Consider the following 55,881-nt stretch of genomic DNA (forward strand, 5'->3'; position numbering starts at 1 on the left):
CGCTCGGGTTCACCTTCAACGGCGCGAGTTACGACGATGCGAGCGACACCTGGGGTGTGGCTGGGTCGACTCTCACGGTCTCCATCGTGTTCAACGACGGCATCGCCACGATGAGCGGGCCGTACGAGGCTGGTGACTCCACGATCGACCTCGACGGCGAGCAGGACGACGCGCTCTGGACTCTCACCCTCTCGCCGCAATAACACGGGCGCGGGGCTCGTGTCGGGCGCACGCGCCCAGAGTCGCTAGGCTGTCACGCGCGAGGGGGAGTATCCCGATTCGCCGCGATCGTCATCACGACCCGACTCTGCAGTCCGGTCCGGGCGCGGCGCCACCGTACTGGGGTGGGGGAGAGACCGTCGAGTTCCTCTGACCCCTCCCATCGAAAGGCTCCTGTGAGCGACGTCGTCATTCCCGTGTGGTTCGAGATCGGCTCTCTCATCGTGCTGAGCGCCATCCTTATCGTCGATCTGCTCCTCGTGATCAAGCGGCCGCACGTGCCGAGCCCGAAGGAGTCGGGGCTGTGGGTCGGGTTCTACGTGACTCTCGCGCTCATCTTCGCCGGGCTCATGTTCCTCATCGCGGGCGCCGACGCTGGTGGCGAGTTCGTGGCCGGCTGGCTCACCGAATACAGCCTCTCGATCGACAACCTGTTCGTGTTCGTGCTGATCATGGCGCAGTTCAGCGTTCCTCGGCGCATGCAGCAGCGCGTGCTCATGATCGGCATCATCCTGGCGCTGCTGTTCCGCGGCATCTTCATCCTGCTCGGTGCGGCCCTCATCGCGAACTTCAGCTGGGTCTTCTACATCTTCGGAGCGTTCCTTCTCGTCACCGCCGCGCAGCAGGCCTTCAGCGGCCGTGAGGACGACGAGGAGCGCGAGAGCAAGCTCATCGGGTTCCTGCGCAAGCGCATCCCAATCACCGACGAGTACGACGGCATGAAGATGCGCACACGCATCGATGGCAAGGCCTTCTTCACGCCCCTGCTCATCGTCCTCATCGCGATCGGCACGACCGATGTGATCTTCGCCCTCGACTCGATTCCCGCGATCTTCGGCATCACCCAGAGCCCGTTCATCGTCTTCACGGCGAACGTCTTCGCCCTCATGGGGCTGCGGCAGCTGTACTTCCTGCTCGGGCACCTCGTCGACAAGCTCGAATACCTCAAGTACGGCATCGCGTTCATCCTCGCCTTCATCGGCGTCAAGCTCGTGCTGCACGCGCTCCACGAGAACGAGCTGCCCTTCATCAACGGCGGCGAGCACGTGCCCGTGCCCGAGATCGACACCTGGACGTCGCTCATCGTCATCCTCGTCGCCATGGCGGTGGCGGTCGTGCTGAGCCTGCTCAAGATCCGCCGCGAGGGCCGCTACCTGCCGACCGCGATCATCGGCAGTGCGGACGACGAGGAGGAGGGGTCCGAAGCCGCGTCTGCTGCGGCGGGGACCGAGAACACCGAGACTCGCAGCGGGCGCTGAGCCGAGCATCCCCCGGTGGTAACCTGGCTCCATGCAGCGCGAGCGGTTCCTTCTCCTTCGTCGCCGCGGCGAGTCCTGATCACCCCAGGTCGCATTCTCGCCGCGGAGTCTCGACGCGGCCGCTTCGATTCGAACTGCTAGAAGGGTGACCACCCATGACGACCGATTCCGTGAGCACGACGACTGACCGGCCCCGCACTCTCGCCGAGAAGGTCTGGGCCTCCCACCTCGTCGCCGAAGGCGCGAAGGGCGAGCCCGACCTGCTCTACATCGACCTGCACCTCGTGCACGAGGTCACGAGCCCGCAGGCCTTCGACGGCCTCCGTCTCGCCGGCCGTCCTGTGCGCCGCCCCGACCTGACGATCGCGACGGAAGACCACAACACTCCGACGCTCGCGATCGACAAGCCCATCGCCGAGCCGACGAGCCGCAAGCAGATCGAGACGCTGCGCGCCAACGCGAAGGAGTTCGGGATTCGCCTGCACTCGCTCGGCGATGTCGAGCAGGGCATCGTGCACGTCGTCGGCCCGCAGCTGGGCCTCACGATGCCGGGCATCACGGTAGTGTGCGGCGACAGCCACACATCCACCCACGGCGCATTCGGCGCCCTCGCCATGGGCATCGGCACGAGCGAGGTCGAGCACGTGCTCGCCACCCAGACGCTGCCCCTCAAGCCGTTCAAGACCATGGCGATCACGGTCGAGGGCGAGCTCAAGCCCGGCGTGACGGCGAAAGACATCATCCTCGCCGTCATCGCCAAGATCGGCACGGGCGGCGGGCAGGGCTACGTGCTCGAATACCGCGGCTCGGCGATTCGCGCCCTCTCCATGGATGGCCGCATGACGATCTGCAACATGTCGATCGAGGCGGGTGCGCGGGCAGGCATGGTCGCCCCCGACGAGACGACCTACGCCTACCTCAAGGGTCGCCCGCACGCTCCGGAAGGAGCCGACTGGGATGCAGCGGTCGAGTACTGGAACACGCTGCGCACCGATGACGACGCCCTGTTCGACGCCGAGGTGTACCTCGACGCGAACGAGCTCGAGCCCTTCGTCACGTGGGGCACCAACCCCGGTCAGGGAGTCTCGCTGAGCGAGAGCGTTCCCGACCCCGCGACGATCATCGACGCCAACGAGCGTGCCGCGGCCGAGCGCGCCCTCGAGTACATGGACCTCGCCGCGGGCACGCCCATGAAGCAGATTCCCGTCGACGCCGTGTTCATGGGCTCCTGCACCAACAGCCGGCTCGACGACCTGCGCGCGTTCACCTCGATCATCAAGGGCCAGAAGAAGGCCGAGGGTGTTCGCGTCATGGTCGTTCCCGGCTCTGCGCGCGTGCGTCTCGAAGCGGAGGCCGAAGGGCTCGACAAGATCGTCGAGGAGTTCGGTGCTGAATGGCGCTTCGCGGGCTGCTCCATGTGCCTGGGCATGAACCCCGACCAGCTCGCCCCGGGGGAGCGCTGCGCCTCCACGAGCAACCGCAACTTCGAGGGTCGGCAGGGCAAGGGCGGTCGCACCCACCTCGTGAGCCCGCTCGTCGCGGCGGCCACGGCCATCCGGGGCACGCTCTCGAGCCCGGCCGACCTGCTCGCGGACGGCATTGCCGTCGATACTGAGTACACGGGCGTCGAGGGGGTGAGCGCGTAGTGGACAAGGTCACAACCGTCACCGGCGTCGCCGTGCCCCTGCGGCGCTCCAACGTCGACACCGATCAGATCATCCCCGCCGTCTTCCTCAAGCGCGTCACGAAGACCGGCTACGACGACGGGCTCTTCCACGAGTGGCGGAAGGACCCGCAGTTCATCCTCAACCGCCCCGAGTACGCCGGCGCTCGCATCCTCATCACGGGCTCCGACTTCGGCACCGGCTCGAGCCGCGAGCACGCCGTGTGGGCTCTGCGCGACTTCGGCTTCGCCGCCGTGATCAGCCCCAAGTTCGCCGACATCTTCCGCGGCAACGCTGGCAAGCAGGGGCTGCTCGCCGGCCAGGTCGACGAGGCGACGGTCGAGCAGTTCTGGGCCGAGCTCGAGGCGAGCCCCGGCATGGAGGCGACGGTCGACCTCGAGGCCCGCACCGTGACGGTGGGGAATATCACGGCCCCGTTCGAGATTGACGATTACACGCGCTGGCGCCTGCTCGAAGGGCTCGACGACATCGCGCTCACGCTGCGCGACGAGCAGGCGATCACCGATTTCGAAGCCCGCCGCGAAAGCTGGCGGCCGACGACTCTGCCCGCTCGCTGACGCGGGCGGCGCAGAGACAACGCACCAGGAAAGGGCGCATGAACTCGCTCACCCAGGATTCGCAGAAGGCCGCCGCACGCGTCGGTCTCGTCTCCGACAGCATCACCATCCACGGCGGCAAGCCGCTGCGGGGTCGCGTGGAAGTGCGCGGCGCCAAGAACCTCGTCACCAAGGCGATGGTCGCCTCTCTGCTCGCCGACACCCCCAGCACTCTCAAGGGCGTGCCCGAGATCAGCGACGTCGCCGTCGTGAGCGGGCTGCTCAAGGCGCACGGGGTCGCGATCGACTCCTCCGCGCCCGGCGTGCTCACGCTCGACCCGAGCAACGTGGTCGGCGCGCACTTCGCCGAGATCGACGCGCACGCCGGCTCGAGCCGCATCCCGATCCTGTTCTGCGGCCCCCTCCTGCACCAGCTCGGCGAGGCCTTCATCCCCGACCTCGGCGGCTGCCGCATCGGCGACCGCCCCATCGACTTCCACCTCAACGCCCTGCGCGCCTTCGGGGCGGTCGTCGAGAAGTCGTACCAGGGCATCCACCTCACGGCGCCCCACAAGCTCGTCGGCGCCGATATCGACCTGCCGTTCCCGAGCGTCGGGGCGACCGAGCAGGTGCTCCTCACGGCGGTGCGGGCGGAGGGCACGACCGAGCTCAAGAACGCCGCGATCGAGCCCGAGATCATGGACCTCATCGCGATCCTGCAGAAGATGGGCGCGATCATCTCGGTCGAGCCCAACCGCGTCATCGTCATCGAGGGCGTGGAGACGCTGCGCGGCTACAACCACACCGCGATCTTCGACCGCAACGAGGCCGCGAGCTGGGCGGCGGCGGCGCTCGCGACGGGCGGCGACATCACTGTCGGCGGTGCGACGCAGCAAGAGCTCATGACCTTCCTCAACGTCTACCGCAAGGTCGGCGGCGAATTCGACGTGCTCGAGGACGGCATCCGCTTCTGGCACCCTGGAGGCCCGCTCAAGCCCGTCATGATCGAGACGGATGTGCACCCCGGCTTCATGACGGACTGGCAGCAGCCGCTCATCGTGGCCCTCACCCAGGCGGAGGGCGAGTCGGTCGTGCACGAGACGGTGTACGAGAACCGCTTCGGCTTCACGGAGGCGCTCAACGAGATGGGCGCGAACATCGTCGTGCACCAGTCGGGGCTCGCCTCCATCACGCGCCGCGTGCCGCGCCGACCGCTCGAGCAGGCCGCTGTCATCACGGGGCCGACCCCGTTGCACGGCGCCGACGTGCGTGTGCCCGACCTGCGCGGCGGCTTCAGCCACCTCATCGCCGCGCTCGCGGCGGAGGGCACGTCGACGGTGAGCAACGTGGGCATCATCAGCCGCGGCTACGAGCTGTTCATCGACAAGCTGCGGCAGCTGGGCGCCGACTTCGAGCTGCCCTCCTGAGCTGCTCGCACCGTCATGACCGACTCCATTCCTGCGCCGGCATTCGTCACGCACTAGCCTGTACCCGTGACTGACGCCACCCCCGCGACCGTCGACGACGACGGCCGCCCCGCGCGCCGTCGACGCCGGGAGAAGACCGCACTCTGGTACGTGATCGCGGCCCTGTGCCTCCCGCTCCTGACCCTCATGGCGCGGTTCCCCGTCATCGACGGCCACAAGCTTCCCCGTCAGGGCGCCTTCATCCTCGCGCCCAACCACTACAGCGAGATCGACCCCGTCATCATGGGCCGCTTCATGTGGAAGCTCGGGCGGGTTCCGCGCTTTCTCGCGAAAGCCTCCGTCTTCCGTGTTCCCGTGCTCGGTGCGATCCTGCGCTGGTCCGGTCAGATTCCGGTGGAGCGGGAGGGGCGGGGGCGGCCGGATGCTCCGCTCAAGGCGGCGCAGCAGCTCGTCGATCGCGAGCTCGCGATCATCATCTACCCCGAGGGCACCCTCACGCGCGACCCCGACCTGTGGCCCATGCGGGGCAAGAGCGGCGCGGTGCGCATGGCGCTCACCGCGGGCGTGCCGATCATTCCCGCCGCGCACTGGGGCACGCAGCAGATCATGGCGCGCTACTCGAAGAAGATCAGCTTCTTCCCCCGCAAGACCATCTACTGCAAGATCGGCGATCCCGTCGACCTGAGCGACCTCGAGGGGCGTCCGCTCGACTCGGCGACGCTCGCCGAGGGCACGCGTCGCGTCATGACGGCGATCGCCGACCTGCTCGGCGACCTGCGCGACGAGCAGCCGCCGGCGGAGCGCTGGGATCCCGCGAAGAACAACCAGGCCGAGACGGGCCGCTTTGAGTGACGAGGGCGCGTCACGCGAGCATCCGCCTCTGACGGAAGCGGTGCGATTGCCGCTGCCGAACCTCGATGCTGACGCGCCGCGCGTCGCCGTGCTCGGCGCCGGCTCGTGGGGCACGACGTTCGCGAAGATCCTCGCCGATGGCGGTGCCGACGTCGTCATGTGGGCGCGCCGGCGCGAGGTCGCGCAGGAGATCACCGAGACCCACCGCAACAGCGGCTACCTGCCCGGCATCAACCTGCCCGGCAATCTGCGCGGCCACGACTCGCTCGAGCACGTGCTCGCGGGTGCCGAGCAGGTGTACCTCTCGGTGCCGAGCCAGAGCTTGCGCGCCAACCTCGCCTCGATTCGCGACATCGTGCCCGCCGACGTGCCCGTCGTGAGCCTCATGAAGGGGGTCGAGAAGGGCAGCGGGCTGCGCATGAGCGAGGTGATCCGCGACGAGCTGCGCATCGACGAGGAGCGCATCGCCGTCGTGAGCGGCCCCAACCTGGCCCTCGAGATCGCGAAGCGCCAGCCGACCGCGGCCGTCGTCTCGAGCGCCCACCGCGACACCGCCGTCGCCGTCGCGCAGGTCGCGTCGAACGAGTACTTCCGCTGCTTCGTCAACACCGACGTCGTCGGCACCGAGTTCGGGGGAGTGCTCAAGAACCTCATCGCCGTGGCCGTGGGCATCGCCGACGGCGTGGGCTACGGCGAGAACACGAAGGCATCGATCATCACCCGCGGGCTTGTCGAGATCACCGACTTCGCGGTCGCGTTCGGCGGCCGCTCCGAGACCATGACGGGGCTCGCGGGTCTCGGCGACCTCATCGCGACGTGCGAATCCCCGCTCTCGCGCAACAACACGGCGGGCCGTCTGCTCGGTCAGGGCTACGCCTTCGCGCAAGTGATCGCCCAGATGAACCAGACCGCAGAGGGTCTCTCCTCCGTCGGCCCGATTCTCGAACTGGCATCCACCAAGGGCGTCTCGATGCCGATCGTCGCGCAGGTCGCGCGTGTGCTCGAGGGAACCCTCGACCCGCGCGAGCTCGCCCCGCACCTCGCCACGGATTCCGACGAGCCTCAAGGGGAGTGACGCCTCGGTAGGCTGGCTCTCGTGATCACGACCCTCGCTGGCGGCCGCGTCCTCGCCGAGAAGCACGGGGCGACCCCTCCGACGGTCGTCGCCTTGCACGGCTGGGCGCGCGACGGCACCGACTTCGGCACGATCGTCTCGGGCCTCGACGCGGTGTGCCTGCACCTTCCCGGGTTCGGGCCGGCTCCGGCGCCCGACGAGGTGTGGGGCAGCGAGGATTACGCCGAACTCGTCGCCGAGGCGGTCGCCGCCTACGCGCCCGTGATCATCGTCGGGCACTCGTTCGGCGGCCGCGTCGCGGCACGTCTGGCTGCTCGCCGCCCCGAGCTCGTGCGCGGCCTCATTCTCACCGGTGTGCCGCTGCTGCGCCTGCAGGCACCGGTCGCCCCGCCACTGGGCTACCGCGTGGCGCGCTGGGCGAATCGGCGCGGTCTGCTGAGCGACGAGCGCATGGATGCTCTGCGCAACGAGCGCGGATCCGCCGACTATCGCGCCGCCGAGGGCGTGCTGCGCGGCGTCCTGGTGCGAGTGGTCAACGAGTCGTACGACGAGGAGCTCGACGAGCTTGCCGCGGGCACGGTGCCCGTGCGCTTCGTGTGGGGCGAGCACGACACGGCGGCGCCGACGGAGGCTGGGCGGCTGGCTGCCGAGCGAGTCGGGTCGCCGTTCCGCATCGTGCCGGGCAGCGCCCACCTGCTCGAGGGCGACCTCGAACTGGCCGTGCGCGAGGAGCTTCTCGCGCTCATCGCCGAGACCGCGGAGCAGGGCTGATGGCCGGCATCGTCGCCTCGGTGCTCTATCTGCCCTTCGTGGTCACAGCAAGCGTCCTCGGGGCGCTCGCGGCGATCTTCATCGCGGGCCGCTGGGTGCGCGTCGCCCAGCGCGAGCACTACGTACCCGGCTCGGTGTCGCGCATGGCCTGGCTGTGGCTGCGCCGCGAGCCAGGGTCCGGCCCCGCGACGGCCGTTGTCATCGTGGCGATCGCGGTGGCGGTGCTCGTGCCGATTCCCGCCCTGCAGGCGCTCCCGCTCCCCGCCATCGTCCTGCTGGGCCTGCTGCCCTTCGGGCTGGGGTTCCGGGGCACCTCGAAGCCTCTCGCGGTCACGTCGCGCGTGAAGCGACTGCTCGTGGTGTGGATAGTTCTGCATCTCGCGGTCGGCGTGGCGCTCACACTCCTCCTCGGCCCCGCAGGCCCAGCGTTGACGCTCCTGTTGAGCGCGCCGCTCACCGATCTCGCGCTCGCGATCATGTCGCCCATCGAGAAGTCCGCCTCGCAGCGGTACGTAGCCGCGGCGAAGAAGCGGCTCGCCCAGGTGCGGCCGACGGTCGTGGCGATCACCGGGTCCTACGGCAAGACGAGCACGAAGAACTACGTGGCCCACCTGCTGAGCGCCACGTTCACGACGGTCGCGAGCCCAGCATCCTTCAACAATCGCTTGGGGCTCGCCCGGTCGGTGAATGACAAGCTCGTGCCGGGCACCGAGATGTTCGTCGCGGAGATGGGCATGGATGCTCCCGGCCAGATCGCGGAGCTGTGCGAGCACTTCCCGCCCGACATCGCGGCCATCACGGTCATCGGTGAAGGCCACCTGCAGCGCATGCGCACGACGGACGCGATTCTGCAGGAGAAGTCGACGATCACCGATCGTGCGCGCACGGTCGTGCTGCCGATCGATGACGCGCGCCTCGCGGCTCTTGCCGCCTCCGACCGCATGAACGGCAAGCGGGTCGTCACGGTCAGCTGCGTGCCGGGTACGGACGCCGACGTGGTGCTGTCTCCTGCATCGGGCGATGCGGGGGCCACGATCGTTCTCGGCCGGGGTGGCGAGCCGGTGCCGGTGACCATCGCGAGCACGGGCCACGCCGTCAACGTCGCGGTTGCGTCGGGCATCGCCCTCGCCGCGGGTGTGCCCGGCGCTGTCATCGCGTCGCGCCTCGGCGCGCTGCCGGGCTCGCAGCACCGCGCCGAGGTGCAGCAGTCACCGAGCGGAGCGCTCGTGATCGACGACACCTACAACGCGAACCCTGTCGGGTCGCTGCGCGCGCTCGAGAGCGCGGCGGCGCTCGCCGCCGAGCGGGGCGGCCCTCTCGTCGTCGTGACGCCGGGCATGGTCGAGCTCGGCCCCGTGCAGGCCGAGCGCAACCACGCGTTCGGCGCCGCGATCGGTGCTGTCGGAGCGCGACTGTTCGCGGTCGCACGCACCAACCGGGCCGCTCTGCTCGCGGGCTACGCGAGCACGGCGACGGCGGAGGCGCTCGGGGCGGACGCCGTGCGCTCGCGCGAGCACGCGGTCGCCGAGGCGGTCACGGTCGCGGGGGAGCGGGGCGTTATCCTCTATGAGAACGACTTGCCCGATCACTATCCGTGATCCCAGAACCCACTGATTAAGGTGCACATGGCTGGAACCGCCCCCTGGGCCGTCGTCTTCGGCGGCCCGAGCCCCGAGCACGAGATCTCGATCCTCACGGGCTTGCAGGCCGAGCGCGTGCTCGCCGCGGCGGGCCACGACGTCGTCGCGATCTACTGGTCGCCGACCGGGGATTGGTTCCGCGTGCCCGCGGGCACGGAGGCGAAGGACTACCTCGAGGGCGCTCCGCGCGAGTCGACGCCGCTCGAAGCGCGCGTCTCGGGCGACCCCGGGCTGTACCGCCGCAAGACGTTCGGCGCCGAGCGCCTCGACCTCGAGGCCGCGCTGCTGTGCCTGCACGGCGGCGTCGGCGAGGGCGGCGGCGCCGCTGCGGTGTTCTCGCTCCTGGGCATTCCCGCGACGGGGTCCACGCTGTTCGCCGGCGCGGTCGGCATGGACAAGCTCGCGTTCGGCGGCCTCATGTCGGCCGCGGGCATCCCGAGCCTTCCCCGCGAAGCGGTGTCGACGCTCACCGAGCCCGCCTTCGAGGGCCCCTACATCGTCAAGCCGCGCTTCGGCGGCTCCTCGATCGGCATCGAGATCGCCGAGGATGTCGCCGCGGCCCGCGCTCTCGCGGCCAGCAGCGTGCACTTGCGCACGGGCGCCGTGGTCGAGCCCTACCGCCCCGAGCTCGTCGACCTCAACATCGCCTTCCGCACCTTCCCGAGCCTGGAGATCACGCAGCTCGAGAAGCCGCTGCGCGGGCCCGCCGGCAGTGCGCTCTACAGCTACGCCGAGAAGTACCTTGCAGGCGGCGCGGGCGCCGATGCCGGCCTCACGAGCGCTCCCCGCGAGTTCCCGGCTGAGGTGCCCGAGGCCGTGCACACACGGGCGCGCGAGCTTGCCGAGCGCGTCGCGGACGTCACGCGGCTCACCGGCATCGTGCGCGTCGACCTGCTGCTCGACGAGGCGAGCAGCGAGCTCTACGTCAACGAGGTCAACACGATCCCCGGCGCGCTCTCGCTGTACCTGTGGGCGCCGCAGCAGCCGGCGGCGACCGTCCTCGTGGATGCTCTCACCGAGGCCCGGGACCGCCGCGTAGTCTTCCCCCAGGCCGGGTTCGGCGGCGGCGCCGCGCTACGAGCCGCGGGCGGCATCGCCGGCAAGCTCGTCGGCCTCGACGGCCCCCGCGCGTAGCCGCGCGGCGCGCTCGCGCGCCCGCGCACGCGCGCACGGGCGTCGGTGCCAGATCTGGCGCAAAAGGGCGCTCGTCGCCCGCGATTCGGCCACTTTGTGGCGAATCTGCGGCGGCGCTCGCGGCGCGCGAGGGCGAACCCGCGCGCTATGTCGTGCCAGATCTGGCACGAATGGGCGCTCGCGGTGCGCGATACTCCCGTTTTGCGGCGAATCTGCGGGGTTGCGCGGGGTGCGTGGGCCATGCGGGGTGCGTGGGCCACGCGGGTCGTGTGGGGTGAGCGGGCATGCGCGGGTCGTGTGGGGTGAGCGGGCGTGCGCGGGTCGTGCGGGGTGAGCGGGGATGCGCGGGGCGCTACTCGGTCTCGGGTGCGACCGTGCCGCCGCCGAAGACGTCGGTCGTAGCGAGGCACCGGGCCTCGGCCGGGGTCGCGGCGACCGCTCCGCTGATGGCGCGCACGGCGTCCGCGCCGGCGATGTAGGTGATGTCGACGATGACCTCGGTCGTGGGCGTGCGTCCGTAGGTCGTGAAGACGTATTGCGGGGCGTCGCTCTCGTCGAGCAGCCAGTCGACGCCGTCGACGTCGAAGCACGGCAGGTCGCTCGGGCCGAGATCGGGCAGCCCGCACCGGTAGATGACGGCCGTGGGTTCACCCCACGCCGCAGTGGCCTGCGCGTTCGTGCTGCGGCGGTCGAGCTCGCCGATGGTCTGCGGCAGCCGCACCGAGATCTCGGCGCACGCCACGGAGTTCGCCTCGGGCGCCGCCTCGAGCGGCACGGTCGGAGCACACGCCGCGAGGGGCATGATGGCGAGCGCGGCGACGGCAAGGGCCAGGAGGGGGGAGCGGGTTCTCATCGTCGTTCAGGCTACCGTTGAGCGCATGAGCGAAGCCGAGTCGAGCGGGCCCGACGGCGACGGCGCCGGCGTCGAGGGCACCCGGGCAGCCGCAGAACCGGGCGGCGGAGACGACTCGAAGCACACCCTCGACACTCTCGGCTCCGTCGGTGAGCTCGATGCCCTCGCCCGCATTATCCCGCGCCTGCCGCCGAGCGAGGCGACCATGCTGGGCCCGGGCGACGACGCAGCCGTGCTCGCGGCGCCCGACGGTCTCTACGTCGTGACGACCGACATGATGATCCACGGCCCCGACTTCCGCCTCGCGTGGTCGAGCATGCGCGATCTGGGGTTCAAGGCCGCGGCGACGAACCTGAGCGACGTCGCCGCGATGGGCGCGCGACCGACGGCTCTCGTCGTGGCGCTCGCGGCACCGGCCGAGACGCCCGTGAGCGACCTTGAGGCCCTCGCGGACGGCTTGCGGGAAGCGTGCGCCGAGCTCGCTCCGGGCTGCGGAGTCGTCGGGGGAGACCTGAGCGTCTCACCCACCCTCACGATCGCCGTGACGGCGTTCGGCGACCTCGAAGGGCGTGAGCCGGTGCGGCGCGACGGCGCGCGCGTGGGCGACGTGGTCGCGGTCTCCGGCCCGCTCGGTGCGGCCGCAGAGGGTCTGGCCCTGCTGTTCGAGCGCGCGGTCGATGACGACGGCGTGCCGGATGCTCGGGCCGCCGCTCGACTGCGCTCCGAGCATCCCGTCGCCGTAGCCGCCCAGCTCACGCCGCACCCGCCGATCGCGGACGGCGTCGCCGCCGCGCTCGCGGGAGCCACCTCGATGCTCGACCTGAGCGACGGCCTCGCCCTCGACGCGCGGCGGATTGCGCGCGCGAGCGGCGTGAGCCTCGACCTCGATGCGGCTGCCGTGTGCATGGCGGCGGGGGTGGATGCTTCCCGGCTGCCGCACGTGATCGTGGGCGGGGAGGATCACTCGCTGCTCGCGACGTTCCCGCCCGCGACGGGCCCGGGCCAGTCGCTGCCGGGCGGGTTCCGGGTGATCGGCCGCGTCGTCGAGGCGGGCGCAGAGGGCCCTGCCCTGCTCGTCGGGGGCCGGGTCTTCGCCGCGCGCGGCGGGTGGGACTCGTTCGACGAGTGGAGCGGCGGCGTCGGCTGAACGCCGGACGGCGCGGGGAAGGCTAGGAGGCGCGGCGCGCGCGGGCGGCGCGGCGCTTGAGGGCGCGGCGCTCGTCTTCGCTGAGGCCGCCCCACACGCCGGAGTCCTGGTTGGTCTCGAGCGCGTACTGCAGGCAGGTCTCGGTCACCGAGCATCGACCGCAGACGGTCTTGGCCTTCTCGATCTGGTCCACGGCGGGACCAGTGTTGCCGACCGGGAAGAAGAGCTCCGGGTCAGCGGTGAGGCAGGCTGCTTTGTCGCGCCAATCCATAGGACGTGCTCCTTTTGTGCATTGCCGTAGCACGTCGAGTGAGGTTGGGGACGCGCTACATCCGTGAACTCACCGACGAAAGTTGGGGCGAGTGAGACTGAGAGGGATGCCGCCCACGTCACTGTAGGCGTCTGATCAACCGCATATAGGCTCTCACAGGGCCTGAGTCAAATCAATAGTTTTGTATAGGACGGTTCTCGTGTCGGACACCCGACGGACACCCCTCGTCACCCTGCTCGTCATCATCCTGACGCTCGAGTCCGTCTTCGTCGCCGTCGTCGCGGTCGCGCTGGCGGCCGAACTGCTGCGGCTGCAGGCCGACTCCCCCGTCACGGCGCTCGCCCTCGTCGGCCTCACGGCCCTCGTCGTCGTCTGGCTCGTCGCGATGACGGTGGGCGTGTGGCGGGCCCGGGCGTGGACGCGCGGCAGCATCCTCGTCTACCACTTCCTACAGCTCGCGATCGGCGTCGGCAGCCTTCAGGGCTTCGTGCCGCGGCCCGACATCGCGTCGTGGATCATAATCCCCTCGGTGCTGGGGATCATTCTCGCGCTCACGCCGAGCGTGACCGAGCACCTCTCCCGCCGCGGCTGACGGGCGGCGACCTCAGTCGAGCCCGAGCTTCTTGCGCAGGCTCGCGACGTGGCCGGTCGCCTTGACGTTGTAGAGCGCGTGCTCGAGCACGCCCTGCTCGTCGATCACGAAGGTCGAGCGAATGACTCCCGTCACGGTCTTGCCGTACATCGACTTCTCGCCGTACGCCGCGTAGGCGTTGTGCACCGTGAGATCGGGGTCGCTCAGCAGGGGGAAGGTCAGGTTCTGCTCGTCGGCGAACGTCTGCAGAGCATCCCCGGAGTCCTTGGAGATGCCGAGCACCTGGTAGCCGGCGCTCGCGAGGGAGGCGAGGTTGTCGCGGAAGTCGCACGCCTGCGTCGTGCAGCCGGGCGTCGAGGCGGCGGGGTAGAAGTAGAGCACGACCTTCTGGCCGGCGTAGTCGCCGAGCGAGACGGGCGTGCCGTCCTTGTCGGGCAAGGTGAAGGCGGGGGCGGCGGTTCCGGCTTCGAGGCGCGTGCTGGCCATGAGGGCTCCTTGCATGATCGGGATGCGCGGCGCAGGTCGACTCCGCGGTGAGAGTCTCAGTGTATGAATGCGGGCGGGACGCTCGCTGAGAGCCGCCCGAGTGGAGGCTGCCCCGCCACGGTGGTAGTGTTTCCTCTCGGCCGTCAAGGCCTACGCACCTCTAGCTCAATTGGCAGAGCAACTGACTCTTAATCAGTGGGTTCCGGGTTCAAGTCCCGGGGGGTGTACGAAAACCCCGGTTCGCTCTCGCCAGCTGCCGGGGTTTTTTCGTGCCCCGCGGCGCTCTAGTCGTCGATGCCGGGGGCGTCGATCGCCTTGTTCTCTTCCATCACGGTGCCGACGGCGATCGCGACGCTGATGCCCCAACTGGCCCACATGAGGGCGAGGCGCCAGTCGCGCGGGCCGTGCCGAGTGGTCGAGATGACATTCCAGGCGGAGAACACGGCGCTCACCACGGCACCGTTGAGGATGTACTTGCGCATGCGGTGACCTTCCCTCGTCGTGTGTGCTCCACGCTATCGTTCCTGCCCGGTGCGGATGCCGCCAGCGTCCAGTTCATGTCCAGGCTGTTGCGCGGGGCTGGGAAGTCGCCCAGCGCAACCTTGGCATCTGACCGATTGGTCAAATCCTGACCGATCGGTCAACTAACGTGGCCGCCGTGACTCTCCATGACGAACTGCGCGCGATCGCGCTTGCCGAATTCGCGACCTCCGGGTACGCCGCGACCTCACTGCAGCGCATCGCCGACCTCGCGGGCACATCGAAGGCGAGCGTGCTCTACCACTTCGCGTCGAAAGAGCTGCTGCTCGCCGACATCGTGAGCCCCGCCGTCGATGACCTCGATCGCCTGCTCGACTCGATCGACACCGCGAGCGGGCTACGCCACGCCGACTTCGTCGAGAGCTTCGTCGACCTCCTGCTGCGGCACCGCGAGGTTGTTCCCCTCGTCATCAACCAGGGCGCGACCCTCGATGACGTTCCCGTCATGCACCGCGCGACCGAGATCATGCGCCGCGTCGCCGAACTCTTCCGGCTCGCGAGCGGCTCGACCATGGAGAAGCTGCGCTTCGGCGTCGCATTCGGCGGAGTCGCCTACACGCTCGCGGCCGCCGAGCGCCTCGGCCTCAGCGGCGAGATCGACGTCGACGACCTGCGCGGCGCACTCCTGGTCATCCTGCACGAACTGCTCGTGCCCTCCGAGCAGTCGCTTGCCCCCGCCTCCCTCGCCGACCCGACCCCCAAGGACTGACGTGGCCACCCTCCTCTACCGTCTCGGGCGCTTTGCCTACCGCCGCGCCGCGCTCGTCATCACCGTGTGGGTCATCGCCCTCGCGGCGGCTCTCGGCGTGGGCCTGAGCCTCGGCGGCCAGACCGACGAGAGCTTCTCGATTCCCGGCACCGAGTCGCAGGAGGCGCTCGATCAGCTTGACCAGCTCTTCCCCGAAGCCGCCGGCACCACCGTGCAGGCGGTCGTCGCGCCCGAGGACGACTCCCTCGTGACGGATGCCGACATCCGAGGCGAGATCGACGCGCTCATGGCCGACCTCGAGTCGATCCCCGGCGTCGAGACCGTCCTCGGCCCGTTCGACGAGTTCGCGAGCAACCAGGTGAGTGACGACGAGTCGGTCGCGATCGTGCAGGCGAGCCTCGAGGGCACCTCCCAGTCGATCTCGACCGAGACTCTCGACGCGATCACCGCGACCGCCGACGCGCGCGATGTGCGCGTCGAGTTCGCCGGCCAGGTCTTTCAGAACACCACGGTCGGCATCACCGTGATCGAGGTCATCGGCGTGCTCGTCGCGGGGGCCGTGCTCGTCGTGACCTTCGGGTCTCTCCTCGCCGCCGGCATGCCGCTCGCGGCCGCCCTCATCGGCATCGGGATCTCCCTCGGCGGCATTCTCGGCGTCGCGGCCTTCGTTCCCGTTTCGAGCTCCGCGCCCCTGCTCGCCCTCATGATCGGGCTCGCGGTCGGCATCGACTACTCGCTCTTCATCCTCTCCCGACACCGCACCCAGCTCGCCCGAGGCGAGCGACCACTCGAGTCGGCCGGCATCGCTGTGGGCACCGCGGGCAGTGCCGTCGTGTTCGCGGGCGTGACGGTCATCATCGCCCTGCTCGGGCTCCTCGTCGTCGGTGTGCCGTTCCTCTCCGTCATGGGCATCGGTGCGGCAGTCGCGGTGACCGTCGCGATGCTCGCCGCGACGACGCTGCTCCCGGCGTTCATGGGGCTCGCGGGCGACCGCCTCGTCCCCCGCGAGGGGTCGCGCGCCTGGAAGCGCGCACACCCCACGTCGTCGAGCCGCCCGACCATGGGGCGCCGGTGGGTGCGCGGCGTCATGCGCCGTCCGATCCTCTCCACGGTCGGCGTCGTGCTCGTGCTCGGCACCATCTCGATCCCGGCGTTCTCGCTCGACCTCAACCTTCCCGATGGCGGCAAGGAGCCCGAGGGTTCGACGCAGCGCATCGCCTACGACCTCATCGCCGACTCCTTCGGCCCCGGTACCGCAGGCCCCCTCCTCGTGACCCTCGACATCACCCAGTCCACCGACATCATGGGCGACCTCGAGGGCATTCGGGACGACCTCGAGGCGGTCGACGGCGTCGCGAGCGTGAGTCCGGGCATCCCGTCGCCGGGTCTCGAGCTGGCGATCTTCCGCGTCGCCCCCACGACCGCTCCTGACGCGCAGGAGACGAAGGCTCTCGTCGCCGAGCTGCGCGAGACCGGGCAGCTCATCGAGGAGGAGTACGGCACCCCGCTCGCCGTGACGGGCGTCACGGCCGTCGGCATCGACATCTCGACGCGCCTCACGGGCGCGCTCGTGCCCTTCGGCATCATCGTCGTCGGCCTCTCGATCGTGCTGCTCATGGCCGTCTTCCGCTCGGTGCTGGTGCCCGTGAAGGCGGCGCTGGGCTTCCTCCTCACCGTCGGCAGCGCGATCGGCGTGACCGTCGCGGTCTTCCAATGGGGATGGGGCGCCGAGCTGCTGCACGCCGAGCCCGGCCCCATCCTGAGCTTCATGCCCATCATCCTCATGGCGGTGCTATTCGGCCTCGCGATGGACTACGAGGTGTTCCTCGTCTCGGGCATGCGCGAAGAGCACGTGCACGGCGCGACCCCGCGCGAGGCGATCGAGGAGGGCTTCACGACCGGAGCCCGCGTCGTCACGGCTGCGGCCCTCATCATGTTCTTCGTCTTCGCCGCCTTCGTGCCCGAGGGTGCGGGGCTCATCAAGCCCATCGCCCTCGGGCTCGCCGTCGGCATCGCGGTCGACGCGTTCGTCGTGCGCATGCTGCTCGGGCCCGCGCTCATGACGCTCTTCGGCCGCGCGGGCTGGTGGTTCCCGCGCTTCCTCGACCGGCTGCTGCCCGACCTCGACGTCGAGGGCGCCCGATTGCGGCACCATCGCGACACCGTCCAGTGGGCGGCCGGGGCGGGCGATGCGGAGGTCGTGGCCGACCGGCTCGAGATCGCGGGCACCGAGAAGACCCTCAGCCTGCGCGTCGAGTCGGGGCAGGGCATCCTCGTCGATGCGGCGCCCGCCGAGCGCGGTCTCGTGCTCGCGACCCTCGCCGGCTACCTCGCGGCACCGAGCGGGCGCGCGCGCATCGCGGGCGCCCTCCTGCCCTCCGAGGCGGGGACGGCGAGCGAGCGCGTGAGTCTGCTCGAGCTGGAGCCTCATCGACTCGACCCGAGCGTCACGGTGCGCGAACTCGCGACCGAGCATCGTGCGTCGCACCCCGGCCGCACGGGGCAGCGCGAGATCGAGCGCTGGTGGCGCGGAGTCGCGGCGACCGCCCGACGACTGGGAGGCGCCGCCGCCCCGCTCGCGTCCGTCGAGCTCGACGACACCCTCGTGTCGTTGTCGCCCGAGCGCCGAGCGCTCGCCCTCGTCGCACTCGCGACGGCGCATCGCGCCACCGTGCACCTCATCGATGCGGGTGGGCTCGCACGCGCGACGGTCGACGCCGTCGACGCTCTCATCGTCGCCCTCTCCGAGCCGCACCCTGCCCGCATCGTGACGGGCGACGCCGCGAGCGAGGACGCCGCGGCGCTCGCTCTCGAACCCCTCGCGCCCGTCGACGCCCACGACGCCCGAACTCCGGAGGCCCTCCTCTCATGACCGACCGCTCCGCACCCCAGCCCGCCCGGCGCTCGCGGCGCCGCATCGCGATGGTCGTCGGCGCCGTGCTCGTGCCGCTCAGTCTCGTGGGGCTCGCGCTGGCCGCCGTCGGCGACGGCGAGGAGGCGCTCGACCGCATTCCCGCGGCGATCGTCAACAACGACGAGCTCGTCACGATGGTCGACGCCGACGGCGAGGAGCAGCCGTTCCTCGCCGGCCGTCAGCTCGTGACCGAGCTGACCGGCCCCGACTCGGTGGGCTTCGACTGGACCCCGACGGGCCAGGAGGAAGCGGCACGCGCCCTCGAGGAGGGAGAGGTCTACGCCGTCGTCACGATCCCCTCCGACTTCTCCGCGTCGCTCACGAAGATCTCCGAGACGGATGCTCAGCCGGCGTCGATCCGCGTCGAGACCGACGACGCCCACAGCTACCTGGCCGGCTCGGTCATGCAGGCGATCGGCAGCGGCCTCGTCGCGCAGTTCGGCTCGGAGATCACGGCGCTCTACCTGGACGAGCTCGCGGGCGGTCTCGGTGAGCTCGGCGAGTCGCTCGAGACCGCGGCAGACGGTGCGGGTGAACTCGCCGACGGTTCCCGCGAGATCGCGGGCGGCGTGCGCGAGATCGGCGACGGCGTCTCCGGTCTCGGCAGCGGCGCGAGCGCGCTGGGCAGCGGGCTGGGCTCGGCGACGGCGGGCGCGCGCGAGTCGGCCGACGGCGCCGCGGCCCTCTCCTCCGGCATCACCGGGTATACACAGGGCGTGGACGCCCTGGCCTCCGGGCTCGCCCAGCTCGACACGGCCGCGGGCTCGCTCGGTGCCCTCAGTGGTGCCGTCGCGAACGTCTCGAGTCTCGCGAACGCTCTCGTGGTACAGGCTCAAGCGGCACTGGACGAGGCGCAGACCTCCGGTGCGAGCGCAGAGACGATCGCGGAGGCGCAGGCCGTGCTCGTCGACGCGCGGACACTCGCCGCGACCGCCGCAGGCACGAGCGCGCAGGTCACCCCGGCGCTCGCAGGCATCGAGGCGGGCGTGAGCGACAGCGCGAGCGGTGCCGCCGCGCTGTCGAGCGAGAGCGCCGCTCTGCGCGAGGGAGCCCGCGGGCTTGCCGCGGGACTCGGCGAACTCGCGGCCGGGCTCGGTCAGTCGCGCGATGGCGCCTTCTCGCTCGCCGACGGTGCTGCGCAGCTCGCCGCAGGCAACGCCGAGCTCGCCGACGGCGCGAGCGAGCTCGCGGCCGGGACGGAGGAGCTCGCGGCCGGCCTCGACGAGGGCGCAGCATCCGTGCCCGACGACGTCGCGACCGTGCCCGATGCCGTGACCGAGCCGATCACCCTCGAGGCCGAGCGCGCGAACGCGCTCGAGGGGGTCGGCGGGCTCATCATCGCCGTGCTCGGCCCGCTCGGCCTCTGGTTCGGCGCCATGGCCGTGACTCTCGCGCTGCCCGCCCGCGGTGCGGCGATGGTGGGCTCTCCGCTCGGGGCGGGAGCCCTCCTGCGGCGCCGACTACTGCTGCTCGCCGGGCTCTCGCTCGCGCAGGCGGGCCTCGTCACCCTGCTCGCGCACACCGTGGCGGGAGTCTCGTGGGCGCTCGCGCCCGCCATCCTTGGCCTCATGACGCTCATCGCGGTCGCGTTCACGGCACTCCACGTTGCCCTCGCCCAGTGGCTCGGCCGCGGCGGGCTCGTCGTGTCGCTTCTCGCGCTCGCCGTGCAGGTCATCGTCGTGGGCGGCGTCATCCCCATCGAGGCGCTCGCGGCGCCCTTCCCCGCCCTGAGCGCCGTGCTGCCGCTCTCGCAGGCGACCGACGGCCTCACCGCGATCATCGCGGGCGGCTCGGCCGACCGAGCAGTGTCGGCGGCGGTGAGTCTCGTGATCCTCACGGCGATCTCGCTCATCATCGCCCGCCTGGCCGCGGGTCGAGCGCGGCGCCGCGCGGTACTGAGGAGGTTCGCGCCGTCGATGGCGTGAGCGGTGCTGGGCAGCGCCAGGGGCCTCGGGAACCGGGGGAGCGCTAGCGCAGCACGCGCGAGTGCGAGCGTGCGAACTCGAGCGTCTCCCGCAGCCACGCGACGCGCTGCTCGTCATCGCGACCGCACGCGCGCGTATTGATCTCGGCGATGATGTGGCCCGCGAACCCCGACTCGGCAAGACCCTGCAGCACCTCGGCGACCGGTTGCGCACCGCGCCCGGGCACGAGGTGCTCGTCGAGCAGCGCGCCGCCGGGCGCAGTGCACGCCGCATCGCACAGGTGCACGTGCTGCAGGCGCGAGCCCCATTCGCGCGCGAGGTCGGCGGCTGAGCGCCCGCTCATGCCCGCGTGCGAGAAGTCCAGGGTGAGCGCGTCGACCTCGAGCACGCCGGGGTTCCAGCTCGGGGCGAAGGGATCGTGCTCGATGCCGCCTCGAGTGACGGGGAACATGTTCTCGACCGCGATGCGCATGCCGTGCCGCTCGGAGAGCCGCCGCACGGTCTCGACGAAGAGCGCGGCACTGCGGCGCTGCCAGCGGTAGGGAGGGTGCACGACCACGGTCGTCGCGCCGACGGCCTCGGCGAGCTCGACGCTGCGGCGCAGCTTGACGAGCGGGTTGCGGCCGAAGACGTGGCTGCTGAAGAGCAGGACCGGTGCGTGGATGCTCAGCACGGGCATCCCGAATTCGTCACTGAGCGCTGCCAGCCGCGACGGGTCCTGCGTGCCGCGGTCGCTCGTGATCATGACCTCGATGCCGTCGAAGCCCGCCTCCGCGGCGAGGCGGAAGGCCTCGCGCAGGCGTCGGGGGAGGACGCTCGTCGTACCCATGCCGATCTGAGCCACACCGTCACTGTACGTCGTGACCCGGGCCGCGACGCGGGAGCGACCCGTGAACTCTCGGTGACGCGCGGGAGAACCGCGCACGCTGCCCGCCGCGACTCTGGGAGGTCTCTGACCTTCGGCTGATACGGTTCGAGCGCCGGCCCCCGCCCATCGACGCATCCCCCTGAGGAGACGCCCGCGCGCCATGACCGACTCCAGCCAGAACGACTTCATCGTCGTCTCCAACCGACTTCCCGTCGACCGCGTCATCGAGCCCGACGGCACCGCCCACTGGCGGCGCTCGCCCGGCGGGCTCGTGACCGCGCTCGAACCCGTCATGCGCGCCTCCGAGGGCGCCTGGGTCGGCTGGGCGGGCAAGCCCGACCTCGAGCTCGAGCCCTTCACCGAAGACGGCATCGACCTCGTGCCCGTGCCCCTCAGCGCGCTCGAGGTCGAGCGCTACTACGAGGGCTTCAGCAACGACACGCTGTGGCCGCTCTATCACGACGTGATCGCCGCGCCGAGCTACCACCGCGAGTGGTGGGAGGCGTACCAGGTCGTCAACCAGCGCTTCGCCGACGCTGCGGCGGAGGTCGCCGCGCCGGGCGCGACCGTGTGGGTGCAGGACTACCAGCTGCAGCTCGTGCCCGCGATGCTCCGCGCGCAGCGCCCTGACCTCGTCATCGGCTTTTTCAACCACATCCCGTTCCCGCCCTACGGCATCTTTGCGCAGCTCCCGTGGCGGCGCCAGATCGTCGAAGGGCTGCTCGGCGCCGACCTCATCGGCTTCCAGCGCGTCGCCGACGCGGGCAACTTCACGCGCGCGGTGCGGCGACTGTACGGGCCGACGACGACGAAGGGCACGAGCATCCGCGTACCGAGCCCTGACGGCGGGCCGGAGCGCGTCGCGATCGCGAAGGCGTTCCCCATCTCCATCGACGTCGCGAGCTTCGAGGAGCTCGCGCGCCGCCCCGAGACGATCGAGCGCGCGCGGCAGATTCGCGAGGAGCTCGGCAACCCCACGACGATCATGCTCGGCGTCGACCGGCTCGACTACACGAAGGGCATCCGCCACCGCTTGAAGGCGTACGGCGAGCTGCTGCGCGACGGCGACATCGACGTGGGTGACGCCGTGCTCGTGCAAGTGGCGAGCCCGAGCCGCGAGCGCGTCGCCGCCTACATGCAGCTGCGCGACGAGATCGAGCTCACCGTCGGCCGCCTCAACGGCACCTACTCGACTATCAGCCACAATGCGATCGCCTACCTGCACCACGGGTATCCGCGCGAGGAGATGGCCGCGCTCTACCTCGCCGCCGACATCATGCTCGTGACGGCCCTGCGCGACGGCATGAACCTCGTCGCCAAGGAGTACGTCGCGTGTCGGCACGACGATGACGGCGTGTTGCTGCTGAGCGAGTTCGCCGGCGCTGCCGACGAGCTCAAGAACGCGCTGCTCATCAACCCGCACGACATCGACGGGCTCAAGGAGTCGATGGTGAAGGCGCTGCGCATGCCGAAGAAGGAGCGCGCGTCGCGCATGCGCTCGCTCCGTCGGCGCGTGCGCGAGAACGACGTCTCCTCGTGGTCGGACTCCTTCCTCTCGACCCTGCGGCAGAGCGCCGACGCGGCGAGGTCGGTGTGACCCCGGCCGATCGGCTCGCCCCGGCACTCGACGCCGCGCTCGAGCGCCTCGCCGCTGCCCCCCGACTGCTCGTGGCTCTCGACTTCGACGGCACCCTCGCGCCCGAGGTCGACGACCCGCTCTCGGCGCGTGCGCTCCCCGAGGCTGCGGTCGCGCTCGAGGCCCTTCGAGCGCTGCCCCAGACGATCGTCGCCCTCGTCTCCGGGCGATCGCTCGAGAGCCTCGCCCACGTCGGCCAGCTGCCGCCTGACACGCCGCTCGTGGGCTCCCACGGGCTCGAGGTGAGGCTCGGCGCCGGCGCGCCGGAGCCCGCGGTGGATGCCGCCGATCGCGAGCGAGTCGATACCCTCCGTGCTGCGCTCGCCCCGCTCGTCGCCGCCGTCGACGGCGCCTGGATCGAGGACAAGCCCGCGGGGTTCGCCGTGCACACGCGGGTCGTCGAGCAGGACGCGGCGGCCGCGCTCCAGCGCGACGCGCGTGAGCGCGCATCCTCTCTCGACTCCCGCCTCACGGTGCGCGACGGCAAGAACGTCGTCGAGTTCGCCGTGCGCGACGCGACCAAGGGCGACGGTCTGCGCATCCTGCGCGAGAGGCTCGGCGTCGACGCCGTGCTCTTCGCGGGAGACGATGTGACCGACGAGGATGCTCTGCGCACGCTCGGCGAGCGCGACCTCGGCGTCAAGGTCGGCGCTGCCGCGACCGTCGCCGAGCACCGCGTTGCCGACCCGGCCGCCATGGCCGCTGTGCTCGCCGAGCTCGCCGTGCGCCGTCGCGGGATTCTCTCGGCTTAGGCTCGATAGGCTAGACCCACAGCTCCGCTCGATGCGGCGCCCCATCCCGTTCGTGCCGTACCGACACCGAGGGAGGACGCTTGCTCCTCGTCCTAGCGGTGTTCGGCGTGGCCGCGATCATCCTCCCGGCCCTCGTGCGCGCCCTCGGCCGCCGGGTGTTCCTCGTCGCCGGACTCGTCTCCTTCGGCGCCTTCGTGCACACCCTGCTGCAGGCTCCCGCGATCCTCGACGGCGACCCGGAGGCGTACCCGATCGAGCGCCTCGCGTGGGTCACGCAGCTGCAGCTCACCCTCGACCTCAGCATGGACCCGCTCTCGTGGGTGCTCGCGCTCGTCATCACGGGCATCGGCAGCCTCGTGCTCGTCTACTGCTCCTGGTACTTCGCCGACGACGAGCCGGGCCTCGGGCGCTTCGCCGCCGTGCTGCTCGCCTTCGCGGGAGCGATGTACGGGCTCGTCACCGCCAACGACGTCTACCTGCTCTTCGTCTTCTGGGAGGCCACGAGCGTCTTCTCGTACCTGCTCATCGGCCACTACACGGGTCGGAGGGCGAGCCGCGGTGCCGCTCTGCAGGCTCTCATCACGACAACCCTCGGCGGGCTCGTCATGCTCGTGGGCCTCGTGCTGCTCTCGGTGCAGGCGCGATCGTCCTCCCTCGACGTGATCCTCTCCTCCTCGCCCGCGGGTGCCCTCACGACCACGGCGGTCTTCCTCGTGCTCGTCGGCGCCCTCTCGAAGTCCGCGATCGTCCCTGTGCACTTCTGGCTGCCCGGAGCGATGGCCGCGCCGACCCCCGTGAGCGCCTACCTGCACGCCGCCGCGATGGTCAAGGCGGGCATCTACCTGATCGCCCGTTTCGCGCCGGCGTTCTTCGACATGCCGGGGTGGCGTGAAGTACTGGTCGGGCTCGGCGTCGCGACCATGCTGCTCGGCGGCTACATCGCCCTCAAGCAGACCGACCTCAAGCTCCTCCTCGCCTACGGGACCGTCAGTCAGCTGGGCTTCCTCACGGTCGTCGCGGGCTACGGCACGCGAGACACGGCACTCGCGGCGCTCGCGCTCCTGATGGCCCACGCCCTCTTCAAGGGTGCGCTCTTCCTCATCGTGGGCATCATCGACCACGAGGCGGGCACGCGCGACCTGCGCAAGCTCTCCGGTCTCGGTCGACGTTCCCCGATCCTCGCGACGATCGCGGCGCTCTCGCTCGCCTCGATGTCGGGCGTGCCACCGCTCTTTGGCTTTGTCGCGAAAGAGACCGTGCTCTACGGGCTCCTCGTGGGCGTCGAGTCCGGCGACCCGATCGCCGTCGTTGCCGTGGTCGGGGTCGTGCTCGGCTCGGTCCTCACGGTGGCCTACAGCCTGCGCTTCTTCTGGGGTGCGTTCGCGCGCAAGGCCGGCGTCGACGACGTCACCTCGCTCGAGCACGTGCGCCGCGGCTTCCTGTTCGCCCCCACCGTCCTGGCCATCACGTCGCTCGCCCTCGGGCCGCTCGCGGGTCTCGCCGATCGCGCCCTCGCGGGCTATCCCACCCTGTTCGAGGCGCCGGAGGGCAAGCCGTACACCCTCGCGCTCTGGCACGGGTTCGAGCCCGCTCTCGGTCTCTCGGCGCTCACGATCGTGCTGGGGGCCGCGCTCTTCGTCGCTCGCACTCGCGTGGCGGCCGCGCAGAAGCGGCTCTCGACGGGGCTGAGCGCGAGCGAGGCGTACTGGGACGTCATGTCGGGCGTCGACCGCTTCTCTGCGCGGATCACGAGTCTCACCCAGCGCGGCTCCCTCTCGTTCTACCTCGGCGTCATCCTGCTCGTCTTCATCGCCGTCACGACCGCGGGCCTCGTCGCGGGCTCGACCTGGCGCACCGATGTGCGGGTGTGGGACTACCCCGCGCAGCTCGCGATCGCCGTCGTCATGATCGCCGCGGCGATCGCGGCGACGCAGGTGCAGAAGCGCTTCGCCGCGCTCGTCACGGTCGGCGTCACGGGCTTCGGGATGTCAGCGCTGTTCGCGCTGCAGGGTGCACCCGACCTCGCCATCACGCAGATTCTGGTCGAGCTCGTGACGCTCATCGCGTTCGTACTCGTGCTGCGCCGCCTCCCGGCCAAGCTCGGTGACCGGCACGGCAGCCATCATCGAGTGCTGCGCGCCGTGATCGCGATCGCCGCGGGCATCGTCATGGTGCTCATCGCCCTCGTCGCGGCCGGGGCGCGCACGACCGAGCGCATCTCCCTCGCCTGGCCCGAACTCGCCTTCGTCGATGGTCGCGGCAGCAACATCGTCAACGTCGCCCTCGTCGACATCCGCGGGTGGGACACGATGGGGGAGCTCGCCGTCGTCATCGCGGCGGCGACCGGCGTCGCGAGCCTGCTCTTCATCCGGGGCCGCGTCGACTCCACCTCGCGGGCGCAGCGTGTCACGATGCGCCGTCGTGCACGTGCTCGCGTGCAGCAGTCGCGCGTCGAGTCGATCCCGGGCGAGCGCCGCAACGCCTGGATCCTCGCGGGGCCGACGCTCGACCCGCGTCATCGGTCGATCCTTCTCGAGGTGGTCGTGCGCCTCATCTTCCACGCCGTCATCGTGCTGTCTCTCTACGTGCTCTTCACAGGGCACAATCTGCCCGGCGGCGGCTTCGCGGGCGGACTCATCGCGGGGCTCGCTCTCGTCGCGCGCTACCTCGCGGGCGGTCGGCACGAGCTCACCGCTGCGGTGCCCGTGGGCGCGGGGGCCGTGCTCGGCACAGGCATCGCCATCGCCGCTGGTGCCGCGATCGTGCCCCTGCTGTTCGGCGCGGATGCCCTCACCTCGACCTACTGGAAGGCGGAGCTCTGGCTCCTGGGCGAGGTCTCCTTCGTGACGTCGACGATCTTCGACATCGGCGTCTACCTCGTCGTCGTCGGGCTCGTGCTCGACGTGCTGCGCAGCCTCGGCGCCGAGGTCGACCGCCAGGGCGACGACGCCTCTGACCGGGCGAACGGCCGCCGCGTCGACTCGACTCTGGCGGACTCGACTCTGGCTGACTCGACGAAGGCCGACTCGACGAAGGAGGGCCGCTCATGAGCATCTCGCTGATCCTCGTCATCACGATGGGTGCGCTCTTCGCCGCGGGCGTCTACATGCTGCTCGAGCGCAGTCTCACGCGCGTCGTGCTGGGCTTCCTCCTGCTGGGCAACGCCGTGAACCTGCTCCTGCTCATCATGGCGGGGGAGGCGGGCATCGCCCCGATCGTCGAGGAGGGCGTCGCCGACGACGCCTACACCGACCCTCTGCCGCAGGCGCTCATCCTCACGGCGATCGTGATCACCTTCGCGGTCTCCGCGTTCCTCCTCGCTCTCATCTACCGGTCGTGGCGACTCGCGAACGCGGACGACGTCTCCGACGACGCCGATGACGTCGCCCTGCGGGAGGGGGCCGTCGAGATGCCGGTCGAAGAGACCGCGCCGGACGCCGAAGACACCGAGTTCCCCACCGACGATGCGAGGAGTCGCGCATGACCGCGCTCGTTCCCCTCGTCGTCCTCGTGCCGCTGCTGGGCGCGGCGGTCACGCTCGCGCTCGGGTTCCGGCCTCAGGCGCAGCGCATCGTCGCGATCGTCGCCCTCGTCATCGAGCTCGGCCTGGGCATCGCCCTCCTCATCGCGGTCGACGCCGGTGGCCCGCTCGCCATGGAGCTCGGCGGCTGGTCGGCGCCGTTCGGCATCGTCCTCGTGGTCGATCGCCTCTCGGCCGTCATGGTGCTCGTGTCGGCCCTCGTGCTGCTCGCGGTGCTGCTGTTCTCGGTCGGTCAGGGAATCGCCGACGGCGACGAGGAGACGCCGGTCTCGATCTACAACCCCACGTACCTCATCCTCACGACGGGCGTCATGGTCGCGTTCGTCTCCGGCGACCTCTTCAACCTCTACGTGGGCTTCGAGATCCTCCTCGTGGCGAGCTACGTGCTCATCACGCTCGGCGGCACCGAGGCGCGCATCCGCGCCGGGGTGACGTACGTGATCGTGAGCCTCCTGTCGTCCCTGCTCTTCCTGGCCTCGATCGCGATGGTCTACGGTGCGCTCGGAACCGTGAACCTCGCCCAGGTCGCCGCCCGCATGCAAGACCTGCCTGCCGACGTCCAGGTGCTGCTGCACGTCATGCTCCTCGTCGCCTTCGGCATCAAGGCCGCGGTCTTCCCGCTCTCGTTCTGGCTGCCCGACTCCTATCCGAGCGCTCCCGCACCCGTGACGGCGGCGTTCGCAGGGCTGCTCACGAAGATCGGCGTCTACGCGATCATCCGCGTCGAGACGGTCATCTTCCCTGGCCCTGAGCTCAACCCCGCACTCATGGTCGTGGCGCTGCTCACGATGGTCGTGGGCGCACTCGGTGCCGTCGCCCAAGCGGATATCAAGCGCATCCTCTCCTTCACTCTCGTGAGCCACATCGGCTACATGATCCTCGGTGTCGCACTCGGCACGGCGGCGGGCACGGCGGCCGCGATCTACTACATCGCCCACCACATCGTCATCCAGACCACGCTCTTCCTCGCGGCAGGCCTGGTCGAGCGCGAGGCCGGCAGCACGTCCATCACGCGCATCGGCGGGCTGCTCGCGAGTGCGCCGCTCGTCGCCGTGCTGTTCTTCGTGCCCGCGCTCAACCTCGGTGGCATTCCGCCGTTCTCGGGCTTCATCGGCAAGCTCGGGCTCTTCCAGGCCGCCGCTGAGCAGGGGGATGCTCTCGCCTACGTCCTCATCGGTGCCGGTGCCCTCGTCTCGCTTCTCACCCTCTACGCCCTCGTGCGCGTCTGGAACCTCGCCTTCTGGCGTCCGGCGGGGGAGGTCGAGGGCGACGAGACGCGCCTCCTGCGCACCGTCGAGGAGGCCCCGCACTCCACGACGACGATCGCCGCGACCCGCGCGACCTCGCGACTCATGACCGTGAGCACCGTCCTCATGGTGGTCGTCGGCATCGCGCTCACGGTCTTTGCCGGGCCGCTCTACGGTCTCGCCGATCGCGCTGCCGACAACCTCGATGGCCCAGAGCAGTACATCCAGATCGTGTTCCCGCAGGGGGTGGAGCCATGATCGACGACACCGTCAACGACGGCGCACCTCGGAACGAGACCGCGGATGACGACCTGCCGACCATGTCGGAGGACCGCGCCCACGCTACGTTCCTGCAGCAGCTGCCGCTGCTCGTCGCACTCGTGCTCCTCTGGATGATGCTGTGGGGCTCCGTCTCCGTGCTGACCATCCTCACGGGCATCGTCGTCGCGCTACTGGTGACGCGCGCCTTCTACCTGCCGCCCGTCGAGCTCTCGCGCCGCTTCAACCCCTTCTGGGCGATCGCCTTCCTCGCCCGATTCTTCGGCGAGCTCTTCGTCGCGTCCTTCCAGGTGGCGGCGCTCGCGTTCGCCCCGAAGGGTCGATCCCGCAGTGCGATCGTGCGCGTGCAGCTGCGCACGCGCGCCGACATCATCATGACCCTCACCTCCATCACGATCTCGCTCGTACCCGGCTCCCTCGTGATCGAGGTCGATCGACGGCACGCCGTGCTCTACGTGCACGTGCTCGGAGCCTCGAGCGCCGACGATGTCGAGGAAGCACGGCACCACACCCTGAGCATCGAGCGCCTCATCATCGCCGCGATCGGCTCGAAGGCGGAGAGGGAGCTGGTGCGCTGATGGTCGAGATCCTCTACGGCATCGCCGCCGCTCTGCTCGCCGCGACGGCGATCATCTCCATGTACCGCGTGATCGTGGGCCCGACGATCCTCGATCGCGTGATCGCCTCCGACGTGCTGCTCACGACGCTCATCCTCGTGGTCGCGACGGAGATGGTCATCAACGCCCACACGCGCACGATCCCTCTCATGGTCATCCTCGCGGCGACCGCGATCTTCGGCACCGTCGCGGTCGCGCGCTTCGTGACGAAGACCGAGGGCAGCCCGTGGCGGAAGGACGTGCCGTGATGTTCGACCTCGAGCCCTGGGACACGATTCTCGACATCTCCTCCGCCGTCCTCCTCGTCGTGGGAGCGGCGCTCTCGCTGGCCGCCGCGGTCGGCCTCATCCGATTCCCGGATGCCCTCGCACGGCTGCACGCGGCGACCAAGCCGCAGATCCTCGGTCTGATCCTCATCGTCATCGCGCTCGCCCTGAGCGTGCGCAGCTGGGCGGCGCTCCTGCTCCTGCTGCCCGTCATCGTCTTCCAGATGCTCACCTCGCCCATCTCGGCTCACATGGTCGGCCGCTCGGGGTACCGCACGGGCGCCTACGATCCCGACGGTCTCGTGGCCGACGAGCTTGCTCCCGACATCGAGGAGGCCTCGCGCTCGAGTGTCGTCTCGAGCGACGACGACGAGGACTGAGCGGAGCCCGGGCGCGGGTCGGCGAGCATCAGCCGCACGTCCTAGACTCGAGGGCATGACCGAGGTCGATCACAAGCCCCGTTCCCGCGTCGTCACCGATGGCATCGAAGCGACCACGTCGCGCGGCATGCTGCGCGCTGTCGGCATGGGCGATGACGACTGGGACAAGGCGCAGATCGGCATCGCGAGCTCCTGGAACGAGATCACCCCGTGCAACCTCTCGCTCGGCCGTCTCGCGCAGGGCGCCAAGGAGGGCGTGCACGCGGGCGGCGGGTACCCCCTGCAGTTCGGCACCGTGAGCGTGAGCGACGGCATCTCGATGGGCCACGAGGGCATGCACTTCTCGCTCGTGAGCCGCGAGGTCATCGCCGACAGCGTCGAGACGGTCATGCAGGCGGAGCGCCTCGACGGCTCGGTGCTGCTCGCCGGCTGCGACAAGTCGATCCCCGGCATGCTCATGGCCGCGGCGCGCCTCGACCTCGCGAGCGTGTTCCTCTATGCCGGCTCGATCGCGCCCGGCTGGGTCAAGCTCAGCGACGGCACCGAGAAGCCCATCACGATCATCGACTCCTTCGAGGCCGTCGGCGCGGTGAAGGCCGGCAAGATGACCGCCGAGGACGCTCATCGCATCGAGTGCTCCTTCGCCCCCGGTGAAGGTGCCTGTGGCGGCATGTACACCGCGAACACGATGGCCTCCGTGGCCGAGGCGCTCGGCCTGAGCCTTCCGGGGTCGGCGAGCCCAGCATCCTACGATCGCCGTCGCGACATGTACGCCCACCGCAGCGGCGAGGCTGTCGTGAACCTGCTCAAGAAGGGCATCACGGCACGGCAGATCCTCACCAAGGAGGCCTTCGAGAACGCGATCACGGTCGCGATGGCCCTCGGTGGCTCCACGAACGTGGTGCTGCACCTGCTCGCGATCGCGCATGAGGCCGAGGTCGAGCTCACCCTCGACGACTTCAACCGCATCGGCAGCAAGGTGCCCCACATCGGCGACCTCAAGCCCTTCGGCAACTACGTCATGAACGACGTCGACAGGCAGGGCGGGTTGCCGGTGCTGCTCAAGGCGCTGCTGGATGCCGGGCTCCTGCACGGCGACGCGCTCACCGTCACCGGCAAGACCATGGCCGAGAACCTCGCCGAGCTCGACCCCGATCCGCTCGACGGCGAGGTGCTGCGCACCCTCGACAATCCGATCCACGCGACCGGCGGTCTCACGATCCTCAAGGGCACCCTCGCCCCGGAGGGCGCCGTCGTGAAGACGGCCGGCTTCGACGCCGCGGTGTTCGAGGGCCCGGCGCGCGTCTTCGAGCGCGAGCGCGCGGCGATGGATGCCCTCACCAACGGAGAGATCACGGCGGGCGATGTCGTCGTCATCCGGTACGAGGGCCCCAAGGGCGGCCCCGGCATGCGCGAGATGCTCGCCATCACCGCCGCCATCAAGGGCGCGGGACTCGGCAAGGATGTATTACTCTTGACCGACGGTCGATTCTCAGGCGGCACAACCGGGCTGTGCATCGGCCACATAGCTCCCGAAGCGGTGGACGCTGGTCCCATCGCCTTCGTGCGCGATGGTGATCTCATACGGGTCGATATCGCTGCTCGCTCACTCGACCTACTGGTCGACGAGGCCGAGCTGGAGGCGCGCCGCACCCACTGGGCGCCCCTGCCCCCGCGTTACACCCGTGGCGTTCTCGCCAAGTACTCCAAGCTCGTGCGGTCCGCCGCACAGGGAGCGGTCACCGGGTGATGCGCGCGGTGCGCCCGCCCACGATCGCCGACACTCTGCAAGGACGTGCAACTTCATGACCACGGAATCGACTCCCGTGCCGAACCCGCCCGCGCGTGCCGCTACGGGCAAGACCGCGTCGGCGGCGTCCGCGAAGGCCGCCGCTGAGCCTCCCATCCTCACCGGGTCTGGTGCGATTCTCGCCTCGCTCGAGCGTCTCGGCGTCACCGACGTCTTCGGCCTGCCCGGCGGTGCCATCATGCCGTTCTACGACGAGCTCATGGCGTCCACCGCCATCCGGCACATCCTCGTCCGCCACGAGCAGGGCGCCGGTCACGCGGCCGAGGGCTACGCCTCCTCAAGCGGCCGGCTCGGCGTCTGCATCGCGACCTCCGGGCCCGGCGCGACGAACCTCGTGACGGCGATCGCGGATGCTCACATGGACTCCGTGCCCATGCTCGCCATCACCGGCCAGGTGTTCTCCACCTCGATGGGCACGGACGCCTTCCAGGAGGTCGACATCACGGGCATCACGATGCCCATCACGAAGCACTCCTTCCTCGTGACCAAGCCCGAGGACGTGCCCGGGGTGATCGCCGCGGCGGTCCACATCGCCACGACGGGGCGCCCCGGCCCCGTGCTCGTGGACGTCACGAAGGATGCCCAGCAGAAGAGCGCGCCGTTCATCTGGCCCCCCAAGATCGACCTGCCCGGGTACCGCCCCGTCACCAAGGCGCACGGCAAGCAGATCCAGGCCGCCGCGCAGCTCATCGCCGAGGCCCGCAAACCTGTGCTCTACGTCGGCGGCGGCGTCGTGCGCGCCGGTGCGCACCGCGAGCTGCTCGAGTTCGCCGAGAAGACCGGGGCGCCCGTCGTCACGACCCTCATGGCGCGCGGTGCCTTCCCCGACAGCCACCCCCAGCAACTCGGCATGCCCGGCATGCACGGCACCGTGCCGGCGGTGCTGGGACTCCAGGAGAGCGATCTGCTCATCGCCCTCGGAGCACGATTCGACGACCGCGTGACCGGCAAGGTGAGCGAGTTCGCTCCCGGCGCCAAGGTCATCCACGTCGACATCGACCCTGCGGAGATCGGCAAGATCCGCCACGCCGATGTGCCGATCGTCGGCGACGTGCGCGAAGTGCTGCTCGACCTCCTGCCCGCCTACGACGAGGCGGTCGCCGCGCACCCGAGCGACACCGCCGACTGGTGGACTCGACTGAAGACCCTCAAGTCGCAGTACCCGCTCGGCTACACCCTGCCGGAGGACGGCCAGCTGTCGCCACAGTGGGTCATCGAGAAGATCGGGGAACTCTCCGGCCCCGAGGCCGTCTACGCCGCGGGCGTGGGTCAGCACCAGATGTGGTCGGCCCAGTTCGTCAAGTACGAGCGCCCCGGCGCGTGGCTCAACTCGGGCGGCGCGGGAACGATGGGCTACGCGGTGCCCGCCGCCATGGGCGCGAAGGTGGCGCAGCCCGACCGGCTCGTCTGGGCCATCGACGGCGACGGCTGCTTCCAGATGACCAATCAGGAGCTCGCGACCTGCACGATCAACAACATCCCCATCAAGGTCGCCATCATCAACAACTCCTCGCTCGGCATGGTGCGTCAGTGGCAGACCCTCTTCTACGAGGGCCGGCACTCGTTCACCGACCTCAACACGGGGCACGACACGGTCATGATCCCCGACTTCGTGAAGATGGCCGACGCCTACGGCGCACTCGGCATCCGCGTCACGACGCCCGAGGAGGTCGAGCCGGCCATCCGCCTCGCAATGGAGACCAACGACCGCCCCGTCGTCATCGACTTCATCGTGAGCCGCGACGCGATGGTGTGGCCCATGGTTCCGCAGGGCGTCGGCAACTCGCAGGTGCAGTACGCCCGCGACCACGCCCCCGACTGGTACGAGGAGTAGACCGATGACCTACCACGTGCTCTCCCTGCTCGTCGAAGACAAGCCAGGCCTCCTCACGCGCGTCGCCGGGCTCTTCGCGCGCCGCGGGTTCAACATCTCGTCACTCGCCGTCGGCACCACCGAGGTCGAGGGCCTCTCGCGCATCACCGTCGTCGTGCAGGTCTCCGGCCTGCCGCTCGAGCAGATCACGAAGCAGCTCAACAAGCTCATCAACGTGCTCAAGATCGTCGAGCTCGACTCCTCGCAGGCGGTCGAGCGCGAGCACATGCTCGTCAAGGTGCGCGTCGACAACGCGACGCGCTCGCAGGTGCTCGAGGCCGTCAACCTCTTCCGCGCCCGCGTCGTCGACGTCGCCCCCGACTCCCTCGTGATCGAAGTCACGGGCGACACCCCCAAGGTGGAAGCCTTCCTGCGCGTTCTCGAGCCCTACGGCATCAAGGAGATCGCGCAGTCGGGTCTCCTCGCGATCGGTCGAGGCTCGAAGAGCATCAGCGAGCGCGTCCTCAAGAACTAGCGCCGGCCCACCGGTCGGCCCCGCCCATCCACCCCGAATACAAGGAGAATCACACGCATGACTGACGTCATCTACGACAAGGATGCCGATCTGAGCCTCATCCAGGGCAAGAAGGTCGCCGTCATCGGCTACGGCTCGCAGGGCCACGCCCACGCGCTCAACCTGCGCGACTCGGGCGTCGAGGTGCGCATCGGCCTCAAGGAGGGCTCCAAGAGCCGCGCCAAGGCGGAAGAGGCCGGCTTCACCGTGCACACGCCCGCCGAAGCTGCGGCGTGGGGCGACGTCATCGTCATCCTCGCCCCCGACCAGCACCAGCGCGGTCTCTACGCGGCCGACGTCAAGGACAACCTGACCGAGGGCAAGACGCTGCTCTTCAGCCACGGGTTCAACATCCGCTTCGGCTACATCAAGGCGCCCGAGGGCGTCGACGTCGTGCTCGTCGCACCCAAGGGCCCCGGCCACACCGTCCGTCGCGAGTACGAGGCAGGCCGTGGCGTGCCGGTCATCGTCGCCGTCGAGAAGGATGCGACCGGTTCGGCGTGGGACCTCGCGTGGTCGTACTCCAAGGGCATCGGCGGCCTGCGCGCCGGCGGCATCAAGACGACCTTCACCGAGGAGACCGAGACCGACCTCTTCGGCGAGCAGGCCGTGCTCTGCGGCGGCACCTCGCAGCTCGTCCAGTACGGGTTCGAAGTCCTCACCGAGGCCGGCTACCAGCCCGAGATCGCCTACTTCGAGGTGCTGCACGAGCTCAAGCTCATCGTCGACCTCATGTGGGAGGGCGGCATCGCCAAGCAGCGCTGGAGCATCAGCGATACCGCCGAGTACGGCGACTACGTCTCCGGCCCGCGCGTCATCGACCCGAACGTCAAGGAGAACATGAAGGCTGTTCTCTCCGACATCCAGTCCGGTGCCTTCGCGCAGCGCTTCATCGACGACCAGGACAACGGTGCGGTCGAGTTCCAGAAGCTTCGCGACCAGGGTGCCGCGCACCCCATCGAGGCGACCGGCAAGAAGCTGCGCTCGCTCTTCGCGTGGAAGCAGCAGGACTCGGACTACACGGACGGCAGCGCTGCGCGCTAGCAGCACCACAGCATGACCGGGCGCGCCCGGGTCAGCGCGCCCTCGGGGCCGCCGACTCGGGCGCGTACTCCTCTTTCCAGGCGACCGTCGGCTCGGCGCGCGGCCGGGGACCCTTGCACCCGGTCGCGAGCCACACGATCATCGCGATCGCGTTCTCGACGTGCGAGGCGAGGAACGCACCGAGGATGAGCGGGGCGTAGAGCGCCGCCAGGTAGGTCGCCGAACTGACGAGACCGAACCTGGACCCCCAGAGCACGGCGAGGGTCAGCGGAGCGAGCGCGAGCCCGAACCACCACGGTGACACCGATGCGCCCAGTGCGACCGCGGCGACGATCGCGAGCACGCCCGCGGCGACCTGCCCGATGAGCAGGCGCCCGAGCGCTCCACCGTGCCGTCCCCAGCTCTCGAGGCCGACCGCCGCCCACATCACCCGCGCTCGCAAGCGATGCACGCCGTTGTCGATGAGGGCGACGCGGAACAGCTCGTCCGCATCGCGCCGTAGCCCCAGCCGCTGCTCCTCGGGCTCCCGCAGCAGCTGCCCGACGAGCGCGTCGTGCATGATCGCGGGCAGCGTCTGCGTGCCGTAGTTGGCGATGAGCCCCCACAGGAACGGCGGCACCGAGGCGAAGTCGGTGCTGTTGCCGTCGCGCGGCGGCAGGTCGAGCTCGTGCGCGCGCACGAGCGTGCTGGTGCCGTCGCGCGGGTTGAGGTAGAGGAAGTCCTCCGCGACCTGGAAGTCGCGACCGCGCCGGTACACGAGCGGCAGCGCGTCGAGCGGCTCGCCCGCGGCGGTGAGAAACGGCATGAGGGAACCTCCTCCTCGGTCGTACGGGGCGGGCATGGTCGGTCGAGAGCGACAACGGGGTACTCGGTCGCGGCGGTTAGGGTGACGTCATGTCGATGATTGCTCTCGGGATGCCCGGCGTGCGCCGCGCGGAACCCGACGGCGCGCTCGACACCTCGGGGCGCCCCGACACGCCGGCCCTCGTCGACCGGTTCGGTCGCGTCGCGCGCGACCTGCGCATCTCGCTCACGAGTGCGTGCTCGCTGCGGTGCACCTACTGCATGCCGGCCGAGGGGCTGCCGGTCGTGCAGCGGGACGAGCTGCTGAGCGCTGAGGAAATCGCGCGGCTCGTAGCTCTAGCGGTGCACGACCTCGGCGTGCGCGACATCCGCTTCACGGGGGGCGAGCCGCTGCTGCGCCCCGACCTTGTGGAGATCGTCGAGCGCAGCTCGCGGGTGGCGGCAGGAGCATCCCTGTCTCTCACGACTAACGGCATCGGCCTCGAGAGACGCATCGATGCGCTCCTCGCGGCTGGGCTCACCCGCCTCAACATCTCGCTCGACACGATCGACCGCGACCACTTCGCGCGCCTCACGCGCCGCGACCGTCTGCCGGCCGTGCTACGGGGCATCGAGGCGGCTCGCCGGGCGGGCGTGACGCCGCTCAAGATCAACGCCGTGCTCATGCGCGACACGCTCGACGGCGCGGGCGATCTCGTGGCCTGGGCGCTCGAGCACGGGGTGGAGCTGCGCTTCATCGAGCAGATGCCGCTCGACGCCGACGAGACCTGGGTGCGCGAGAACATGGTCGACGCGGCGGAGCTCGTCGCGTCCCTCGCGCCCCGCTTCGCGCTCAGCCACCCGCACCGCGACGACCCGCACGCTCCCGCCGAGACCTGGCTCGTCGACGGCGGCCCCGCCACGATCGGCATCATCGCCTCCGTCACGCGGTCGTTTTGCGAGGCGTGCGATCGCACGCGCCTGACGGCCGAGGGCACGGTGCGCTCGTGCCTGTTCGGCGACGACGAGACCGACCTGCGCGGCCTGCTGCGCGGCGGTGCGAACGACGACGAGCTCGCCGAGCGGTGGCGCGCGGCGATGTGGGGCAAGCAAGCCGGTCACGGGATGTCCCTGGCCGGGTTCCGCCGCCCCGAGCGGACGATGGGGGCCATCGGTGGCTGAGCTGCTCGTGCGCTACTTCGCGGCGGCGGCCGAGGCCGCCGGGTGCGAGGAGGAGGTGCTCGACGCCGAGCGGTCCGCGACCCTCACGACGGTCGGCGCCGTGCGCGCGCACCTCATCGTCCGGTACGGCGAGCCGATGGCGCGCGTGCTCGAGAACGGCTCGTTCCTCGTCGATGGCGTCGTGCAGCGTGATGACGCGACGCCGATCGGGGCGCGCGTCGACGTGCTGCCGCCCTTCGCGGGGGGCTGACAGAGCGTGAGCTAGAGCCCGACCCACTCCGTCGAGCCGTCGGCGAGGTGCTGGCGCTTCCAGATCGGCACGCTCGCCTTGATCTCCGCCACGAGCGCCTCGATGGCGGCGAACGCCTCGGCGCGGTGGGGGGAGGCGACGACGGCGACGAGGGCGACGTCGCCGACGGCGAGGGAACCGGTGCGGTGAGCCGCCGCGACCCGCAGGCCGGTGCGCTCGTGCAGGCGCGCGCAGGCGGCGCGCAGCATGCTCTCGGCGTCAGGGTGCGCGCGGTAGTCGAGCCCCCGCACGGTGACGCCGTGGTCGTGATCCCGCACGACACCGCGGAACGTCACGACGGCACCGTCGGCCCTCGTGGCGACCCACGACTCGAGGTCAGCTGCGTCGAGAGTGCCCTCACTGACGGTCGCCCGCACGGCTTCACTCATGCCCGCCACCACCCGCGATTTGGGCGAGCAGGTGCTCGAGGCTGCCCTCGAGCACGGCGAGGCCGTCGCGCACCGCCCCGGGGGAGCCCGGGAGGGCGACGACGACGGTGCCCCGGGCGATTCCGGCGACCGCGCGGCTGAGCACGGCGGTCGGGGTCGCCGCCCGCCCGCGCTCGCGCACGGCCTCGGCGATGCCGGGCAGCTCGGTGTCGAGGACGGCCCGCACGGCCTCCGGAGTGAGGTCGCTCGGACTCACTCCCGTGCCGCCCGTGATGATGATGAGCGCCGGGGAGTCTGCGAGCGCGCTCGCGAGTGCCGGGCCGATCTCAGCGTCGGGGACGACGACGGGCTCGTCGATGGTGAGCCCGCGGTCGGCGAGCCAGTGCGCGATCGTGGGGCCGGTATCGTCGGCGCGCGTGCCTGCCGCCGCACGGGTGGAGGCGACGAGCACGATGGCCGTCCCCGGGCGCACAGTGCCGCGAGGGGGGCCGCCACGCCCGGTACTGCCCTGCGCGCGCGGCTCACGCGCTGCGGACTCGGCCCTGGCCTCACCGGCACCGCCCTGGCGCCGCCAGTCACCGCGCTTGCCGCCGGTCTTCTCGAGCAGGCGCACGTCGGTGAGGGCGCCCTCGGGGTCGACGGCTTTGATCATGTCGTGCAGGGTGAGCCCCGCGACCGTCGCGGCCGTGAGCGCCTCCATCTCGACGCCCGTCCGGCTGCTCGTCGAGGCCGTAGCGGTGATGAGCACGGCGTCGTCGGTCAGGTCGAGGTCGATGCTCACCGCGTCGAGCGGCAGCGGGTGGCACAGCGGGATGAGCTCGCTCGTGCGCTTCGCCGCCCCGATGCCGGCGAGCCGGGCGGTCGTGAGCACGTCGGCCTTCGGCAGGCCGTCGTCGCGCAGGAGGGCGATGACGTCCGGCCGGGTCACGTACCGCGCCGCCGCGACCGCCCGGCGAGCGGTCACGTCCTTGCCACCCACGTCGACCATGCGCGCGCGCCCGTCGCTGTCGAGGTGGCTCAGCCCGCGGCCCTCGGTGGAATCCGTCACGATTCCATCGTCCCACGTAGGCGAGCCGCGCCGATGACCGGCCCGCGCCCCTGTAAGGATTCGGAAAGGTCTGCCAGGGGCGACGTGGAGGCTCGCGGCCTAACCTGTGCACAGGGCCGCGCAGCGTGACGGCGACCCCACCACGACGGCGACCCTGCAGAGAGGCGGCGAGCATGGCGAGCACGGGTACGGCGGCGCGCACGGTCGCTCCCGCGTCGTTGCCGCGCGCTCGAGGCCCCCTCGTCTGGAGCGCCGCAGTCGGCCTCGTCGCCGCCGCGGCGACCCTCGCGTCGGCCGAGGTCGTCGCGCTCCTCCTTGCGCCGGCAAGCAGCCCCGTTCTTGCCGTCGGCTCGCTCGTGATCGACCTGACGCCGCCGTGGCTCAAGGACGCGACGATCGCCGTGTTCGGCACCGACAACAAGGCCTTCCTGCTCACCATGGTCATCCTCCTCGTCGCGATCCTCGCGATTGCGAGCGGGATGCTCGAGCGCCGCCGCCCGCCCACCGGTGCCGCACTGCTCGGCGTCGTGGGGGCCGTCGCGGTCGTCGCGGTCGTGACGCGTGCCGAGGCTTCGCCGCTCTGGGCAGTGCCCACACTCGTGGGAACCCTCGTCGGCGTGGTCGCGCTGCGGCGACTCTCGGCGCGGCTCGCCGCGTGGCTCGTGGCGCGAGCGCGCGACCAGGCGCGCGCTGCCCCCGACAGCACTGGCCTCGACAGCGCCGCCCCCGCCCGGACGCCCGAGCCCGCGACGGCGCTCGCCCGGCGCACCTTCTTCGGCGGCCTCGTGGGCACCGCCGCCGGCGCGGCGATCGCGGGCATTGCGGCGCGCGTGGCCAACTCGGCAACGTCGGCCGTCACCGCCGTGCGGGAGGCCCTGACCCTGCCCGCGCCGGCCACGGCGGCTGCGCCCATCCCCGCGGGGGCGAGCCTCGACGTGGCCGGCATCACCCCGCTCGTGACCGCCAACCGCGACTTCTACCGCATCGACACCGCCCTGCAGGTGCCGCGCATCGACGCCGGCCAGTGGCGGCTGCGCGTGACGGGGCTGGTCGAGCAGGAGATCGAGCTCGACTGGGACGCGCTGTCGTCCCTTCCGCTGCAGGAGAGCTACGTCACGCTCATGTGCGTCTCCAACGACGTGGGGGGCGACCTGACGGGCAATGCGCTGTGGCTCGGGCATCCGATCAGGGAGGTTCTCGCACGGGCCCGCCCGCTACCGGAGGCCGACATGGTGCTCTCGGTCAGCCAGGACGGCTGGACGGCGGGCACGCCCCTGCAGGTGCTGCAGGATGAACGGGATGCCCTGCTCGCGATCGGCATGAACGGCGAGCCGCTGCCGCTCGAGCACGGGTTCCCCGTGCGGATGGTCGTGCCGGGGCTCTACGGCTACGTCTCCGCGACGAAGTGGGTCGTCGAGCTGCGGGTGACGCGCTTCGACCGCGAGCAGGGCTACTGGACGCCGCGCGGGTGGTCAGCGCTGGGGCCGGTCAAGACGCACAGCCGCATCGATGTGCCGCGCGAGCGCGCCCGCGTCTCGGCCGGCACCGTGCCCGTCGCGGGCATCGCGTGGGCCCAGCAGACCGGTATCGAGCGCGTCGAGGTGCGCGTCGACGGCGGTGCGTGGAACGAGGCGCGTCTCGCCGAGGCGATCTCCGTCGACACCTGGCGGCAGTGGGTGTGGATGTGGGAGGCCACGAGCGGCACCCACGTCATCGAGGCTCGGGCGACCGACGCCTCGGGCTTCACCCAGCGTGCGCAGTACGTGCCCGTCGCCCCGGACGGCGCCGAGGGGTACCACGCCGTGACCGTGCAGGTCGACGGCTGAGCCGCTCCCTAGTACCGCGCGACGGCCGGGTCGACGTCGCGCGACCAGGCGTCGATGCCGCCCGCGAGGTGGCGAGCAGGGATGCCGGCCGCGAGCAGCTGGCGCAGGGCATCCTGCGACCGGATGCCGTGGTGGCAGTAGACGATCGTCTCCCGATCGCGGGGGAGGGCACCGATCGCGGCGGGCAGCTGCCCGAGGGGCACGAGGGCCGAGCCGGGCAGGGCGGTGAGCTCGTGCTCCCACGGCTCGCGCACGTCGAGCAGCAGCGGCCGGGCATCCCGTTCGGTTCCATCGGCGAAGACGGTCTCGAGAAGTTGGGCGAGCTCGCGGGCGCTCACCTCGAGCGATCGGCCAGAGTCGCCCGTGGCGGCGGGCGCGGGCGCTGTGCCGCAGAACTGTTCGTAGTCGTTGAGCTCGGTCACGGGGGCGGCCTGCGGGTCGTGGCCGAAGGGCAGCTCGCGAAAGCGGCCAGTGCGCGCGTCGTAGGTCGTGACGCGGCCGATGAGCGCATCGCCGACACCCGTGAGCAGGGTGACGACCTGGCCCGCCATGATCGCGCCGATGACTCCGCACACGGAGGGCAGCACGCCGCCCGTCGCGCAGTCGAGCACGGCATCGGGCGCGGGAGGAGCGGGGAAGAGGTCGCGGTAGCCGGGGCCGCCCACCGGGCACACGCCGGTCTGCCCGCCGTACTGCAGCACGGCTCCCCACACGAGAGGGATGCCGCGCAGGGTGGCGGCATCGGCGGCGAGGTAGCGCGTGGCGAAGCCGTCGCTGCCGTCCACGAGGAGGTCGTAGTCGGCGAGAAGCTCGAGCGCGTTCTCGCTCGTGAACCGCTGCCGGTGGGTCATGACCGTCACGGCGGGGTCGAGAGCGCGCAGGCGCTCCGCGGCGGAGTCGACCTTCGGGCGCCCCACGTCGGCGGTGCCGTGCAGGTGCTGGCGGTGCAGGTTGCTGAGCTCGACGACGTCGTCGTCGACGATGCCGAGACGCCCCCCGGGGCCGGTCGCGAGCCCCGCGCCGACGAGCTGCGGCAGCAGCACGCTGCCGAGCCCTCCCGCGCCGATGACGAGCACGCGCGCACGGGCGAGCGCGTCCTGCGCGGCGGTGCCGAAGCCGGGCAGAGCGAGCTGGCGCGCGTGGCGGGAGGCGTCGGGCATGGTGAGATTGTCGCAGGCATGACCGAGAGGAGGAGGAGATGAGCCGCAGCAGTCTCGCGCCGGTCACGCGCACTCCGCGCCCCCTCGTGGTTCTCGCCGTCGCGGGTCTCCTCCTGCTCGTCGGCCCGCTCCTCGCGATCGTCCTGCGCGCACCGTGGCCGCGCATTCTCGAGATCGTGTCGCGCGAGAGCGCGCTGAACGCCCTCGGCATCTCCCTCGGCACCGCCGCGGCGGCGACGGGGCTCAGCCTCCTGCTCGGGCTGCCGCTCGCCCTGCTCCTCGCCGGTGCGCCGAGCGGACGCTCGTCGCTGAGCGTGCGCATCGTGCGATCCTTCGTGACCGTGCCCGTCGTGCTGCCGCCCGTCGTCGGCGGTGTCGCGCTCGTCGCCCTGCTCGGCGAGGGCGGGCTCGTCTCCCAGCCGCTCGCCGACTGGTTCGGCTTCGCGCCGCCGACGAGCGCCGCCGCCGTCGTGCTCGCGCAGACCTTCGTCGCCATGCCGTTTCTCGTCTTCGCGATCGAGGGTGCCGTCCGCGGTGCCGACCGACGTTTCGACCTCGTCGCCGCGACCCTCGGGTCGACGCCGAGTCGCCGTCTCATGCGGGTGACGTTGCCGCTCATCGCGCCCGGCATCGCGGCGGGAGCCGCGCTGTGCTTCGCCCGGGCGCTGGGCGAGTACGGGGCGACGGTGACGTTCGCCACGAGCATCCCGGGCATCACGCAGACCCTCCCGATGGCGATCTACGGCGAGCTCGCCCTCGGAGACCGGGATGCGGCCATCGCGCTCTCCCTCGTGCTCATCGCCGTCTCGGTGGTCGTGCTGCTCGCGTTCCGCGACCGGTGGGTGCCGCAGGTGGCGCGATGACCGGGCTCTCGGCCGCGCTGCGCGTGCGGCGCGAGGAGTTCGCCCTCGACGTGGAGTTCGCCGTGCCGACCGGGGGCGTGCTCGGTGTGATCGGGCCGAACGGCGCGGGCAAGTCGACTCTGCTGCTCGCCCTCGCCGGGGCGATCGAGCTCGAGGGGGGAGCCGTGTCGATCGACGGCGTCGAGCTCGACACCGCGCCCGAGCGCCGCGGGGTCGGCGTCGTCTTCCAGGACGCGCTGCTCTTTCCGCACCTGAGCGTGCTCGACAACGTCGCCTTCGGGCCGCGCGAACGGGGGCAGACCCGGGTCGCCGCACGGTCGCTGGCGCGCTCGTGGCTCGACCGGCTCGGCATCGCGCATCTCGCGCACCGTCGGCCTGGCGGTCTCTCGGGGGGAGAGGCGCAGCGGGCCGCGCTCGCACGCGCTCTCGCGGTCGCCCCGCGCCTGCTGCTGCTGGACGAGCCGCTCGCCGCCCTCGACGTCGAGGTGCGCGACGCGGTGCGTGCCGACCTCTCCGCGCACGTGGGCGCCTTCGGCGGCGTCACCGTCGTCGTCGCCCACGACCGCGACGATGTCGCGGCGCTCGCCGAGCAGGTGCTCGTCGTCGAGGGCGGGCGCGTCGTGCAGCGCGGCACCCTCGCGGAGCTCACGGCGCACCCTGCGACCGACTTCGTGCGGCGGTTCACGGCGAGCACCCCGCCTGCCGGCCCGAGCTGACCGGCGCACCGGGCAGAATCCGCGCAGGGGCCCTCGCTAGGCTCTCGACCATGCCTCGTACACCGCCCGACGACGACGCCGCCCTGCGGTGGGACGACGTCGACGACCCGAGCTGGGTCGAGGCGCAGAGCACGGCGTCGCACGGCGGAGCCGAGGCGGGCTCTGACGGCGTCGGCGAGCGCGAGGGGGGCGTGCCGGCATCGCCGGAGCCGTCGCGCGGCGCGCTCGCCATGACGCTCATCACCGCGGTCGGTGCCGTGCTGTACCTCGCCTACTCGATCGCGTGGATCGTCGGCGTGAGCGGCCTCCCGCTGAGCGGGCCGACGCTCGTGCTCGAAGTGCTGTACCAGTTCGCCGAGTTCCTCGCGATCATCGCGAGCGCCCTCTGGTTCGTCGCAGCGGTCATGCTCACGGCCGGTCGAGTCGGTCGACGCGCTGGGTGGCTCGCGCTCGGCTCCCTCGTCCTGATGCCCTGGCCCTTCGTGCTGGGGGTGCTCACGTGACCGACGCGCGCGACCTCACCCCTCCCCGCACCGATCCGGCAGGCACCGCCCCCGTCGACCGCGGCTCCCGTGCCGCGCGTCTCGGCGTCATCCTGCTCCTGGGCCTCGTCGTCGCCTGGTTCACGTGGGACGCCGTCGGCAACCTCATCGCCCTCCCCGAGCTGCTCACCGACCTGGGGCTCGCCGAGAGCGTGCCGTGGCCGGCGCTCGTCCTCGGCGTCGCCATGCCCGTCGTGTACTACGCGGCCGCGGTCGTCATCGGGGTGCGCCTGAGTCTCGCGCGCTTGACTCTCGTGCTCATCGCCAGCCTCGCGGCGATCGCGGCGACAAGGCTGAGCCTCATCGCCGTCGCGACCGGCACTCTCGTGGTTCTGTAGCGCATGCCGTCCTCGGCTAGGCGAGTCAGGCGAGGCCGACCCAGAGCACGAGGGCGATGAGCGCGAGCTGCAGGAGCAGTCTCGGCACGAGCGGCACCGCGACGACGCCGAAGCGGTCGCGATGGCGCGCCGCGTAGGCGTTGGCCGGGAACACGCACACGAGGAACACCGCGAGCAGGATGCCCGCCGCGGGCCGCGTCACCGGCACGAGCAGGCCTATCCCTCCCGCGATCTCCGCGACGCCCGTGACCCAGACCCAGCCGCGCGGGCTGAACGGGCGGCCGTGGAAGACGGCGGGCACCATCGCGGCCATCGTGCGCACGACGCTCGGCACGAAGTGGGTGATGCCGATGCCCACGAACACGACGGCCGTGATGATGCGCGCAAGGTCGAGCGCGAGCTCGACGGTCACGAGGCACCCTCCTCGTTCGATGCGGCGCCGCGCTCGGCGAGCAACCGGTCGATGGTCGCGAGCTCCGGATCGATGCCGGCGCCGGTTCCGGGCGTGAGCGCAGCATCCTCGCTCCCGGCCCGTCGGCCGGCGGCGTACCCGGCGAGGAAGGTCGCGAGCGGCGCGGCGGGACGCACGACGCCGTGCGCGACGCGTCCGGCGAGCGCGAGCACGGTGTCGATGTCGGCGGGGGGCTGCTCGAGCCCGAGGGCGGCGCACAGTTCGTCCACCCAGTCGGCGAGCAGGGCGTCTCGATCGTCGGTCATGGCGAGCGGTCTCCTTCGGTCACGCGGGGCACGGTGACGCCGAGCGCCGCCGCATCGTCGAGCGTGTCGACGTCGGCCGTCGACCCCGGGGGCGCCGCGACCGTCTCGACGACCATCCTCGCGGTGATCGCCCGCAGGGGCAGGGAGGCGAGCGGGTGCGGTGCGCGATGCTCGACCGCGCGCCGTGCGCCCTCCGCGTCACCACTGCCCGCCTCGAGCTCGGCGAGCACGCGACGCAGGGGAACCGTGCGGTAGACGCCCGCGAGCGGCTGCAGGCGCTGCGACTTGTCGAGCGCGAGCACGGCCTCGGCCGCGGGCAGCGCGGCGAGGACGGCCAGCAGCTCGGGCACGAGCGGGGCGACGTGCGGCATGTCGACGGCGAGCAGGAGGACGGCATCGGCGGCGGGCTCGCGCCGAGCATCCAGGGCCGCGAGGCCGGCACCGAGCGCCGCGACCGGGCCGCCGTACGCGGGGTGCTCGCGCGCTGCGCTCACGCGTGCGTCGAGCAGCCGCGGGGGAGCGTCGCCGACGATGACGAGGGAGCGCGCCGCGCCGAGGGCGCCGACCGTGCGCTCGAGGAGCGTCGCGCCGTCGACCAGCAACCCGGCCTTGGCCACGCCGCCGAGTCGCGCACCCCGGCCGCCGCTGAGCACAAGAGCGTCGACGATCACGGCTCCACGCTAGTGGGGCGGCATGTGCGACGATCGGAGGGTGGGACGCATCACGCAACGCCGCCGCGTCACGCGGATCACGCTCGGTCACGCGCCGAGCGAGCGCGCCGACGTGCTCGCCGTCGAGGAGCCGCTCGAGATCCGCGTCGGCGGCCTGCCCCTCGCCATCACGATGCGCACCCCGGGCAGCGACGTCGAGCTCGCTGCCGGCTTCCTCGTCTCGGAGGGCGTTGTCGCGCGCGGCGAGCAGTTCTCGGCAGCACGGTACTGCGTCGACGCGACTGCGGAGGATCGCGCGACCGGGCAGGTGAGCAACACGTACAACGTGCTCGACGTCGCGCTCGCTCCCGGGGTTCCGGCACCCGACCCGAGCCTCGCGCGCACGTTCTTCACGACGAGCTCGTGCGGGCTGTGCGGCAAGGACAGCATCGAGGCGGTGCGCACGAGCTCGCGGCACCCCGTCGCGGACGATCCGCTCGTCGTGAGCGCGCAGCTGCTGACGACGCTGCCCGATCGCCTGCGCGAGCAGCAGGCGGTGTTCGAGAAGACGGGTGGGCTGCACGCGGCCGCGCTCGTCGACGGTGCGACAGGCGAGCTGCTCGTGCTGCGCGAGGACGTCGGGCGGCACAACGCCGTCGACAAGGTGGTCGGCTGGGCACTCATGAACGACCGGCTGCCGCTCACCGGCACCGTGCTCATGGTCTCGGGCCGCGCGAGCTTCGAGCTCACGCAGAAGGCGTCGATGGCGGGCATTCCGATGCTCGCGGCCGTCTCGGCGCCGTCGTCGCTCGCGGTCGAGCTCGCCGAGGAGCTCGGCATGACCCTCGTGGGCTTCCTGCGCGGCGAGTCGATGGTCGTCTACACGGGCATCGAGCGCATCACGGATGCTCAGCTCACGCTCCCTCAGGAGGAACTCGTCCCGTGACCGACCGCAGAGGCCTCCCAGCCAGCCCCGTACCCGCGAGCCCCGAGCCCGACCTCGTCGTGACCGCGCCGAAGGAGTGGGCCGCGGGTGTCCCCGGCGTGCTGCACGCGATGGGGCCGGCGCTCGCCGAGATGGGGCTGGGGCGCTCGCTCACGCTCCTCACGAAGCTCAACCAGCAGCAGGGCCTCGACTGCATGAGCTGCGCGTGGCCCGACCCCGCGCACCGCAAGGCCGCCGAGTTCTGCGAGAACGGCGCGAAGGCGGTCACGTGGGAGGCGACGCCCCTCACGGTGCCGTCGAGCTTCTGGGCCGAGAACTCGCTCACCGACCTCCTCGAGCGTGACGAGTACTGGCTCGGTCAGCAAGGGCGCCTCGTCGAGCCCGTGCACAAGCCCGCCGACAGCGACCACTACCACCCGGTGAGCTGGGACGAGGCGTTCTCGATCATCGGCGAGCGGCTCGCCTCGCTCGAGTCGCCCGACCAGGCGGCCTTCTACACGAGCGGGCGTGCATCCAATGAGGCAGCCTTCCTCTACCAGCTGTTCGTGCGCGCCTACGGCACCAACAATCTGCCCGACTGCTCCAACATGTGCCACGAGTCGACGGGCGCAGCGCTCACGGAGACGCTCGGCATCGGCAAGGCCACGGTCGCCTACGACGACTTCGCGCAGGCCGACCTCATCATCGTGATGGGCCAGAACCCCGGCACCAACCACCCCCGCATGCTCACCGCCCTCGAGGAGGCGAAGAGCAACGGTGCGAGCGTCGTCGCCGTCAACCCGCTCGTCGAGGCAGGCCTCAAGCGCTACAAGAACCCGCAGACCGTGCGCGGCGTCGTGGGCCGAGGGTCGAGCATCGCCGACCAGTACCTGCAGATCCGCTCGGGCGGCGACATGGCGCTCCTGCAGGCGCTCTCCCGCCGCGTGCTCGAGGCCGAGGCGGCAGCACCGGGCACGGTGCTCGACCACGCCTTCCTCGCCGAGCACGCGAGCGGTGTCGAGGAGACCATCGCCCACCTGAGCGCGGTCGACGAGGCCGAGGTGCTCGCCGCGACAGGCCTGACCTCGCAGGAGATCGACGAGCTCGGGCAGCGCTACCTGCGCGCCGACCGCGTCATCATCACCTGGGCGATGGGCATCACGCAGCATAGGAGAGCCGTCGCGACGATCCGCGAGATCGTCAACCTGCTCCTGCTGCGCGGCAACATGGGCAAGCCCGGCGCGGGAGCGTGCCCCGTGCGCGGCCACAGCAACGTGCAGGGCGACCGCACGATGGGCGTGTGGGAGAAGATGCCGGCGTGGTTCCTCGACGCGCTCGAGAGGGAGTTCGGCTTCGCCCCGCCGCGCGAAGAGGGCGTCGACTCGGTGCACGGCGTGCAGGCGATGCGGCGCGGCGAGATTCGCGCGTGGGTCTCGCTCGGCGGCAACTTCGTCGGCGCGATCTCCGACACCGCCGCCGCGGAGGCGGCCATGCGCGGCACCGACCTCACCGTGCAGATCTCGACCAAGCTCAACCGCTCCCACGTCGTCACGGGGCGCGAGGCGATCATCCTTCCCACGCTCGGCCGCACCGAGATCGACCGTCAGGCCTCCGGCGAGCAGTTCGTGACGGTCGAGGACACGGTGTGCGCCGTGCACGCCTCCTACGGCGCGGTGCAACCCGTCGACGAGCGCCTGCTCTCGGAGGTCGCGATCGTGTGCCGCATGGCCGAGGCCGTGCTCGGCGACCGCGTGAGCATCCCGTGGCGCGACTTCGAGGGCGATTACGACCTCATCCGCGACCGCATCAGCCGCGTGGTGCCGGGCTTCGACGACTACTCGGCGCGCGCGCGGCGACCCGAGGGCTTCGTGCTGCCCAACGGCCCGCGCGACTCCCGCAGCTTCGCGACCGCGACGGGGCGCGCCATGCTCACCGTCAACGCGCTCGAGGCCGTCGAGCGGCCCGCCGGTCGCCTGCTGCTGCAGACCCTGCGCTCGCACGACCAGTTCAACACGACCATCTACGGGCTCAACGACCGCTACCGGGGCATCAAGAAGGGTCGCAGGGTCGTGTTCGTGAACCCCGACGACCTCGCCGAGCTCGGCCTCGAGGACGGCCAGCGAGTCGACATCGTGAGCGAGTGGCGCGGCGCCGACCACGGCTTCCTCAGCGATTGGCGCGTGGTCGCCTACCCGACGGCGAGAGGGTGCGCCGCAGCCTACTTCCCGGAGGCCAACGTTCTCGTCCCGCTCGAGAGCGTCGCCGAGGGCAGCAACACGCCTGTCTCGAAGGCGGTCGTCGTGCGGCTCGAGCCGCATCGCGCTGATGCGCCAGACACCGATGCGCCAGACACCGATCGCGCGCCCGAGCCCGCGTCTCGGCCCGACACGGAGCCGTCGCTCACGCGGTAGGCGGCTGATCCCGCCAGTCGAGCACCTCGACGACGTCTCCGGGGGAGACCTCCTCGACCTCCGCGTCGACGACCGCGAGGCCGTCGGCGAGTGCGAGACTCGCCACGAGGTGCGAACCCGAGCCGCCCGCGGTCGCGGGGCGCACGCGCACCGCGCCCGCGGCATCCCGCACGATGGTCACCGGGATGTACTGCCGGCGGCCCTGCGGCGTGCGCCAGCCGACCTCGGCGGTGCCGTCGACCCGCGGGCGCTGCACCTCGGCGAGTCCCTGCAGGCGCCGCAGCGCCGGCCGCACGAAGACCTCGAACGAGACCGCCGCGCTCACCGGGTTGCCGGGCATCGCGAAGAGCGGAGTGCCGTCGAGCCAGTGCCCGAAGCCCTGCGGCTTGCCCGGCTGCATGCGCACGCTGCCGAAGCGCACGCCCAGCGGCGCGAGCAGCTCTTTCACGACGTCGTAGGCGCCGACGCTCACGCCCCCCGAGAGCACGATCGCGTCGGCCTCGCGCGCGGCCCGCTCCAGCAGCGCGCGCAGAGCGTCGACGTCGTCGGCCACCGAGCCGAGTCGCAGGGCCGCCCCTCCCGCCTCCTCGACGGCGGCGGCCAGCAGGAAGGAGTTCGAGTCGGGAATCTGACCGCGCCGCGTCGGCTCGCCGGGCGGCACGAGCTCGCTGCCCGTCGAGATGACGGCGACTCGTGGGCGGGCGTGCACGTCGACCGTCGCGCGTCCCGCGCTCGCCGCCGCCGCGATCGCGCGCGAGGTGAGCGTCACGCCGGGGGAGAGCACCGTCGCGCCGGCCTCCAGGTCGGTGCCCGCGCGTCGTACGTGCGCCCCGAGCACCGCCTCCCGGTGCACGCGCACGCTCGCCGTGCCGCCGTCGGTGTGCTCGACGGGCACGATCGCATCAGCACCGAGCGGCACCGGGGCCCCCGTCATGATGCGTGCGGCCGTGCCGGGCTCGAGCCGAGCATCCGCCGCGGCGCCCGCGGGAAGATCGGCCGTGACGGGCAGGCGCACGAATGCGGTCTCGGATGCACCGCGCACGTCCTCCGCGCGCACGGCGTAGCCGTCCATCGCCGAGTTGTCGAACGGGGGGATCGCCGTCTGCGCCGTCACCTGCCGCGCGAGCACGCGCCCGAGCGCCGCGTCGAGCGGAACGGACTCCACGGGACGCTCGCGAACGCCCGCGAGGATGTCGTCGAGGTGCTCCTCGACGCTGCGCATGTGCGACGTGCCGACCATGGCCTCACGCTAGCCGGTCGGCGCGGCCGGGGCGGGCCCGCTCGTGCCCGCGGTCCTGGGCGCCGTGAGTGCTCCACTACCCTGGAGGCACAGACCAACGGCGCCCCGACCACCGCGCCCCGTGATCGCCCTGTGCGAGCCCCGTGCTCGCCCGCAGTCCGCCCATCCTGTCGACACCCCCGTGAGGTTCCACTCGTGTCCAAGCCCGTCGTGCTCATCGCCGAACAGCTGTCTCCCGCCACCGTCGACGCTCTCGGCCCCGACTTCGACGTGCGCCACGTCGACGGCACCGACCGCGCCGCCCTGCTCGCCGCCCTGCCGGAGGCGCACGCGATCCTCATCCGCTCGGCGACGCAGGTCGACGCCGAGGCGATCGCCGCCGGCTCCGCCCTCAAGGTCGTCGCGCGCGCCGGGGTCGGGCTCGACAACGTCGACGTCAAGGCTGCGACCGAGGCGGGCGTCATGGTCGTCAACGCGCCCACGAGCAACGTCGTGAGCGCCGCCGAGCTCGCGGTCGGGCACATCCTCGCCCTCGCCCGCCACATTCCCGAGGCGAACGCCTCCATGAAGGCGGGGGAGTGGAAGCGCTCCGCTTTCACGGGCTTCGAGCTGTACGAGAAGACCATCGGCATCGTCGGCCTCGGCCGCATCGGCACCCTCGTCGCCCAGCGTCTCGCCGGGTTCGAGGTCGAGCTGCTCGGCTTCGACCCCTACGTTCCACCGGCGCGCGCCGCGCAGCTCGGCGTGACGCTCGTGACCCTCGACGAGCTCATGGAGCGCAGCGACGTCATCACGATCCACATTCCCAAGACGCCCGAGACCACGAACCTCATCAGCACGGACGAGTTCGCGAAGGCGAAGCCCTCCCTGCGCATCGTCAACGCGAGCCGCGGCGGCATCATCGACGAGGATGCCCTGCACGAGGCCCTCGCGAGCGGCCTCATCGCCGGCGCGGGCCTCGACGTCTTCGTGAGCGAGCCGCCGAAGGGCTCCCCGCTGCTCGACCTGCCCACCATCCAGCTGACGCCGCACCTCGGCGCCTCGACCGACGAGGCGCAGGAGAAGGCCGGGGTCTCGGTCGCCAAGTCGGTGCGCCTCGCGCTCGACGGCGAGCTCGTTCCCGACGCCGTGAACGTGGCCGGTGGCACGATCGATCCGAGCGTGCGCCCGGGCATCCCGCTCATGGAGAAGCTCGGCCAGGTCTGGGCGAGCCTCGCCGATCACTCGTTCGCGAGCATCGACGTCGAGGTGCGCGGCGAGATCGTCGCGCACGACGTGGGCGTGCTCAAGCTCGCCGCCCTCAAGGGCATCTTCGGCCGTATCTCCTCCGAGCAGGTCAGCTACGTCAACGCGCCGCTGCTCGCCGAGCAGCGCGGCGTCGAGGTGCGCCTCATCACCGACGAGGTGAGCGAGGAGTACCGCAACCTACTGACGATCCGCGGCTCGCTCGCCGACGGCACGCAGCTGTCCGTGAGCGGCACGCTCGTCGGCGCGAAGCAGGTGCAGAAGATCGTCGAGATCAACGGCTACGACGTCGAAGTGCCCATGGCGGAGCACTTCATCGTCATGCTCTACACCGACCGGCCGGGCATCGTCGCGGTGTACGGCAAGGAGTTCGGCGAGGCCCAGATCAACATCGCCGGCATGCAGATCGCCCGGCACACCGCGGGCGGGCCGGCACTGAGCGTGCTGACCGTAGACTCGCAGGTGCCGGACGAGCTGCTGGAGCGCTTGCGCGGCGAGATCGATGCCTCGTTCCTGCGCGAGATCACGCTCTACGAGGCCTGACCCCTCAGGCCCGACCCCTCTGGGTCGGCGCGCTAATCGACCGGGTCGGTCGTGGTGCGGCGCGTCGTGCTCGCACCGGATGCGGGGTCGACGGTCGTCTCCTGCGTTGCCGAACGACGACGGGCCATGAGGACACCGCCGATGATGATGGTGATGGCACCGGCCACCATGAGGATGTAGCCGACCGTGGACAGCTCGATCCAGTCGAGGCTGACGTTGACGGCGAAGGCGAAGATCGCGCCAACGGCAAACAGGAAGATTCCGAAACCAATGCTCATGACGTGGTCCTTTCGTTGTGACCCCGGTAGGAGTCGACTGAGACCGTAGCGCGGGCCGCGCCTGCTCGCGAGGTTCCCGACCCGGGCGACGTGGGGTAAGACGCTAGCCTGAGAGCGGCAGATCGGCGCAGGAGTGCGGATCCTGCCCGTTGACTGAGAATCGCCTGATGGAGGCCCCGTGATCCGCACCCGCACCCTCGACCTCGCCGTCATCGCCGGCGACGGCATCGGCCCTGAAGTCACCGCCGAGGCGCTGCGCGTGCTGCGCGCCGCCGTGGGCGACGAGGCGACGGTCACGCAGACGGATTACCCGCTCGGTGCCGCGCACTACCTCGCGACCGGCGAGATTCTCGGCGACGAGACCCTCGAGAAGCTCGCCCAGCACGACGCCATCCTGCTCGGCGCCGTCGGCGGGGACCCGCGCGACCCGAAGCTCGCGGGCGGCATCATCGAGCGCGGGCTGCTGCTGAAGCTGCGCTTCGCGTTCGACCACTACGTCAACCTGCGCCCCACGCGCATCCTGCCCGGCGTCACCTCACCGCTCGCCGATCCCGGTGAGGTCGACTTCGTCGTCGTGCGCGAAGGCACGGAGGGGCCCTACGTGGGCAACGGCGGCGCGCTGCGCGTCGGCACGCCGCACGAGATCGCCAACGAGACGAGCGTCAACACCGCCTTCGGCATCGAGCGCGTCGTGCGCTTCGCCTTCACCCAGGCCGCCGCGCGGCGGCAGAAGCTCACCCTCGTCCACAAGACCAACGTGCTCGTGCACGCGGGCGGGCTCTGGCAGCGCGTCGTGACCGCGGTCGCCGCCGAGCACCCCGACGTGAGCGTCGACTACCTGCACGTCGACGCCGCCACGATCTTCCTGGTCACCGACCCGGCGCGCTTCGACGTCATCGTGACCGACAACCTGTTCGGCGACATCCTCACCGATCTCGCCGCCGCCATCGGCGGCGGTATCGGCCTCGCCGCCTCGGGCAACCTCAACCCGAGCGGCGACTTTCCCAGCATGTTCGAGCCGGTCCACGGCTCGGCGCCCGACATCGCCGGCCAGCAGAAGGCAGACCCGACCGCGGCGATCCTCTCCGTGGCGCTGCTGCTCGAGCAGAGCGGCCTCGGCGAGGCCGCGGCCCGTGTGACGCGCGCCGTCGAAGCCGACCTCGCCGCGCGCGGCTCGACTCCGCGCAGCACCGTCGAGATCGGCGCGGCGATCGCGGAGGCCGCCGCGGCCTGAGCCGAGCATCCCGCACGGGCGTCATGCGACAGCCCGGAGTACGCTAGACCAACGCTTCACCGGCGCGCAGACGCGCCGCCGTCGACCTGCCGAGGACACACCATGACGATCTCGCTGCCCCTAGCCCAGAAGGACCTCACGTTCGCGGTGACGCGCAACGAGTCTGCGGCGAGCGACGCCGATCGCGCGGCGATCCTCGCCAACCCCGGCTTCGGCAAGACCTTCACCGACCACATGGTCGACGTGTGCTGGAGCGAGCACGGCGGCTGGCACCGGCCCCGCGTGCAGCCCTACGGCCCCATCGCCCTCGACCCCGCGGCGAGCGTGCTGCACTACGGCCAGGAGATCTTCGAAGGGCTCAAGGCCTACCGCCACGCCGATGGCTCCATCTGGTCGTTCCGCCCCGACGCCAACGCGCGCCGCATGCAGGCCTCCGCGCGGCGCATGGCGCTGCCTGAGCTGCCCGAGGAGTACTTCATCGAGTCGCTGCGGCAGCTCGTCGCCGTCGACGGCGACTGGGTGCCGACCGCGCCGGAGACGAGTCTCTACCTGCGGCCCTTCATGTTCGCCAAGGAGGCGTTCCTCGGCGTGCGACCCGCCCACAAGGTCGCCTACTACGTCATCGCCTCCCCGGCGGGTGCCTACTTCCCTGGCGGTGTGAGCCCCGTCTCCATCTGGCTCTCCACCGAGTACTCGCGCGCGGGCAAGGGCGGCACGGGCGCCGCCAAGACGGGTGGCAACTACGCCGCCTCGCTCGTGGCGCAGGCCGAGGCCGCCGAGCACGGCTGCCAGCAGGTGCTCTTCCTCGACTCCGTCGAAGGGCGCTACCTCGAAGAGCTCGGCGGCATGAACATCGTGCTCGTGACGCGCGACGGCACGCTCGTGACGCCGCAGAGCCCGTCGATCCTGCCCGGTATCACGCGCGACTCCGTGCTGCAGCTCGCCGAAGACCGCGGCCACACCGTCGAGCGCCGCCAGGTCTCGATCGACGAGTGGCGCGAGGGCGTCGCGAACGGCGACATCGTCGAGGCGTTCGCGTGCGGCACCGCCGCCGTCATCACGCCCATCGGCGTGATCTCGGCCCGCGACTTCACGATCGGCTCCGCCGACGCCGAGCCTGGTGAGCTCACGATGTCGCTGCGCGAGGAGCTCACCGACATCCAGTACGGGCGCCGCCCCGACCCGCACGGCTGGATGCTGCGCCTGGATGCCTGAGCACGAGTTCGCCCGCATGCCCGGCTGGGCGCAGGCGGGCACTCTCGCGATCGTCCTGCTGCTCGGCACCGTGCTCGGCTTCATCGGCACGTTCTTCCACCAGTCGCTGCCGCCGATCGGGCTCATCGTCGCCCTCGGGACGGTCGGACTGTTCCTCACGGGGCTGCGCAGCTGGGCATCCGTGCGGTCGCCCGCGGCGACGGGCGCGCTCGGGGTCGCCGGCATGAGCGCGATCCTGAGCCTGCCGGTCGGCGGCACGGTGCTCGTGCCCGCCAACGCCGTCGGCCTCGCCTGGACCTTCGGCGTCGCACTCATCGCCCTCGTCGTGATCGCGTGGCCCGACCCTGCACGGCTCTCACGGCTTCGGGCCGTTAGCATGGAGGGGCCCGCCAAAGAGAAGGACTCGACTGCACCGTGACCTACGTCATCGCCCTCCCCTGTGTCGACCTCAAGGATCGCGCCTGCATCGACGAATGCCCCGTCGACTGCATCTACGAGGGTGACCGGATGCTCTACATCCACCCCGACGAGTGCGTCGACTGCGGCGCCTGCGAGCCGGTGTGCCCTGTCGAGGCCATCTACTACGAAGACGACACCCCCGAGAAGTGGGCCGACTACTACACGGCTAACGTCGAGTTCTTCAAGGAGATCGGCTCTCCCGGTGGAGCAGCCAAGGTCGGCGTCATCCACTACGACCACCCGATCGTGGCCGCGCTGCCGCCGCAGCAGCAGTAGCCGTACCGGTGGGTATCGCGTTACCCGACTTCCCGTGGGACTCCCTCGCGCCCCACGCGGCGCGCGCCCGTGAGCACGCCGACGGGATCTGCGACCTCTCCGTCGGATCGCCCGTCGACCCGACGCCCGACGTCGTGCGCGAGGCGTTGCGCGCGGCCACGGATGCCCACGCCTACCCGCAGACGACGGGCACGGCCGAGCTGCGCGCGGCGATCGTCGACTGGTACGCCCGCCGACGCGGCGTGAGCGGGCTCGGCCCCGACGCGGTGCTGCCCACGATCGGCTCGAAGGAGCTCGTCGCGTGGCTGCCGCTCCTGCTCGGGCTCGGCCCCGGCGACGTGGTCGTGCACCCCACGGTCGCCTACCCCACCTACGCCGTCGGCGCGGCCCTCGCGCGTGCGACCGCCGTCGCCGCCGACGACCCCGCGCTGTGGCCCGCCGAGGTGCGCCTCGTGTGGCTCAACAGCCCCGGCAACCCCACGGGAGCGGTGCTCGACGTCGACGCCCTGCGCGCTGCCGTCGCGCGAGCCCGCGAGCTCGGCGCCGTCATCGTCAACGACGAGTGCTACGCCGAACTCGGCTGGGATGCCCCGTGGGCGGACCGGCCAGCGCCGAGCATCCTCGACCCGCGCGTGGTCGGAGACGGCCCCCCGACCGGCGTGCTCAGCGTCTACTCGCTCAGCAAGCAGT

56 protein-coding genes and 1 tRNA gene (2 of these 57 running past the window's edge) are annotated in these 55,881 nt (G+C 71.1%); 43 read left to right on the plus strand and 14 right to left on the minus strand.

Translation table 11 applies throughout. The features are described from left to right. From HUJ41_RS03335 to HUJ41_RS03380, 10 genes are all read left to right on the plus strand, one after another. On the plus strand, positions 1–203 hold the 3' portion of the coding sequence (locus HUJ41_RS03335) for a hypothetical protein (protein ID WP_179873349.1). 193 nt of this gene lie to the left of the window's left edge; the window shows 203 of its 396 coding nt (coding positions 194–396); the start codon falls outside the window, past its left edge; it ends in the stop codon at positions 201–203. Between the two features lie 192 nt (positions 204–395). After that, a complete protein-coding gene (locus HUJ41_RS03340; protein WP_179873350.1) occupies positions 396–1,478 on the plus strand; it encodes a TerC family protein in 1,083 nt (360 codons plus the stop codon). 155 nt (positions 1,479–1,633) lie between these two features. After that, complete coding sequence (leuC, locus tag HUJ41_RS03345) at positions 1,634–3,124, plus strand: 3-isopropylmalate dehydratase large subunit (protein ID WP_179873351.1); 1,491 nt, start codon at positions 1,634–1,636, stop codon at positions 3,122–3,124. Further along, positions 3,124–3,720 (plus strand): 3-isopropylmalate dehydratase small subunit, encoded by a 597-nt coding sequence (gene leuD / locus HUJ41_RS03350; RefSeq protein WP_152581972.1) that lies wholly within the window; start codon positions 3,124–3,126, stop codon positions 3,718–3,720. Before leuC ends, leuD begins: the two co-directional genes overlap by 1 nt. Positions 3,721–3,758: 38 nt before the next feature. Next, complete coding sequence (gene murA / locus HUJ41_RS03355; RefSeq protein WP_152581971.1) at positions 3,759–5,126, plus strand: UDP-N-acetylglucosamine 1-carboxyvinyltransferase; 1,368 nt, start codon at positions 3,759–3,761, stop codon at positions 5,124–5,126. A 66-nt stretch (positions 5,127–5,192) separates the two neighbouring features. Continuing rightward, positions 5,193–5,978: a lysophospholipid acyltransferase family protein gene (locus HUJ41_RS03360; RefSeq protein WP_246299299.1), complete on the plus strand. Its 786-nt coding sequence runs from the start codon at positions 5,193–5,195 to the stop codon at positions 5,976–5,978. Positions 5,979–6,006: 28 nt separating this feature from the next. Continuing rightward, the gene (locus HUJ41_RS03365; protein WP_407941877.1) at positions 6,007–7,053 is read left to right on the plus strand and encodes an NAD(P)H-dependent glycerol-3-phosphate dehydrogenase; all 1,047 of its coding nucleotides are present in this window, start codon (positions 6,007–6,009) and stop codon (positions 7,051–7,053) included. A 21-nt stretch (positions 7,054–7,074) separates the two neighbouring features. Then, positions 7,075–7,824 carry an alpha/beta fold hydrolase gene (locus tag HUJ41_RS03370; protein ID WP_179873352.1) on the plus strand — a complete coding sequence of 250 codons (750 nt, stop codon included), beginning with the start codon at positions 7,075–7,077 and terminating at the stop codon, positions 7,822–7,824. Beyond that, complete coding sequence (locus HUJ41_RS03375; protein WP_179873353.1) at positions 7,824–9,422, plus strand: Mur ligase family protein; 1,599 nt, start codon at positions 7,824–7,826, stop codon at positions 9,420–9,422. The genes HUJ41_RS03370 and HUJ41_RS03375 overlap by 1 nt, the downstream gene beginning before the upstream one ends. Before the next feature lie 27 nt (positions 9,423–9,449). Further along, on the plus strand, positions 9,450–10,598 hold the full coding sequence (locus tag HUJ41_RS03380; protein WP_179873354.1) for a D-alanine--D-alanine ligase family protein: 1,149 nt from the start codon (positions 9,450–9,452) through the stop codon (positions 10,596–10,598). A 352-nt stretch (positions 10,599–10,950) separates the two neighbouring features. Here HUJ41_RS03380 and HUJ41_RS03385 read toward each other — a convergent pair whose 3' ends face one another. After that, positions 10,951–11,451, minus strand: coding sequence for a DUF3515 family protein (locus tag HUJ41_RS03385; RefSeq protein WP_152581967.1), 501 nt, complete (start codon positions 11,449–11,451; stop codon positions 10,951–10,953). Between the two features lie 25 nt (positions 11,452–11,476). Between HUJ41_RS03385 and thiL the strand changes: the two genes are divergently transcribed. Beyond that, the gene (gene thiL, locus HUJ41_RS03390) at positions 11,477–12,598 is read left to right on the plus strand and encodes a thiamine-phosphate kinase (protein WP_179873355.1); all 1,122 of its coding nucleotides are present in this window, start codon (positions 11,477–11,479) and stop codon (positions 12,596–12,598) included. 22 nt (positions 12,599–12,620) lie between these two features. Here thiL and HUJ41_RS03395 read toward each other — a convergent pair whose 3' ends face one another. Next, a complete protein-coding gene (locus HUJ41_RS03395) occupies positions 12,621–12,869 on the minus strand; it encodes a WhiB family transcriptional regulator (protein WP_055859575.1) in 249 nt (82 codons plus the stop codon). Positions 12,870–13,068: 199 nt separating this feature from the next. Here HUJ41_RS03395 and HUJ41_RS03400 point away from each other — a divergent pair, with 199 nt between their 5' ends. After that, complete coding sequence (locus HUJ41_RS03400) at positions 13,069–13,461, plus strand: hypothetical protein (RefSeq protein WP_179873356.1); 393 nt, start codon at positions 13,069–13,071, stop codon at positions 13,459–13,461. A 12-nt stretch (positions 13,462–13,473) separates the two neighbouring features. Here HUJ41_RS03400 and bcp read toward each other — a convergent pair whose 3' ends face one another. Then, positions 13,474–13,947, minus strand: a complete 474-nt coding sequence (gene bcp / locus HUJ41_RS03405; RefSeq protein ID WP_179873357.1) for a thioredoxin-dependent thiol peroxidase — start codon at positions 13,945–13,947, stop codon at positions 13,474–13,476. Between the two features lie 154 nt (positions 13,948–14,101). On the opposite strand from bcp, the gene HUJ41_RS03410 reads away from it, so the two are divergent. After that, a tRNA-Lys gene (locus HUJ41_RS03410) sits at positions 14,102–14,174 on the plus strand. A 57-nt stretch (positions 14,175–14,231) separates the two neighbouring features. Here the strand turns inward: HUJ41_RS03410 and HUJ41_RS03415 are convergent. Then, positions 14,232–14,429: a hypothetical protein gene (locus tag HUJ41_RS03415; RefSeq protein ID WP_152581963.1), complete on the minus strand. Its 198-nt coding sequence runs from the start codon at positions 14,427–14,429 to the stop codon at positions 14,232–14,234. Positions 14,430–14,605: 176 nt separating this feature from the next. On the opposite strand from HUJ41_RS03415, the gene HUJ41_RS03420 reads away from it, so the two are divergent. From HUJ41_RS03420 to HUJ41_RS03430, 3 genes are read left to right on the plus strand one after another with little or no spacing between them, the layout of a single operon-like run. Continuing rightward, on the plus strand, positions 14,606–15,196 hold the full coding sequence (locus HUJ41_RS03420) for a TetR/AcrR family transcriptional regulator (RefSeq protein WP_179873358.1): 591 nt from the start codon (positions 14,606–14,608) through the stop codon (positions 15,194–15,196). A 1-nt stretch (position 15,197) separates the two neighbouring features. Beyond that, positions 15,198–18,068 carry an MMPL family transporter gene (locus HUJ41_RS03425; protein ID WP_165638000.1) on the plus strand — a complete coding sequence of 957 codons (2,871 nt, stop codon included), beginning with the start codon at positions 15,198–15,200 and terminating at the stop codon, positions 18,066–18,068. Beyond that, the gene (locus HUJ41_RS03430) at positions 18,065–20,035 is read left to right on the plus strand and encodes a YhgE/Pip family protein (protein WP_179873359.1); all 1,971 of its coding nucleotides are present in this window, start codon (positions 18,065–18,067) and stop codon (positions 20,033–20,035) included. Before HUJ41_RS03425 ends, HUJ41_RS03430 begins: the two co-directional genes overlap by 4 nt. A gap of 43 nt (positions 20,036–20,078) precedes the next feature. On the opposite strand, the gene HUJ41_RS03435 is transcribed toward HUJ41_RS03430, so the two are convergent. Further along, complete coding sequence (locus HUJ41_RS03435) at positions 20,079–20,879, minus strand: sugar phosphate isomerase/epimerase family protein (protein ID WP_152581959.1); 801 nt, start codon at positions 20,877–20,879, stop codon at positions 20,079–20,081. Between the two features lie 184 nt (positions 20,880–21,063). Between HUJ41_RS03435 and HUJ41_RS03440 the strand changes: the two genes are divergently transcribed. The 12 genes from HUJ41_RS03440 to ilvC all read left to right on the plus strand — a co-directional run bounded on the left by HUJ41_RS03440 (position 21,064) and on the right by ilvC (position 34,862). Next, positions 21,064–22,500, plus strand: coding sequence for an alpha,alpha-trehalose-phosphate synthase (UDP-forming) (locus HUJ41_RS03440; RefSeq protein ID WP_152581958.1), 1,437 nt, complete (start codon positions 21,064–21,066; stop codon positions 22,498–22,500). Then, positions 22,497–23,291: a trehalose-phosphatase gene (otsB, locus tag HUJ41_RS03445; protein WP_152582053.1), complete on the plus strand. Its 795-nt coding sequence runs from the start codon at positions 22,497–22,499 to the stop codon at positions 23,289–23,291. Before HUJ41_RS03440 ends, otsB begins: the two co-directional genes overlap by 4 nt. Before the next feature lie 80 nt (positions 23,292–23,371). Further along, positions 23,372–26,341, plus strand: coding sequence for a Na+/H+ antiporter subunit A (locus HUJ41_RS03450; RefSeq protein ID WP_179873360.1), 2,970 nt, complete (start codon positions 23,372–23,374; stop codon positions 26,339–26,341). Further along, positions 26,338–26,775 (plus strand): Na(+)/H(+) antiporter subunit C, encoded by a 438-nt coding sequence (locus HUJ41_RS03455; protein ID WP_152581956.1) that lies wholly within the window; start codon positions 26,338–26,340, stop codon positions 26,773–26,775. The genes HUJ41_RS03450 and HUJ41_RS03455 overlap by 4 nt, the downstream gene beginning before the upstream one ends. After that, the gene (locus HUJ41_RS03460) at positions 26,772–28,337 is read left to right on the plus strand and encodes a Na+/H+ antiporter subunit D (protein WP_152581955.1); all 1,566 of its coding nucleotides are present in this window, start codon (positions 26,772–26,774) and stop codon (positions 28,335–28,337) included. Before HUJ41_RS03455 ends, HUJ41_RS03460 begins: the two co-directional genes overlap by 4 nt. Further along, entirely contained in the window at positions 28,334–28,936 is a 603-nt protein-coding gene (locus HUJ41_RS03465) for a Na+/H+ antiporter subunit E (protein WP_179873361.1), read from the plus strand. Before HUJ41_RS03460 ends, HUJ41_RS03465 begins: the two co-directional genes overlap by 4 nt. After that, complete coding sequence (locus HUJ41_RS03470; RefSeq protein ID WP_152581953.1) at positions 28,936–29,223, plus strand: MrpF/PhaF family protein; 288 nt, start codon at positions 28,936–28,938, stop codon at positions 29,221–29,223. The genes HUJ41_RS03465 and HUJ41_RS03470 overlap by 1 nt, the downstream gene beginning before the upstream one ends. After that, complete coding sequence (mnhG, locus tag HUJ41_RS03475) at positions 29,223–29,621, plus strand: monovalent cation/H(+) antiporter subunit G (RefSeq protein WP_179873841.1); 399 nt, start codon at positions 29,223–29,225, stop codon at positions 29,619–29,621. The genes HUJ41_RS03470 and mnhG overlap by 1 nt, the downstream gene beginning before the upstream one ends. Before the next feature lie 55 nt (positions 29,622–29,676). Continuing rightward, the gene (gene ilvD, locus HUJ41_RS03480; RefSeq protein ID WP_152581952.1) at positions 29,677–31,371 is read left to right on the plus strand and encodes a dihydroxy-acid dehydratase; all 1,695 of its coding nucleotides are present in this window, start codon (positions 29,677–29,679) and stop codon (positions 31,369–31,371) included. A 55-nt stretch (positions 31,372–31,426) separates the two neighbouring features. After that, positions 31,427–33,265 (plus strand): acetolactate synthase large subunit, encoded by a 1,839-nt coding sequence (locus HUJ41_RS03485; RefSeq protein ID WP_179873362.1) that lies wholly within the window; start codon positions 31,427–31,429, stop codon positions 33,263–33,265. A 4-nt stretch (positions 33,266–33,269) separates the two neighbouring features. Then, entirely contained in the window at positions 33,270–33,779 is a 510-nt protein-coding gene (gene ilvN / locus HUJ41_RS03490) for an acetolactate synthase small subunit (protein WP_179873363.1), read from the plus strand. Between the two features lie 57 nt (positions 33,780–33,836). Further along, the gene (gene ilvC / locus HUJ41_RS03495; protein WP_179873364.1) at positions 33,837–34,862 is read left to right on the plus strand and encodes a ketol-acid reductoisomerase; all 1,026 of its coding nucleotides are present in this window, start codon (positions 33,837–33,839) and stop codon (positions 34,860–34,862) included. Positions 34,863–34,893: 31 nt separating this feature from the next. Here the strand turns inward: ilvC and HUJ41_RS03500 are convergent, their stop codons facing one another. Beyond that, entirely contained in the window at positions 34,894–35,667 is a 774-nt protein-coding gene (locus tag HUJ41_RS03500) for a DUF1353 domain-containing protein (RefSeq protein ID WP_179873365.1), read from the minus strand. Between the two features lie 89 nt (positions 35,668–35,756). Here HUJ41_RS03500 and moaA point away from each other — a divergent pair, with 89 nt between their 5' ends. Both moaA and HUJ41_RS03510 read left to right on the plus strand, forming a co-directional pair. Continuing rightward, positions 35,757–36,827 (plus strand): GTP 3',8-cyclase MoaA, encoded by a 1,071-nt coding sequence (gene moaA, locus HUJ41_RS03505; protein WP_179873366.1) that lies wholly within the window; start codon positions 35,757–35,759, stop codon positions 36,825–36,827. Further along, the gene (locus HUJ41_RS03510) at positions 36,820–37,077 is read left to right on the plus strand and encodes a MoaD/ThiS family protein (RefSeq protein WP_179873367.1); all 258 of its coding nucleotides are present in this window, start codon (positions 36,820–36,822) and stop codon (positions 37,075–37,077) included. Before moaA ends, HUJ41_RS03510 begins: the two co-directional genes overlap by 8 nt. A gap of 11 nt (positions 37,078–37,088) precedes the next feature. On the opposite strand, the gene HUJ41_RS03515 is transcribed toward HUJ41_RS03510, so the two are convergent. Together HUJ41_RS03515 and moaCB are read right to left on the minus strand one after the other, a co-directional pair. Next, on the minus strand, positions 37,089–37,505 hold the full coding sequence (locus HUJ41_RS03515) for a molybdenum cofactor biosynthesis protein MoaE (RefSeq protein WP_179873368.1): 417 nt from the start codon (positions 37,503–37,505) through the stop codon (positions 37,089–37,091). Beyond that, positions 37,498–38,553 carry a bifunctional molybdenum cofactor biosynthesis protein MoaC/MoaB gene (gene moaCB / locus HUJ41_RS03520; RefSeq protein WP_281363110.1) on the minus strand — a complete coding sequence of 352 codons (1,056 nt, stop codon included), beginning with the start codon at positions 38,551–38,553 and terminating at the stop codon, positions 37,498–37,500. Before moaCB ends, HUJ41_RS03515 begins: the two co-directional genes overlap by 8 nt. A 173-nt stretch (positions 38,554–38,726) precedes the next feature. On the opposite strand from moaCB, the gene HUJ41_RS03525 reads away from it, so the two are divergent. Continuing rightward, the gene (locus tag HUJ41_RS03525; protein WP_179873369.1) at positions 38,727–40,379 is read left to right on the plus strand and encodes a molybdopterin-dependent oxidoreductase; all 1,653 of its coding nucleotides are present in this window, start codon (positions 38,727–38,729) and stop codon (positions 40,377–40,379) included. An 8-nt stretch (positions 40,380–40,387) separates the two neighbouring features. Here the strand turns inward: HUJ41_RS03525 and HUJ41_RS03530 are convergent, their stop codons facing one another. Continuing rightward, positions 40,388–41,539 (minus strand): ThiF family adenylyltransferase, encoded by a 1,152-nt coding sequence (locus HUJ41_RS03530; protein ID WP_179873370.1) that lies wholly within the window; start codon positions 41,537–41,539, stop codon positions 40,388–40,390. A 38-nt stretch (positions 41,540–41,577) separates the two neighbouring features. On the opposite strand from HUJ41_RS03530, the gene HUJ41_RS03535 reads away from it, so the two are divergent. Genes HUJ41_RS03535 through HUJ41_RS03550 form a run of 4 tightly spaced genes read left to right on the plus strand, consistent with a single transcriptional unit; the run spans position 41,578 to position 43,998 of the window. Further along, the gene (locus tag HUJ41_RS03535) at positions 41,578–42,402 is read left to right on the plus strand and encodes a molybdate ABC transporter permease subunit (RefSeq protein WP_179873371.1); all 825 of its coding nucleotides are present in this window, start codon (positions 41,578–41,580) and stop codon (positions 42,400–42,402) included. Further along, entirely contained in the window at positions 42,399–43,118 is a 720-nt protein-coding gene (locus HUJ41_RS03540) for an ATP-binding cassette domain-containing protein (protein ID WP_179873372.1), read from the plus strand. The genes HUJ41_RS03535 and HUJ41_RS03540 overlap by 4 nt, the downstream gene beginning before the upstream one ends. Before the next feature lie 50 nt (positions 43,119–43,168). Further along, complete coding sequence (locus HUJ41_RS03545) at positions 43,169–43,621, plus strand: hypothetical protein (protein WP_179873373.1); 453 nt, start codon at positions 43,169–43,171, stop codon at positions 43,619–43,621. Beyond that, positions 43,618–43,998: a hypothetical protein gene (locus HUJ41_RS03550; RefSeq protein WP_179873374.1), complete on the plus strand. Its 381-nt coding sequence runs from the start codon at positions 43,618–43,620 to the stop codon at positions 43,996–43,998. Before HUJ41_RS03545 ends, HUJ41_RS03550 begins: the two co-directional genes overlap by 4 nt. Positions 43,999–44,023: 25 nt before the next feature. Here the strand turns inward: HUJ41_RS03550 and HUJ41_RS03555 are convergent, their stop codons facing one another. From HUJ41_RS03555 to mobA, 3 genes are read right to left on the minus strand one after another with little or no spacing between them, the layout of a single operon-like run. Continuing rightward, complete coding sequence (locus HUJ41_RS03555) at positions 44,024–44,410, minus strand: DoxX family protein (RefSeq protein WP_224744550.1); 387 nt, start codon at positions 44,408–44,410, stop codon at positions 44,024–44,026. Beyond that, complete coding sequence (locus HUJ41_RS12725) at positions 44,407–44,715, minus strand: DUF6457 domain-containing protein (RefSeq protein ID WP_224744551.1); 309 nt, start codon at positions 44,713–44,715, stop codon at positions 44,407–44,409. Before HUJ41_RS12725 ends, HUJ41_RS03555 begins: the two co-directional genes overlap by 4 nt. Next, positions 44,712–45,386, minus strand: a complete 675-nt coding sequence (gene mobA / locus HUJ41_RS03565) for a molybdenum cofactor guanylyltransferase (protein WP_179873375.1) — start codon at positions 45,384–45,386, stop codon at positions 44,712–44,714. The genes HUJ41_RS12725 and mobA overlap by 4 nt, the downstream gene beginning before the upstream one ends. Before the next feature lie 40 nt (positions 45,387–45,426). Here mobA and fdhD point away from each other — a divergent pair, with 40 nt between their 5' ends. Beyond that, positions 45,427–46,311, plus strand: a complete 885-nt coding sequence (gene fdhD, locus HUJ41_RS03570) for a formate dehydrogenase accessory sulfurtransferase FdhD (protein ID WP_179873376.1) — start codon at positions 45,427–45,429, stop codon at positions 46,309–46,311. Continuing rightward, a complete protein-coding gene (locus tag HUJ41_RS03575) occupies positions 46,308–48,701 on the plus strand; it encodes an FdhF/YdeP family oxidoreductase (protein ID WP_224744552.1) in 2,394 nt (797 codons plus the stop codon). The genes fdhD and HUJ41_RS03575 overlap by 4 nt, the downstream gene beginning before the upstream one ends. Here HUJ41_RS03575 and HUJ41_RS03580 read toward each other — a convergent pair. Further along, positions 48,691–49,941: a molybdopterin molybdotransferase MoeA gene (locus tag HUJ41_RS03580; protein ID WP_218925635.1), complete on the minus strand. Its 1,251-nt coding sequence runs from the start codon at positions 49,939–49,941 to the stop codon at positions 48,691–48,693. The genes HUJ41_RS03575 and HUJ41_RS03580 overlap by 11 nt on opposite strands. Before the next feature lie 195 nt (positions 49,942–50,136). Between HUJ41_RS03580 and serA the strand changes: the two genes are divergently transcribed. Then, positions 50,137–51,729: a phosphoglycerate dehydrogenase gene (serA, locus tag HUJ41_RS03585; protein ID WP_179873377.1), complete on the plus strand. Its 1,593-nt coding sequence runs from the start codon at positions 50,137–50,139 to the stop codon at positions 51,727–51,729. Between the two features lie 32 nt (positions 51,730–51,761). On the opposite strand, the gene HUJ41_RS03590 is transcribed toward serA, so the two are convergent. Further along, complete coding sequence (locus HUJ41_RS03590) at positions 51,762–52,007, minus strand: DUF6458 family protein (RefSeq protein ID WP_179873378.1); 246 nt, start codon at positions 52,005–52,007, stop codon at positions 51,762–51,764. 178 nt (positions 52,008–52,185) lie between these two features. Between HUJ41_RS03590 and HUJ41_RS03595 the strand changes: the two genes are divergently transcribed. From HUJ41_RS03595 to dapC, 5 genes are all read left to right on the plus strand, one after another. Beyond that, positions 52,186–53,241 carry a 3-isopropylmalate dehydrogenase gene (locus HUJ41_RS03595; protein WP_224744554.1) on the plus strand — a complete coding sequence of 352 codons (1,056 nt, stop codon included), beginning with the start codon at positions 52,186–52,188 and terminating at the stop codon, positions 53,239–53,241. Between the two features lie 102 nt (positions 53,242–53,343). Next, a complete protein-coding gene (locus HUJ41_RS03600; RefSeq protein WP_179873379.1) occupies positions 53,344–54,456 on the plus strand; it encodes a branched-chain amino acid aminotransferase in 1,113 nt (370 codons plus the stop codon). Continuing rightward, the gene (locus HUJ41_RS03605; protein WP_179873380.1) at positions 54,449–54,874 is read left to right on the plus strand and encodes a hypothetical protein; all 426 of its coding nucleotides are present in this window, start codon (positions 54,449–54,451) and stop codon (positions 54,872–54,874) included. Before HUJ41_RS03600 ends, HUJ41_RS03605 begins: the two co-directional genes overlap by 8 nt. Next, a complete protein-coding gene (fdxA, locus tag HUJ41_RS03610; RefSeq protein ID WP_152581932.1) occupies positions 54,871–55,191 on the plus strand; it encodes a ferredoxin in 321 nt (106 codons plus the stop codon). Before HUJ41_RS03605 ends, fdxA begins: the two co-directional genes overlap by 4 nt. Before the next feature lie 8 nt (positions 55,192–55,199). Continuing rightward, positions 55,200–55,881, plus strand: the 5' portion of a protein-coding gene (gene dapC / locus HUJ41_RS03615) for a succinyldiaminopimelate transaminase (RefSeq protein ID WP_179873381.1). It continues 434 nt past the right edge of the window; 682 of the gene's 1,116 nt are visible here — the first part of the coding sequence; the start codon lies at positions 55,200–55,202; its stop codon lies beyond the right edge, outside the window.

The sequence above is a fragment of the Microcella indica genome, assembly GCF_013414345.1.
Taxonomy (GTDB): Bacteria; Actinomycetota; Actinomycetes; order Actinomycetales; family Microbacteriaceae; genus Microcella; species Microcella indica.

What these genes read in the sequence shown, in the direction of transcription:
- leuC (WP_179873351.1), top strand. Translation starts at nt 1,634, where the DNA reads ATGACGACCGATTCCGTGAGCACGACGACTGACCGGCCCCGCACTCTC.
- murA (WP_152581971.1), top strand. Translation starts at nt 3,759, where the DNA reads ATGAACTCGCTCACCCAGGATTCGCAGAAGGCCGCCGCACGCGTCGGT.
- HUJ41_RS03375 (WP_179873353.1), top strand. Translation starts at nt 7,824, where the DNA reads ATGGCCGGCATCGTCGCCTCGGTGCTCTATCTGCCCTTCGTGGTCACA.
- HUJ41_RS03380 (WP_179873354.1), top strand. Translation starts at nt 9,450, where the DNA reads ATGGCTGGAACCGCCCCCTGGGCCGTCGTCTTCGGCGGCCCGAGCCCC.
- HUJ41_RS03385 (WP_152581967.1), bottom strand. Translation starts at nt 11,451, where the DNA reads ATGAGAACCCGCTCCCCCCTCCTGGCCCTTGCCGTCGCCGCGCTCGCC.
- thiL (WP_179873355.1), top strand. Translation starts at nt 11,477, where the DNA reads ATGAGCGAAGCCGAGTCGAGCGGGCCCGACGGCGACGGCGCCGGCGTC.
- HUJ41_RS03395 (WP_055859575.1), bottom strand. Translation starts at nt 12,869, where the DNA reads ATGGATTGGCGCGACAAAGCAGCCTGCCTCACCGCTGACCCGGAGCTC.
- bcp (WP_179873357.1), bottom strand. Translation starts at nt 13,947, where the DNA reads ATGGCCAGCACGCGCCTCGAAGCCGGAACCGCCGCCCCCGCCTTCACC.
- HUJ41_RS03415 (WP_152581963.1), bottom strand. Translation starts at nt 14,429, where the DNA reads ATGCGCAAGTACATCCTCAACGGTGCCGTGGTGAGCGCCGTGTTCTCC.
- HUJ41_RS03430 (WP_179873359.1), top strand. Translation starts at nt 18,065, where the DNA reads ATGACCGACCGCTCCGCACCCCAGCCCGCCCGGCGCTCGCGGCGCCGC.
- HUJ41_RS03440 (WP_152581958.1), top strand. Translation starts at nt 21,064, where the DNA reads ATGACCGACTCCAGCCAGAACGACTTCATCGTCGTCTCCAACCGACTT.
- HUJ41_RS03455 (WP_152581956.1), top strand. Translation starts at nt 26,338, where the DNA reads ATGAGCATCTCGCTGATCCTCGTCATCACGATGGGTGCGCTCTTCGCC.
- HUJ41_RS03460 (WP_152581955.1), top strand. Translation starts at nt 26,772, where the DNA reads ATGACCGCGCTCGTTCCCCTCGTCGTCCTCGTGCCGCTGCTGGGCGCG.
- HUJ41_RS03465 (WP_179873361.1), top strand. Translation starts at nt 28,334, where the DNA reads ATGATCGACGACACCGTCAACGACGGCGCACCTCGGAACGAGACCGCG.
- HUJ41_RS03470 (WP_152581953.1), top strand. Translation starts at nt 28,936, where the DNA reads ATGGTCGAGATCCTCTACGGCATCGCCGCCGCTCTGCTCGCCGCGACG.
- mnhG (WP_179873841.1), top strand. Translation starts at nt 29,223, where the DNA reads ATGTTCGACCTCGAGCCCTGGGACACGATTCTCGACATCTCCTCCGCC.
- ilvD (WP_152581952.1), top strand. Translation starts at nt 29,677, where the DNA reads ATGACCGAGGTCGATCACAAGCCCCGTTCCCGCGTCGTCACCGATGGC.
- HUJ41_RS03485 (WP_179873362.1), top strand. Translation starts at nt 31,427, where the DNA reads ATGACCACGGAATCGACTCCCGTGCCGAACCCGCCCGCGCGTGCCGCT.
- ilvN (WP_179873363.1), top strand. Translation starts at nt 33,270, where the DNA reads ATGACCTACCACGTGCTCTCCCTGCTCGTCGAAGACAAGCCAGGCCTC.
- ilvC (WP_179873364.1), top strand. Translation starts at nt 33,837, where the DNA reads ATGACTGACGTCATCTACGACAAGGATGCCGATCTGAGCCTCATCCAG.
- HUJ41_RS03500 (WP_179873365.1), bottom strand. Translation starts at nt 35,667, where the DNA reads ATGCCGTTTCTCACCGCCGCGGGCGAGCCGCTCGACGCGCTGCCGCTC.
- moaA (WP_179873366.1), top strand. Translation starts at nt 35,757, where the DNA reads ATGTCGATGATTGCTCTCGGGATGCCCGGCGTGCGCCGCGCGGAACCC.
- HUJ41_RS03515 (WP_179873368.1), bottom strand. Translation starts at nt 37,505, where the DNA reads ATGAGTGAAGCCGTGCGGGCGACCGTCAGTGAGGGCACTCTCGACGCA.
- HUJ41_RS03525 (WP_179873369.1), top strand. Translation starts at nt 38,727, where the DNA reads ATGGCGAGCACGGGTACGGCGGCGCGCACGGTCGCTCCCGCGTCGTTG.
- HUJ41_RS03530 (WP_179873370.1), bottom strand. Translation starts at nt 41,539, where the DNA reads ATGCCCGACGCCTCCCGCCACGCGCGCCAGCTCGCTCTGCCCGGCTTC.
- HUJ41_RS03535 (WP_179873371.1), top strand. Translation starts at nt 41,578, where the DNA reads ATGAGCCGCAGCAGTCTCGCGCCGGTCACGCGCACTCCGCGCCCCCTC.
- HUJ41_RS03540 (WP_179873372.1), top strand. Translation starts at nt 42,399, where the DNA reads ATGACCGGGCTCTCGGCCGCGCTGCGCGTGCGGCGCGAGGAGTTCGCC.
- HUJ41_RS03545 (WP_179873373.1), top strand. Translation starts at nt 43,169, where the DNA reads ATGCCTCGTACACCGCCCGACGACGACGCCGCCCTGCGGTGGGACGAC.
- HUJ41_RS12725 (WP_224744551.1), bottom strand. Translation starts at nt 44,715, where the DNA reads ATGACCGACGATCGAGACGCCCTGCTCGCCGACTGGGTGGACGAACTG.
- HUJ41_RS03580 (WP_218925635.1), bottom strand. Translation starts at nt 49,941, where the DNA reads ATGGTCGGCACGTCGCACATGCGCAGCGTCGAGGAGCACCTCGACGAC.
- HUJ41_RS03590 (WP_179873378.1), bottom strand. Translation starts at nt 52,007, where the DNA reads ATGAGCATTGGTTTCGGAATCTTCCTGTTTGCCGTTGGCGCGATCTTC.
- HUJ41_RS03600 (WP_179873379.1), top strand. Translation starts at nt 53,344, where the DNA reads ATGACGATCTCGCTGCCCCTAGCCCAGAAGGACCTCACGTTCGCGGTG.
- HUJ41_RS03605 (WP_179873380.1), top strand. Translation starts at nt 54,449, where the DNA reads ATGCCTGAGCACGAGTTCGCCCGCATGCCCGGCTGGGCGCAGGCGGGC.